50 protein-coding genes and 2 rRNA genes (2 of these 52 running past the window's edge) are annotated in these 55,220 nt (G+C 68.7%); 33 read left to right on the top strand and 19 right to left on the bottom strand.

Annotation, left to right across the window (positions count from 1 at the left end):
- The 6 genes from OG194_RS20020 to OG194_RS19995 form a co-directional block, all read left to right on the top strand.
- Positions 1-3,084: ribosomal RNA gene (locus tag OG194_RS20020) — 23S ribosomal RNA — on the top strand (it extends 38 nt beyond the left edge of the window).
- 95 nt (positions 3,085-3,179) lie between these two features.
- Positions 3,180-3,296 (top strand): 5S ribosomal RNA (gene rrf / locus OG194_RS20015).
- A 66-nt stretch (positions 3,297-3,362) separates the two neighbouring features.
- Positions 3,363-4,007, top strand: a complete 645-nt coding sequence (locus tag OG194_RS20010; RefSeq protein ID WP_327402195.1) for an HAD family hydrolase — start codon at positions 3,363-3,365, stop codon at positions 4,005-4,007.
- Positions 4,008-4,099: 92 nt separating this feature from the next.
- Complete coding sequence (locus OG194_RS20005; protein WP_327402194.1) at positions 4,100-4,795, top strand: VC0807 family protein; 696 nt, start codon at positions 4,100-4,102, stop codon at positions 4,793-4,795.
- 67 nt (positions 4,796-4,862) lie between these two features.
- A complete protein-coding gene (locus tag OG194_RS20000; protein WP_327402193.1) occupies positions 4,863-6,074 on the top strand; it encodes an MFS transporter in 1,212 nt (403 codons plus the stop codon).
- Positions 6,025-7,197 (top strand): acetoin utilization protein AcuC, encoded by a 1,173-nt coding sequence (locus tag OG194_RS19995; RefSeq protein ID WP_327402192.1) that lies wholly within the window; start codon positions 6,025-6,027, stop codon positions 7,195-7,197. Before OG194_RS20000 ends, OG194_RS19995 begins: the two co-directional genes overlap by 50 nt.
- Positions 7,198-7,785: 588 nt before the next feature.
- On the opposite strand, the gene OG194_RS19990 is transcribed toward OG194_RS19995, so the two are convergent.
- Entirely contained in the window at positions 7,786-8,226 is a 441-nt protein-coding gene (locus OG194_RS19990; protein ID WP_327402191.1) for a spore-associated protein A, read from the bottom strand.
- Between the two features lie 213 nt (positions 8,227-8,439).
- Between OG194_RS19990 and OG194_RS19985 the strand changes: the two genes are divergently transcribed.
- The 5 genes from OG194_RS19985 to OG194_RS19965 all read left to right on the top strand — a co-directional run bounded on the left by OG194_RS19985 (position 8,440) and on the right by OG194_RS19965 (position 12,132).
- Complete coding sequence (locus OG194_RS19985) at positions 8,440-9,255, top strand: phosphatase (protein WP_327402190.1); 816 nt, start codon at positions 8,440-8,442, stop codon at positions 9,253-9,255.
- A gap of 139 nt (positions 9,256-9,394) precedes the next feature.
- Complete coding sequence (locus OG194_RS19980) at positions 9,395-9,607, top strand: helix-turn-helix domain-containing protein (RefSeq protein ID WP_004984898.1); 213 nt, start codon at positions 9,395-9,397, stop codon at positions 9,605-9,607.
- A gap of 111 nt (positions 9,608-9,718) precedes the next feature.
- Complete coding sequence (locus OG194_RS19975; RefSeq protein ID WP_003948845.1) at positions 9,719-9,817, top strand: 30S ribosomal protein bS22; 99 nt, start codon at positions 9,719-9,721, stop codon at positions 9,815-9,817.
- A 168-nt stretch (positions 9,818-9,985) separates the two neighbouring features.
- Positions 9,986-11,047, top strand: a complete 1,062-nt coding sequence (locus tag OG194_RS19970; protein ID WP_327402189.1) for an NAD-dependent epimerase/dehydratase family protein — start codon at positions 9,986-9,988, stop codon at positions 11,045-11,047.
- Between the two features lie 14 nt (positions 11,048-11,061).
- Positions 11,062-12,132: a lysophospholipid acyltransferase family protein gene (locus OG194_RS19965; RefSeq protein ID WP_327402188.1), complete on the top strand. Its 1,071-nt coding sequence runs from the start codon at positions 11,062-11,064 to the stop codon at positions 12,130-12,132.
- A gap of 123 nt (positions 12,133-12,255) precedes the next feature.
- On the opposite strand, the gene OG194_RS19960 is transcribed toward OG194_RS19965, so the two are convergent.
- The 3 genes from OG194_RS19960 to OG194_RS19950 all read right to left on the bottom strand — a co-directional run bounded on the left by OG194_RS19960 (position 12,256) and on the right by OG194_RS19950 (position 15,730).
- Positions 12,256-13,461 carry a DUF5667 domain-containing protein gene (locus OG194_RS19960; RefSeq protein ID WP_327402187.1) on the bottom strand — a complete coding sequence of 402 codons (1,206 nt, stop codon included), beginning with the start codon at positions 13,459-13,461 and terminating at the stop codon, positions 12,256-12,258.
- Between the two features lie 235 nt (positions 13,462-13,696).
- A complete protein-coding gene (locus tag OG194_RS19955) occupies positions 13,697-14,470 on the bottom strand; it encodes an ECF subfamily RNA polymerase sigma factor, BldN family (RefSeq protein ID WP_026151088.1) in 774 nt (257 codons plus the stop codon).
- Positions 14,471-14,785: 315 nt separating this feature from the next.
- Positions 14,786-15,730 carry an HAD family hydrolase gene (locus OG194_RS19950; protein ID WP_327402186.1) on the bottom strand — a complete coding sequence of 315 codons (945 nt, stop codon included), beginning with the start codon at positions 15,728-15,730 and terminating at the stop codon, positions 14,786-14,788.
- A gap of 105 nt (positions 15,731-15,835) precedes the next feature.
- Between OG194_RS19950 and OG194_RS19945 the strand changes: the two genes are divergently transcribed.
- The 7 genes from OG194_RS19945 (at position 15,836) to OG194_RS19915 (ending at position 23,464) form a co-directional block, all read left to right on the top strand.
- A complete protein-coding gene (locus OG194_RS19945) occupies positions 15,836-16,084 on the top strand; it encodes a glutaredoxin family protein (protein ID WP_033282409.1) in 249 nt (82 codons plus the stop codon).
- Positions 16,085-16,331: 247 nt separating this feature from the next.
- A complete protein-coding gene (locus OG194_RS19940) occupies positions 16,332-17,093 on the top strand; it encodes a redox-sensing transcriptional repressor Rex (RefSeq protein WP_327402185.1) in 762 nt (253 codons plus the stop codon).
- A complete protein-coding gene (locus tag OG194_RS19935) occupies positions 17,090-18,796 on the top strand; it encodes a glutamyl-tRNA reductase (protein WP_327402184.1) in 1,707 nt (568 codons plus the stop codon). The genes OG194_RS19940 and OG194_RS19935 overlap by 4 nt, the downstream gene beginning before the upstream one ends.
- A 131-nt stretch (positions 18,797-18,927) precedes the next feature.
- The gene (gene hemC / locus OG194_RS19930) at positions 18,928-19,872 is read left to right on the top strand and encodes a hydroxymethylbilane synthase (protein ID WP_327407136.1); all 945 of its coding nucleotides are present in this window, start codon (positions 18,928-18,930) and stop codon (positions 19,870-19,872) included.
- Positions 19,869-21,575, top strand: coding sequence for a bifunctional uroporphyrinogen-III C-methyltransferase/uroporphyrinogen-III synthase (locus OG194_RS19925; protein ID WP_266860516.1), 1,707 nt, complete (start codon positions 19,869-19,871; stop codon positions 21,573-21,575). The genes hemC and OG194_RS19925 overlap by 4 nt, the downstream gene beginning before the upstream one ends.
- Before the next feature lie 261 nt (positions 21,576-21,836).
- A complete protein-coding gene (gene hemB, locus OG194_RS19920) occupies positions 21,837-22,829 on the top strand; it encodes a porphobilinogen synthase (protein ID WP_327402183.1) in 993 nt (330 codons plus the stop codon).
- A 269-nt stretch (positions 22,830-23,098) separates the two neighbouring features.
- Entirely contained in the window at positions 23,099-23,464 is a 366-nt protein-coding gene (locus OG194_RS19915) for a DUF805 domain-containing protein (RefSeq protein ID WP_327402182.1), read from the top strand.
- 21 nt (positions 23,465-23,485) lie between these two features.
- On the opposite strand, the gene OG194_RS19910 is transcribed toward OG194_RS19915, so the two are convergent.
- Positions 23,486-23,653, bottom strand: a complete 168-nt coding sequence (locus tag OG194_RS19910) for a hypothetical protein (RefSeq protein ID WP_327402181.1) — start codon at positions 23,651-23,653, stop codon at positions 23,486-23,488.
- A 299-nt stretch (positions 23,654-23,952) separates the two neighbouring features.
- Between OG194_RS19910 and OG194_RS19905 the strand changes: the two genes are divergently transcribed.
- From OG194_RS19905 to OG194_RS19890, 4 genes are all read left to right on the top strand, one after another.
- On the top strand, positions 23,953-24,855 hold the full coding sequence (locus OG194_RS19905) for an SAM-dependent methyltransferase (RefSeq protein ID WP_033282416.1): 903 nt from the start codon (positions 23,953-23,955) through the stop codon (positions 24,853-24,855).
- 81 nt (positions 24,856-24,936) lie between these two features.
- Entirely contained in the window at positions 24,937-26,226 is a 1,290-nt protein-coding gene (locus OG194_RS19900; RefSeq protein ID WP_327402180.1) for an aminotransferase-like domain-containing protein, read from the top strand.
- A gap of 18 nt (positions 26,227-26,244) precedes the next feature.
- Positions 26,245-28,149, top strand: a complete 1,905-nt coding sequence (locus tag OG194_RS19895) for an FHA domain-containing protein (RefSeq protein ID WP_327402179.1) — start codon at positions 26,245-26,247, stop codon at positions 28,147-28,149.
- Between the two features lie 43 nt (positions 28,150-28,192).
- Positions 28,193-29,053, top strand: coding sequence for an arylamine N-acetyltransferase family protein (locus tag OG194_RS19890; RefSeq protein ID WP_327402178.1), 861 nt, complete (start codon positions 28,193-28,195; stop codon positions 29,051-29,053).
- Between the two features lie 16 nt (positions 29,054-29,069).
- Here the strand turns inward: OG194_RS19890 and OG194_RS19885 are convergent, their stop codons facing one another.
- The gene (locus tag OG194_RS19885; protein ID WP_327402176.1) at positions 29,070-30,665 is read right to left on the bottom strand and encodes a glycoside hydrolase family 32 protein; all 1,596 of its coding nucleotides are present in this window, start codon (positions 30,663-30,665) and stop codon (positions 29,070-29,072) included.
- A gap of 223 nt (positions 30,666-30,888) precedes the next feature.
- Here OG194_RS19885 and OG194_RS19880 point away from each other — a divergent pair, with 223 nt between their 5' ends.
- From OG194_RS19880 to OG194_RS19865, 4 genes are read left to right on the top strand one after another with little or no spacing between them, the layout of a single operon-like run.
- Positions 30,889-32,298, top strand: coding sequence for an extracellular solute-binding protein (locus OG194_RS19880; protein ID WP_327402175.1), 1,410 nt, complete (start codon positions 30,889-30,891; stop codon positions 32,296-32,298).
- Positions 32,295-33,290, top strand: a complete 996-nt coding sequence (locus tag OG194_RS19875) for a carbohydrate ABC transporter permease (protein ID WP_327402174.1) — start codon at positions 32,295-32,297, stop codon at positions 33,288-33,290. The genes OG194_RS19880 and OG194_RS19875 overlap by 4 nt, the downstream gene beginning before the upstream one ends.
- A 22-nt stretch (positions 33,291-33,312) precedes the next feature.
- Entirely contained in the window at positions 33,313-34,167 is an 855-nt protein-coding gene (locus OG194_RS19870) for a carbohydrate ABC transporter permease (protein WP_327402173.1), read from the top strand.
- A complete protein-coding gene (locus tag OG194_RS19865) occupies positions 34,164-35,555 on the top strand; it encodes a glycoside hydrolase family 32 protein (protein ID WP_327402172.1) in 1,392 nt (463 codons plus the stop codon). The genes OG194_RS19870 and OG194_RS19865 overlap by 4 nt, the downstream gene beginning before the upstream one ends.
- On the opposite strand, the gene OG194_RS19860 is transcribed toward OG194_RS19865, so the two are convergent.
- Together OG194_RS19860 and OG194_RS19855 are read right to left on the bottom strand one after the other, a co-directional pair.
- Complete coding sequence (locus OG194_RS19860; RefSeq protein WP_327402171.1) at positions 35,518-36,582, bottom strand: LacI family DNA-binding transcriptional regulator; 1,065 nt, start codon at positions 36,580-36,582, stop codon at positions 35,518-35,520. The two genes, OG194_RS19865 and OG194_RS19860, sit on opposite strands and share 38 nt — an antisense overlap.
- Before the next feature lie 88 nt (positions 36,583-36,670).
- The gene (locus tag OG194_RS19855) at positions 36,671-37,564 is read right to left on the bottom strand and encodes a DUF4253 domain-containing protein (RefSeq protein ID WP_327402170.1); all 894 of its coding nucleotides are present in this window, start codon (positions 37,562-37,564) and stop codon (positions 36,671-36,673) included.
- A gap of 50 nt (positions 37,565-37,614) precedes the next feature.
- On the opposite strand from OG194_RS19855, the gene OG194_RS19850 reads away from it, so the two are divergent.
- Positions 37,615-37,896 (top strand): hypothetical protein, encoded by a 282-nt coding sequence (locus OG194_RS19850; protein WP_327402169.1) that lies wholly within the window; start codon positions 37,615-37,617, stop codon positions 37,894-37,896.
- 6 nt (positions 37,897-37,902) lie between these two features.
- On the top strand, positions 37,903-38,433 hold the full coding sequence (locus OG194_RS19845; protein ID WP_327402168.1) for a barstar family protein: 531 nt from the start codon (positions 37,903-37,905) through the stop codon (positions 38,431-38,433).
- 155 nt (positions 38,434-38,588) lie between these two features.
- Here the strand turns inward: OG194_RS19845 and OG194_RS19840 are convergent, their stop codons facing one another.
- Positions 38,589-38,828, bottom strand: a complete 240-nt coding sequence (locus OG194_RS19840; protein ID WP_327402167.1) for a DUF397 domain-containing protein — start codon at positions 38,826-38,828, stop codon at positions 38,589-38,591.
- A complete protein-coding gene (locus OG194_RS19835; RefSeq protein ID WP_327402166.1) occupies positions 38,825-39,637 on the bottom strand; it encodes a helix-turn-helix domain-containing protein in 813 nt (270 codons plus the stop codon). Before OG194_RS19835 ends, OG194_RS19840 begins: the two co-directional genes overlap by 4 nt.
- A 122-nt stretch (positions 39,638-39,759) precedes the next feature.
- Between OG194_RS19835 and OG194_RS19830 the strand changes: the two genes are divergently transcribed.
- Positions 39,760-40,185 carry an ATP-binding protein gene (locus tag OG194_RS19830; protein ID WP_327402165.1) on the top strand — a complete coding sequence of 142 codons (426 nt, stop codon included), beginning with the start codon at positions 39,760-39,762 and terminating at the stop codon, positions 40,183-40,185.
- Between the two features lie 34 nt (positions 40,186-40,219).
- Here OG194_RS19830 and OG194_RS19825 read toward each other — a convergent pair whose 3' ends face one another.
- From OG194_RS19825 to OG194_RS19805, 5 genes are all read right to left on the bottom strand, one after another.
- Positions 40,220-41,044, bottom strand: a complete 825-nt coding sequence (locus OG194_RS19825; RefSeq protein WP_327402164.1) for an inositol monophosphatase family protein — start codon at positions 41,042-41,044, stop codon at positions 40,220-40,222.
- Positions 41,045-41,054: 10 nt separating this feature from the next.
- Entirely contained in the window at positions 41,055-41,339 is a 285-nt protein-coding gene (locus tag OG194_RS19820; protein ID WP_327402163.1) for a hypothetical protein, read from the bottom strand.
- A gap of 58 nt (positions 41,340-41,397) precedes the next feature.
- A complete protein-coding gene (locus tag OG194_RS19815; RefSeq protein WP_327402162.1) occupies positions 41,398-42,975 on the bottom strand; it encodes a glycosyltransferase family 2 protein in 1,578 nt (525 codons plus the stop codon).
- A gap of 320 nt (positions 42,976-43,295) precedes the next feature.
- Entirely contained in the window at positions 43,296-44,114 is an 819-nt protein-coding gene (locus OG194_RS19810) for a helix-turn-helix domain-containing protein (RefSeq protein ID WP_327402161.1), read from the bottom strand.
- Positions 44,111-44,884 (bottom strand): peptidoglycan-binding protein, encoded by a 774-nt coding sequence (locus OG194_RS19805; protein ID WP_327402160.1) that lies wholly within the window; start codon positions 44,882-44,884, stop codon positions 44,111-44,113. Before OG194_RS19805 ends, OG194_RS19810 begins: the two co-directional genes overlap by 4 nt.
- Positions 44,885-45,180: 296 nt before the next feature.
- Between OG194_RS19805 and OG194_RS19800 the strand changes: the two genes are divergently transcribed.
- The gene (locus OG194_RS19800) at positions 45,181-45,618 is read left to right on the top strand and encodes a peptidoglycan-binding domain-containing protein (protein WP_327402159.1); all 438 of its coding nucleotides are present in this window, start codon (positions 45,181-45,183) and stop codon (positions 45,616-45,618) included.
- 111 nt (positions 45,619-45,729) lie between these two features.
- Here OG194_RS19800 and argS read toward each other — a convergent pair whose 3' ends face one another.
- Positions 45,730-47,499 carry an arginine--tRNA ligase gene (gene argS / locus OG194_RS19795; protein WP_327402158.1) on the bottom strand — a complete coding sequence of 590 codons (1,770 nt, stop codon included), beginning with the start codon at positions 47,497-47,499 and terminating at the stop codon, positions 45,730-45,732.
- A gap of 664 nt (positions 47,500-48,163) precedes the next feature.
- Between argS and lysS the strand changes: the two genes are divergently transcribed.
- Positions 48,164-49,912 (top strand): lysine--tRNA ligase, encoded by a 1,749-nt coding sequence (gene lysS, locus OG194_RS19790; protein WP_327402157.1) that lies wholly within the window; start codon positions 48,164-48,166, stop codon positions 49,910-49,912.
- A 55-nt stretch (positions 49,913-49,967) separates the two neighbouring features.
- Here lysS and OG194_RS19785 read toward each other — a convergent pair whose 3' ends face one another.
- The 3 genes from OG194_RS19785 to OG194_RS19775 all read right to left on the bottom strand — a co-directional run bounded on the left by OG194_RS19785 (position 49,968) and on the right by OG194_RS19775 (position 53,434).
- A complete protein-coding gene (locus OG194_RS19785) occupies positions 49,968-51,308 on the bottom strand; it encodes a DUF2637 domain-containing protein (protein ID WP_327407135.1) in 1,341 nt (446 codons plus the stop codon).
- 199 nt (positions 51,309-51,507) lie between these two features.
- The gene (locus OG194_RS19780; RefSeq protein ID WP_327402156.1) at positions 51,508-52,452 is read right to left on the bottom strand and encodes a DUF3558 family protein; all 945 of its coding nucleotides are present in this window, start codon (positions 52,450-52,452) and stop codon (positions 51,508-51,510) included.
- A gap of 133 nt (positions 52,453-52,585) precedes the next feature.
- Positions 52,586-53,434, bottom strand: a complete 849-nt coding sequence (locus OG194_RS19775; protein WP_327402155.1) for a DUF3558 domain-containing protein — start codon at positions 53,432-53,434, stop codon at positions 52,586-52,588.
- A gap of 270 nt (positions 53,435-53,704) precedes the next feature.
- Between OG194_RS19775 and OG194_RS19770 the strand changes: the two genes are divergently transcribed.
- Both OG194_RS19770 and OG194_RS19765 read left to right on the top strand, forming a co-directional pair.
- Positions 53,705-54,898, top strand: a complete 1,194-nt coding sequence (locus OG194_RS19770; protein WP_327402154.1) for an RtcB family protein — start codon at positions 53,705-53,707, stop codon at positions 54,896-54,898.
- A gap of 231 nt (positions 54,899-55,129) precedes the next feature.
- Positions 55,130-55,220, top strand: the 5' portion of a protein-coding gene (locus OG194_RS19765) for a hypothetical protein (RefSeq protein WP_327402153.1). 1,277 nt of this gene lie beyond the right edge of the window; only the first 91 of its 1,368 coding nucleotides appear in the window; the start codon lies at positions 55,130-55,132; its stop codon lies beyond the right edge, outside the window.

The following is a 55,220-nucleotide window of genomic DNA, read 5'->3' as shown; positions in this document are numbered from 1 at the left end:
CCAGGAACCGATGAAGGACGTGGGAGGCCACGATAGTCCCCGGGGAGTCGTCAACCAGGCTTTGATCCGGGGGTTTCCGAATGGGGAAACCCGGCAGTCGTCATGGGCTGTCACCCTTGCCTGAACACATAGGGCAAGTGGAGGGAACGCGGGGAAGTGAAACATCTCAGTACCCGCAGGAAGAGAAAACAACCGTGATTCCGGGAGTAGTGGCGAGCGAAACCGGATGAGGCCAAACCGTATACGTGTGAGACCCGGCAGGGGTTGCGTGTACGGGGTTGTGGGATCTCTCTTCTGTCGTCTGCCGGCGACAGGACGAGTCAGAAACCGTTGATGTAGGCGAAGGACATGCGAAAGGTCCGGCGTAGAGGGTAAGACCCCCGTAGTCGAAACATCAACGGCTCGTTTGAGAGACACCCAAGTAGCACGGGGCCCGAGAAATCCCGTGTGAATTTGGCGGGACCACCCGCTAAGCCTAAATATTCCCTGGTGACCGATAGCGGATAGTACCGTGAGGGAATGGTGAAAAGTACCGCGGGAGCGGAGTGAAATAGTACCTGAAACCGTGTGCCTACAAGCCGTGGGAGCGTCGCGCATCAAGTTTACTTGGTGCGTCGTGACTGCGTGCCTTTTGAAGAATGAGCCTGCGAGTTTGCGGTGTGTTGCGAGGTTAACCCGTGTGGGGAAGCCGTAGCGAAAGCGAGTCCGAATAGGGCGATATAGTAGCGCGCTCAAGACCCGAAGCGGAGTGATCTAGCCATGGGCAGGTTGAAGCGGAGGTAAGACTTCGTGGAGGACCGAACCCACCAGGGTTGAAAACCTGGGGGATGACCTGTGGTTAGGGGTGAAAGGCCAATCAAACTCCGTGATAGCTGGTTCTCCCCGAAATGCATTTAGGTGCAGCGTCGTGTGTTTCTTGCCGGAGGTAGAGCACTGGATAGGCGATGGGCCCTACCGGGTTACTGACCTTAGCCAAACTCCGAATGCCGGTAAGTGAGAGCACGGCAGTGAGACTGTGGGGGATAAGCTCCATGGTCGAGAGGGAAACAGCCCAGAGCATCGACTAAGGCCCCTAAGCGTACGCTAAGTGGGAAAGGATGTGGAGTCGCACAGACAACCAGGAGGTTGGCTTAGAAGCAGCCACCCTTGAAAGAGTGCGTAATAGCTCACTGGTCTAGTGATTCCGCGCCGACAATGTAGCGGGGCTCAAGCGTACCGCCGAAGTCGTGTCATTCATACAATAGGGCCAACGCCTGTATGGATGGGTAGGGGAGCGTCGTGTGCCGGGTGAAGCCGCAGCGGAAGCTAGTGGTGGACGGTTCACGAGTGAGAATGCAGGCATGAGTAGCGATACACACGTGAGAAACGTGTGCGCCGATTGACTAAGGGTTCCTGGGTCAAGCTGATCTGCCCAGGGTAAGTCGGGACCTAAGGCGAGGCCGACAGGCGTAGTCGATGGATAACCGGTTGATATTCCGGTACCCGCTGTGAAGCGTCAAACATTGAACCAGGCGATGCTAAGTCCGTGAAGCCGTTCCGGACCCTTCGGGGAATGGAAAGTGGTGGAGCCGACGGACCAGACCTGCAGTAGGTGAGTGATGGGGTGACGCAGGAAGGTAGTCCATCCCGGGCGGTGGTTGTCCCGGGGTAAGGGTGTAGCCCGTCATCTAGGCAAATCCGGATGACACAAGGGTGAGACCTGATGCCGAGCCGATTGTGGTGAAGTGGATGATCCTATGCTGTCGAGAAAAGCCTCTAGCGAGTTTCATGGCGGCCCGTACCCTAAACCGACTCAGGTGGTCAGGTAGAGAATACCGAGGCGTTCGGGTGAACTATGGTTAAGGAACTCGGCAAAATGCCCCCGTAACTTCGGGAGAAGGGGGGCCATCACTGGTGAGAGGATTTACTCCTTGAGCTGGGGGTGGCCGCAGAGACCAGCGAGAAGCGACTGTTTACTAAAAACACAGGTCCGTGCGAAGCCGTAAGGCGATGTATACGGACTGACGCCTGCCCGGTGCTGGAACGTTAAGGGGACCGGTTAGTGCACTTTCGGGTGTGCGAAGCTGAGAACTTAAGCGCCAGTAAACGGCGGTGGTAACTATAACCATCCTAAGGTAGCGAAATTCCTTGTCGGGTAAGTTCCGACCTGCACGAATGGCGTAACGACTTCTCGACTGTCTCAACCATAGGCCCGGTGAAATTGCACTACGAGTAAAGATGCTCGTTTCGCGCAGCAGGACGGAAAGACCCCGGGACCTTTACTACAGTTTGATATTGGTGTTCGGTTCGGCTTGTGTAGGATAGCTGGGAGACTGTGAACTCTGGACGCCAGTTCAGGGGGAGTCGTCGTTGAAATACCAGTCTGGTCGTGCTGGATGTCTAACCTGGGTCCGTGATCCGGATCAGGGACAGTGTCTGATGGGTAGTTTAACTGGGGCGGTTGCCTCCTAAAGAGTAACGGAGGCGCCCAAAGGTTCCCTCAGCCTGGTTGGCAATCAGGTGTTGAGTGTAAGTGCACAAGGGAGCTTGACTGTGAGACCGACGGGTCGAGCAGGGACGAAAGTCGGGACTAGTGATCCGGCGGTGGCTTGTGGAAGCGCCGTCGCTCAACGGATAAAAGGTACCCCGGGGATAACAGGCTGATCTTCCCCAAGAGTCCATATCGACGGGATGGTTTGGCACCTCGATGTCGGCTCGTCGCATCCTGGGGCTGGAGTCGGTCCCAAGGGTTGGGCTGTTCGCCCATTAAAGCGGTACGCGAGCTGGGTTTAGAACGTCGTGAGACAGTTCGGTCCCTATCCGCTGCGCGCGCAGGAACATTGAGAAGGGCTGTCCCTAGTACGAGAGGACCGGGACGGACGAACCTCTGGTGTGCCAGTTGTTCTGCCAAGGGCATGGCTGGTTGGCTACGTTCGGGAGGGATAACCGCTGAAAGCATCTAAGCGGGAAGCCTGCTTCGAGATGAGTGTTCCCACCCCCTTGAGGGGTTAAGGCTCCCAGTAGACGACTGGGTTGATAGGCCGGATCTGGAAGGCGGGTAACCGCTGGAGGTGACCGGTACTAATAGGCCGAGGGCTTGTCCTCAGTTGCTCGCGTCCACTGTGTTGGTTCTGAAACCACGAACAACCCCATACCCCTGGGTTCTGCGGGGTGTGGTGCGGTTGTCTGTTTCATAGTGTTTCGGTGGTCATAGCGTGAGGGAAACGCCCGGTTACATTCCGAACCCGGAAGCTAAGCCTTACAGCGCCGATGGTACTGCAGGGGGGACCCTGTGGGAGAGTAGGACGCCGCCGAACAAATATTGCGAAAACCCCCGTACCGTTAATCCGGTACGGGGGTTTTCTGCGTTTAGGCTCAGCGGTATGCGCTATGACCTCGTGATCTTCGACAACGACGGTGTTCTCGTCGACAGTGAGCCGATCTCCAACAGGCTCCTGGCCCGCTATCTCACCGAGCTCGGGCACCCGACCTCCTACGAGGAGTCCCTCCGTGACTACATGGGTGCCGCGATGCACCGCGTCCACGATCTCGTCGAGGAGCGGACCGGGCAGCGGCTGCCGGACGACTTCGACGATGTCTTCCATGCCCGCGTGTTCGCCGCGTTCGAGCGGGAGTTGAAGCCGGTCGCCGGGGCCGTCGACGTGCTGGAGAGGCTGGTCGCGGACGGGGTGCCGTACTGCGTGGCGTCGTCCGGGAGTCATGAGCGGATTCGCGTGGGGCATCGGACCACGGGGCTGGACGAGTGGTTCGAGGACGAGTGGGTGTTCAGCTCCGAGGACGTGGGGCGGGGGAAGCCCGCGCCGGACCTGTTCCTGTACGCGGCCGAGCGGATGGGTGTCGCGCCGGAGCGGTGTGTCGTCGTAGAGGACAGTCCGTTGGGGGTGCGGGCTGGTGTGGCGGCCGGTATGGATGTGTATGGGTTCATCGGGATGACTCCTGTTGAGCGGCTTGTCGGGGCTACTCAACTCTTTCGTGACATGGGGCAGTTGGCTGACCTGCTGGAATGACCTCGGGCAGGGTGGGGGCGCTGACATTTGTCATGCCGAGGTCCGGACGATCGGTTCTACTGGCGGGCCGGGGCCTCCGGCAGGCTGAGGGCATGACGACGAACACGGGCTCCATGAAGAAGAACTTCGGGCCGCTCCTCGCGGACGTGGCGGTACCGATCGGGTCGTACTACCTGCTGAAGAGCGGGTTCGGGATGGGCACTGTGGCGGCGCTGGGGTGGAGCAGCGTCGTGCCGGCGGTGCGGACCGTGTGGGGGGTCGTCGCCGAGCGGACGATCAATGCCTTCGCCGCGCTGATTCTGTTCGTGAACGTTGTCGGGCTGCTGCTCAGTTTCGTGGCCGGTGACCCGCGGTTGATGCTCGCGAAGGACAGCGGGATCAGCAGTGCCGTCGGGATCGGGATCCTTGTGTCCGTGGTGATGGGAAAGCCGATGATGACCGCCGGGATGAAGCCCTTCCTCGTGAAGGGCAGCCCGGAGCGGGATGCCGCGTTCGAGCGGCTGTTGAGCGGGTCTGTGGCGTTCCGGCGGGCCGAGCGGCGGTTCTCGCTCGTGTGGGGTGTGATGCTGCTCGCGGAGTGTGTCGCGCGGATCGTCGGGGTGTACACGCTGCCCGTGGACACCATGGTGTGGCTGGGCACGGTGGTGATGATCGGGACGATCGCCGTGACGTCGGTGGTCAGTGGTGGTGTCGCCGTGGGGCCGATGGCGGAGATGATCGACGCGGAGCTGAAGGCCGGGGACGTGCCCTCACCTGCGGTTGTGCCGTCGCTGGTCGTCGCTCGGTAAAGCTGAGCAGAATTCATCTTTGGCTGGATCTACCCACGAGTACGCCGGGGCCCTTACGCTCGCCGCCATGACAGATGTGCTGCGGCGCGGTAGGGCCTCTTTGGCGTTCAGCTTCTTCGCTCAGGGCGCCACCTTCGCGCTGCTCGTGACGCGCATCCCGGCGATCCAGGACCGGTACGGGGTGTCGGACGGGCTGCTGCCCGTCTTCCTGGCCGCCGTGCCGATCCTCGCCGGGGTCGGGAGTGTGACCACCGAGCACCTGGTGAAGCGAATACGGCCCAGCGTGCTGCTGCGCTGGTCCCAGCCCGTCGTCCTCCTGGCGCTGCTCGGGGTCGGGGCGGGCGACAGCATGGCCGAACTGGCCGTCGCGCTCGGGGCGTTCGGGCTCGGGGTGGGTGCGCTGGACGCCTCGATGAACATGCTCGGGGTGAGTCTGCAGCGGACGTACGGGCGGAGCATCATGCTCAGCTTCCATGCCGCGTACAGCCTGGGCGGGATTGTGGGGGCCTCGCTGGCGTGGGCGGGGGCGCACTGGCATCTCGCGCTGTGGGTGTCGTATCTGCCGGTGGTGGCTGTGTTGTTGCCGGCTGCCTTTGTGGGGAGTCGGTGGTACGTCGACGGGGGTGCGCCCGGTGAAGAGGGTGAGGGTGCGGAGGCTGGGCCGCTTGTTTTCAAGTTGCTGCTGCCGTTGTGTCTGGTGATGACCTTCGCCTATATCGGGGACTCGACCGTCTCCAACTGGAGTGCGAAGTATCTGAAGGACGTGCTGGGCAGTTCGGAGCAGGTCGCGACCGTTCCGTACAACGTCTACATGGTGATGTGCCTGGTCGGGCGAGGGCTCGGGGATCTCGGGGTGCGGCGGTTCGGGGCGGTGGCCGTGGTGCGGCTGGGGGCGGTGGTGGCCGCGGTGGGGTTCGCCGTGGTGGCCGTGGCGCCCGGGGCCGGGGTCGGGATGCTCGGGTTCACGTTGGTGGGGCTCGGGTTGTGTGTGTTGGTGCCGCAGACCTTCGCGGCGGCCGGGCGGTTGTTCCCGGGGGCTTCGGATACGGCCATTGCGCGGCTCAATGTGTTCAATTACGTGGGGTTTCTGATCGGTTCGCCGTTGGTGGGGGCGCTGGGCGATGCCTGGAGTTATCGCGGGGCGATGCTCGTGCCGATGGTGTTGGTGCTGGTGACGTTGGTGTACGCCCGCTCGTTCGCGCCGCAGGAGGGCCGGTACGGTGACGGGCATGAGCGGGCGCGCACAGCTGATGTGGGACGAGGCAGTAACGGGCTATGACTTCGGCCGGGACCATCCGATGGACCCGGTTCGGCTCGACCTGACCCGGAGACTCGTCGATGCCTTCGGGCTGGATGAGGTCGTGGACGTGGTGGCGGCCAAGCCCGCCGGTGATTCGACGTTGCGGCTGGTTCACCGGGAGGACTATGTCGAGGCGGTGAAGGCGGCCTCGGCTGATCCGGAGTCGGCGGACGGGGCGTATGGGCTCGGGACCATGGATGATCCTGCCTTTGCCGGGATGCACGAGGTGTCCGCGCTGATTGCTGGGCAGTCGGTGGGGGCGGCGGAAGCTGTGTGGGGCGGGGATGCGCTGCATGCCGTGAACTTCTCGGGTGGGCTGCATCATGCGATGCCGGGGGGTGCCTCGGGGTTCTGCATTTACAACGATGCCTCGTTGGCGATTGCCCGGCTGTTGGAGTTGGGGGCCGAGCGGGTCGCGTATGTGGATGTCGATGTGCATCACGGGGATGGGGTTCAGGCGGCGTTCTGGGAAGATCCCCGGGTGTTGACGATCTCCCTGCACGAGCATCCCCGGACGTTGTTTCCGCAGACCGGGTGGCCGGAGGAGACCGGGGCGGGGCGGGGGGAGGGGTCCGCGGTCAATGTGGCGTTGCCGGCGGGGACCGGGGACGCGGGGTGGTTGCGGGCGTTTCACGCTGTCGTACCGGAGTTGATCGCGGACTTTCGGCCGCAGGTGTTGGTTTCGCAGCACGGGGCCGATACGCACTTCGAGGATCCGCTTGCTCATCTCGCGGTGTCGTTGGATGCGCAGCGGGCGGTGCAGGTGGCGTGTCATGAGCTCGCGCACGAGTACGCGGACGGGAAGTGGGTCGCGCTCGGTGGGGGTGGTTATGCCGTGGTGGAGGTGGTGCCGCGGTCTTGGACGCATCTTGTTGCGATCGCTGCGGGGCGGGAGATTGCGCCGGAGGCGGTGATTCCTGAGGGGTGGCGGCAGGAAGTGTTCGCTCGGACGCGGGAGTTGGGGCCGCAGCGGATGACGGACGGGCGGTGGCCGGTGGCCTACGCCGACTGGGAGTCGGGGTATGACCCCGGGGATCGTCTTGACCAGGCGGTGGTGGCTACTCGGCGTGCGGTGTTTCCGTTGCGGGGGTTGTTGGCGTAGGTGTCCGGTGGATGTGCGGGTGGGTGGGGGCTGGTGTCGCGGGGATTTTTCGCCCCCGCCGCCCCTACCCGTCCCATCCCTGGGGGCTGCCGCCCCCAGACCCCTGCTTCGGCCTGAACGGCCTCGTCCTCAAACGCCGGACGGGCTGGATTTGCTGGGCTGTGCTGAGAAGTGCGGGTGGGTGGCGTCGAGGAGTGCCGGGCGTGGTGGGGGATTCCGGCCCGTCCCGGGGAGATGCCGGCCCGTGGTGGGTGATGTCCCCCGGCGTCGAGGAGCACCCGCCCATGCCTAGAGCTGCTGGCCTGCAATCAGTGATGTCGACCGGTGCCTGGAATTGTCGGCCTGTGCTGAGTGGTGTCGATCGGCGCCTACAAGTGCAGCCTGTGCTGGGCGATTCCGGTCCGTGCCCGGGAGATGCCGCCCTGCGCTGCTTGATTCCGGCCGGTGCCTAGAAGTGCCGGCCCCTGGCGGTGTCATGCCAGCCCGTTCTGGGTGACGCCTACCGGCGTTGAGAAGCCGCCGCCCGCGTCGAGGACCGACCACCGGGGACGGCCGTTCACTCCGCCCCCGGTGGTCACCATGCACCCGTCAGCCGCAGTGCCCCGAGTCCTCCGCCGACGCGTTGCCGATCGTGCCGCCCCAGGCGATGCAGGAGTCGCGGCCCTCGACGTAGACCGGGCCGGCGTAGCTCGTGTAGGTGCCGGAGTCCACGGCCGGGGCGTCGGAGTCGCCGAGGGCGTCGAGGGTGACCCTCATGTTGATCTTGTTGCCTACGGCGTTGCGGACGGTCACCGCGCAGTTCTTGCCGGTTGACGCGTTCCAGGTCACGAAGACCTTGCCGGAGTTGCCGACCGGCGTGGAGTCGATGACCTTGTAGCCGGTGCCGCAGGCGCCGTTGTAGGTGGCGGCGGCTGCCGCCTTGGTGGTAGATGTGGCTGCCGAGGCCGGGGCCGTGGCGGCTACCGTGCCGCCGAGGGCCAGGATCGTGAGTGCGGCCGCAGTGGTGGTGCGACGGGACAGCTTGATCATGACGGTGTTCCCCCAGTTGGTGATGTGTCGGTCAACTTGCTTGGGACGGTTGGTCGTTCCGTCCACGCAAGGTGAGACCCGGGAACCCGTACGACAGTTGTGGGTGCTTTTGTCACTGTCCTGTCATCGTCCTGTCACCGGTGTTACGCCAACCGCGCGGTGTTTCCCGGGTTTTCGTCGTGCCGGGGTGCCGTGTCCGTCAGCATCGCTCCCGTGTTGAGCACCGATGCCCTCCGCGCGCATCTGCTGGCCGCCCGGCTGGCCGGCCCCGTGGCGACCTCGCGGGAGGAGAGTCTGCGGAGTTATCGGGCCTTCGCCGCGCGGGATCCTCGGGTGCTGATCGGACTCGATCCCGAATGGACTTGGGGGCAGCGGGACTTGATCGGGCTGATGGCGGACAAGTGTGGGGTTTCGGCCGACCCGACGCACACTTCCGGGCATGATGTGATCGATCCGGAGCGGACTTTGGCCGCGTTGGATGCCTTCGCCGATCGGTTGGGGGAGGTAGCGGAGCGGAGCGGTGCCGTGCTTCTCGGGACCGGGCATCCGCATCGGCTGCTCGGGTTCTACGCCGCGTTGGCGGACGCCTTGTCGGCGGCGGGGTGTGCTGTTCTCACCCCTGCGCATGGTCTCTCTGTCGACATAACGACCCGGTTCGGTCTACGCACGTACAACCTTGACTACGTCCAGGGGGTCGGCCTGGTCCGCGAACCGGGCCCCGAACGCACCGGTTGTGAGCCCGGCGCACACACGCACTCACCGCTGCCGGTTCGTACCGTGCTGGGTGCGGCGGCGGAGGTCGGCGGGGTGCTTCCGGAGCTGGTGATCGGGGACCACGGATGGGTCTGCGGAGCAGGTCAGCTGGGGTTCGAGGCCATTGGGCTGGCTGACACCGATGACCCCGCGCTGTTCGTGGGGGAGGCCGAGGGGTCGGTGTCCGTCGTCGTTCCACTTGATGACGCCGTGCGGTCCGCTTACTACCGGCCGCTTACCCGCTACGTACTCAATCGAGCGTGTCTGTCACAGTAGGCCGCCGATGGCCGCCGATGGGTGCACCTCTTCCCCACTCGCATCACACGCCCCTACATTGGGGAGTGAGCACGCAACGACGAAGAGTCACCGGAAGGGGAAGCCGGTGACCGTCGAGTGCGGAAGGTTCAGGTGTGTCATGGCTGCAGCTGGCGAGAGGCCTCTGAACGAGGTTCAGTTCCTTACCGTGGCGGAGGTCGCCTCGGTGATGCGAGTGTCGAAGATGACCGTGTACCGGTTGGTGCACAGCGGTCATCTGCCCGCTATCCGGGTGGGGCGGTCCTTCCGCGTCCCCGAGCAAGCGGTACACGAGTACCTTCGCGAGAGTTATGTGGGGGTGGAGACAGCCTGAGGCGATACCTCGATTACGACCTCAGCTCTCGGACGGGTAGGCTGGCCCCTTGTAGGTCGTATGGGCCCATGATGCCCAGCACCGAGTGATGAGAAGTGAGCGAGGGTAGTCGTGGGCTCTGTTATCAAGAAGCGGCGCAAGCGGATGGCTAAGAAGAAGCACCGCAAGCTGCTGAAGCGCACGCGCGTGCAGCGTCGTAACAAGAAGTAGGCGACGCGGCGCCGCGAGAGCGTCTCCTGTGGCCCCCCACCGAATTCGGTGGGGGGCCACAGTTTTGTTCAGGACTTCCGTCGGTCACGCGGTCATGCGGTCATCACAGCGCAACACCTAACCGCTAGGTTGGCCGCACACGGGTAACTCGGAAGGAAGGCGCTGATCTTGGGGAAGGTCGTGCTCGTGACCGGAGTGGCCCGACAGCTGGGGGGCCGGTTCGTACGACGGATCCAGCGTGACCCTCAGGTGGACCGGGTGATCGCCGTGGACGCGGTCGCGCCCGGGCACCATCTCGGGGGCGCGGAGTTCATCCAGGCCGACATCCGGCAGCCCACCATCGCGCGGGTGCTCGCCGAGTCGGGCGCCGACACCGTCGTCCACATGGACGTGACGGGCACCGCCCTGGGCAGCGGCAGCCGGACCACGGTCAAGGAGACCAACGTCATCGGCACCATGCAGCTGCTCGGCGCCTGCCAGAAGTCGCCGGTCGTCAAGCGCCTGGTGGTGAAGTCCAGCACGAACGTCTACGGCTCCGCCCCGCGCGACCCGGCCGTCTTCACCGAGGGCACCCCGCCGAAGTCCCTGCCGAGCGGCGGCTTCGCGAAGGACACCGTCGAGGTCGAGGGCTATGTCCGCGGCTTCGCCCGCCGCCGGCCGGACGTCGCCGTGTGCGTGCTGCGGTTCGCCAACATCCTTGGTCCTACGGCGGATTCACCGCTCGCTTCGTACTTCTCGCTGCCGGTGCTGCCGACCGTGTTCGGCTACGACCCGCGGCTTCAGTTCGTGCACGAGGACGACGTGATCGACGTACTGCGGATCGCCTCGCACGACCCGGAGCGGGGCACGCTCAACAGCGGCACCTTCAACATCGCCGGGGACGGCGTCCTGCTGCTCTCCCAGTGCTCGCGGCGCCTGGGCCGCCCGACCGTGCCGCTGCTGCTGCCGGCGGTCACCTGGGCGGGTTCCCTGGTGCGTACGCTGGGGATGACGGACTTCTCCCCGGAACAGATCCGGTTGCTCACCCACGGCCGGGTCGTGTCGACGGTCCAGATGCGCGAGACGCTGGGGTACAAGCCGAAGTACACGACCGCCGAGACCTTTGCGGACTTCGCGCGCAGCCAGGGCCCGGGGCTGCTGCCGCCGGAGGTCCTCGCGGGGGCCGTCGACCGGATCGCCGCGCTGTCCAGGTCGGACAGTGGCCACCCCCCGACGCCGAGCGCCAACTGAGGAGCGCATCAACGATGGCGGATGCCAAGGTCATTCCGTTCGACGACGACCGGTCCCGCGCGAACGGCGTGCAGCGGCCGCAGCGCCGCCGGAGCACGGGGAACCGGCGCAAGAACGGCGAGCCCGCGCTGGTCCGTGAGGTCCAGCCCCTGCCGGGCCGGGACTTCGCGCAGGATGATGTTCCTGTGACGCGTGAGGAACAAGAGCCGGAGAAGCCGCAGGACGAGGAGATCCAGAGCCTCCAGAGCGCCCTGGAACGCCGGGTCGCCCACGGCCTGTCCTTCCTGCGCCGCCGGCTGACCGGGGACTACGAGGTCGACGACTTCGGCTACGACGAGGAGCTCACCGACGAGCTCCTGATGCCGGCGCTGCGCCCGCTGTACGAGAAGTACTTCCGGGTCGAGGTCAAGGGCATCGAGAACATCCCGGCGGAGGGCGGCGCGCTGATCGTCGCCAACCACTCCGGGACGCTGCCGCTGGACGGCGTGATGATGCAGATCGCCGTCCACGACAACCACCCGGCGGGCCGGCACCTCCGGCTCCTCGCGGCGGACCTCGTCTTCATGCTGCCGGTGGTCAACGAGCTCGCCCGCAAGGCCGGTCACACGCTGGCCTGCGCCGAGGACGCCGAACGGCTGCTGGGGCGCGGTGAGTTGGTCGGTGTGATGCCGGAGGGCTTCAAGGGGATCGGCAAGCCGTTCAGCGAGCGGTACAAACTCCAGCGCTTCGGCCGGGGCGGCTTCGTCTCGACGGCCCTGCGCAAGGGCACGCCGATCATCCCGTGCTCGATCGTCGGGGCCGAGGAGATCTACCCGATGATCGGCAACTCCAAGACGCTGGCCCGCGTCCTGGGGTTCCCGTACTTCCCGATCACGCCCACGTTTCCGTGGCTGGGGCCGCTGGGTGCGATCCCGCTCCCCACGAAGTGGACGATCCAGTTCGGCGAGCCGATCCCTACGGATGGCTATCCGCCGGAGGCCGCCGAGGATCCGATGCTGATGTTCAACCTCACGGATCAGGTGAGGGAACAGATCCAGCACACGCTGTACAAGTTGCTGGTGCAGCGGCGGTCGGTGTTCTTCTAGTTTTTCGGCTGTACGACGATGGGTGCCCCTCCAGCGAGGGGCACCCATCGTCTTTAGGGGCGCGGGGAACTGCGCGACCAGCCCCCACCGGCCCGCAGCCAAGGAACTGCGGAACCGGCGGAGCTAATTCGCGTCCTCGCTGTCGATGCCCAGGCCCGGCAGCAAGCCCGGGAGCAGCGGTGGCAGCGTGACGTCCGGTTCCGTGATCGACGGCTTGCTCGCGGACGGCGACTCCGTGCCGGTGGCCTTCGGGGGGTCCAGGAGGCCCCCCGTGTTGCCGCCGAGGAGGCCCTCGCCGGTGGTGGCGGACGAACTCGGGGTGCTGGAGTGGCTGGTGTCGGCGGAGCCCTCCGTGGTGCTCGGTGTCGTCGAGCGGTGGGTGTCGGTGGAACCGCCCTTGGACCCCGTACCCGGAGCGCGGTGCTTGCCGGTGCCGGGGGTCGTCGCCGGGGGTTGGGGGAGCAGCGACTGGAGCGGGGCGACCTCTTCGTCTATGGCGTCGAAGACCGACGACACCTGGTCGCTGACGTCGCCGAGCTGGACGGGGAGGCGGTCGCGCAGGGCGCCCCAGGCCTCGCGGTGCGAGCGGGAGAACGCGGAGAGGGCCTGGATGGGGCCCAGCGAGTTCGGGTCCTGCTCGTACGCCTCGTGCAGCAGGCGGTGGCCCTCGGACGCGTCGTGCGTCATGCCGGCGAGCGTGCGGCGGATCTCGCCGAGCTGCTCGTGGTCGAGGTGGCCGCTGCGGTCCCGCTCGATCAGCCGGCGTGCCTCGCTCAGGCGGTTGGACGCCTGGTCGAGGAAGGCCACACCGCGCTGGTCGTCGCCGTCGGACAGGTAGTTGAGCTTGAAGTCCTCGATGCCGCGCTTCAGGCCGTAGAGCGAGTCACCGGGCAGGGCGCCCGAGCTCGCCGCGGCCACTCCGCCGAAGGCACCCGCCGCGACCCCGACGCTCAGTCCGCCGGCCGCGAGGCCCTTGGTGAGTCGGGACCGCGGTCGCAGCTTGCCCAGACCGGTGGCCCGGTGCGCACCCCGGGACCGCTGCTCCGGTACCGAGGGTCCGGGTGCCTCGCCTTGCAGCATGGCCTCGAACGCGGCGACCAGCTGAGCCCGCTGGACCACCTTGACCTCGGGGTCCAGTACGGGTTTGGGCAGCTCGCCGAGACCGGTGGCGAAGGCCAGCATGCGGCCCTGCTCGGTCTGTTCCGCAGCAGCCGGGGCCGGGGCCGGTCCTTCGGACTGCTCGGCCGCCGTGCCCTGGTCGGACAGCTCCTCTTCCAGGGCCTGGGCGAAGGCGTTCGCCCGCCGGTGCGCCGATACGTTCGCGATCACTGGCGGCACCTCCTCTCGCGTCATGACGGTCGACTCCCCAGGGGGTCCTGAGGGTTGCACAGCCTGACCACATCCACACGATCGAGTGATCGGAGAGGGTCAGGTCGTGACCACAGGGAGCCTGTATCCCGCACAACGAGTGGCGCGGCACTTGGGTTACGGACGGCGGATGATCCGACCGCGAACTCAACGGACTTTCACTGAGCGCGAGTTGGGCGTTACCGAGCGTATGCCGTCAGCGGGCGTCGTCCGGGAGGAGCCGGGCGAGAGTGCGCACGGCCCGGTACTGGAGGGTCTTGATCGCACCCTCGTTCTTGCCCATCACCCGGGCGGTCTCCGCGACGGAGAGGCCCTGGAGGAAGCGGAGCGTGACGCACTCCTGCTGCTGCGGGTTGAGCCGCCGTACGGCGTCGAGCAGTGCGGCGTTCGAGAGGGACTCCAGGACGGAGTCCTCGGGGGAGCGCTCGACCTCGTTGGCGTCGAGCATCTCGCCGGTGGTCACTTCCAGCCTGAAGCGGCTCGACTTGAAGTGGTCGGCGACCAGGTTGCGGGCGATCGTCACCAGCCAGGCGCCGAAGTCGCGCCCCTGATAGGTGAACGTGCCGATGCGGCGCAGGGCGCGCAGAAAGGTCTCGCTGGTGAGGTCCTCGGCGGTGGCTTTGCCTCCCACTCGGTAGTAGATGTACCGGTACACAGTGTCGCTGTACTGGTCGTAGAGGCGGCCGAAGGCGTCGGCTTCGCCGGCCTGGGCACGCTCCACGAGGTCCATCATCCGGGCGCTGTCGCTGTCAGCGGCCGGACGGCGTGCGGTGGCGGCGCCGGCCGAGCGCCCTCGTCTGCCAACCGCCGCGCCGCCGTCTGCCAGTGCATAGCACGGACCGACGGGTGCGGTGGTGGCGAAGGCGGCGGGGACGGCGTACGCGGTGGGGACGAAGCCGCGCAACAGGTCTTGGACCGTTGCGCGCAGCGTAGCCAGGCCCGAGGCGTCAACCCCGACGTGTGGGTACACGGGACTCCCAGAGGCAGAGCTTCCATCACGTGCAGTACCGGAACATTCACCCGTCGTAGCGACGGAGGGGTACCGGATTGCGTCTGAGGAGAATAACGCTTCGTGCAGGCGCTGCTACACCCAGTTGCTCAAATCATCGATTACGTCGCTTCCGTAACCGGTTGACGCCCGATCAAGTACCGCAGAGTGACCGGTTGTTGATCAGAACGGTCCGAATTCAGTCAGGGACCGGGGCGTGTTGTGGCCGTGTGCAGCCAACGTGACTGGACAGGGGGTTACGCGGGTACGGCTCGTGGATTGGCTGTGTTTACCGCGTCACCGGCGTCGGCGGTGCAAAGCGATCGCCGCGGCCGTGCCGCCCGCCACCGCGCCCACGCCGGCCGCCGCCGGGATGCCGACCTTGGCCGCCTTGCGGGCCGTCCGGTAGTCGCGCAGCCGCCAGTCCAGCTCGCGCGCGTGCTTGCGCAGCTTGGAGTCCGGGTTGATGGCGTAGGGGTGCCCGACCAGCGAGAGCATCGGGATGTCGTTGTGCGAGTCGCTGTACGCGGCGCAGCGCGAGAGGTCCAGGCCCTCCGCCGCCGCCAACGCCCTTACCGCCTCCGCCTTCGCGGGGCCGTGCAGGGGTTCGCCGACCAACTTGCCGGTGTAGACGCCGTCGACGGACTCGGCGACCGTGCCGAGCGCGCCGGTGAGGCCGAGGCGGCGGGCGATCACGTTGGCGATCTCCACCGGGGCCGCCGTGACGAGCCACACCTTCTGGCCCGCGGCGAGGTGCGCCTCGGCGAGGGCGCGGGTGCCGGGCCAGATGCGCTCGGCCATGTACTCGTCGTAGATCTCCTCGCCGATCGACTGGAGTTCGGCGACGCGGTGGCCCTTGACGATGGACAGCGCCGAGTCGCGCGCCTCCTGCATGTGCTCGGGGTCCTCGGAGCCGGCGAGCCTGAACCAGGCCTGCTGCCAGGCGAACTTGAGGAGGTCGCGGGTCTCGAAGAACTTCCGCTTGTGCAGGCCGCGGCCGAAGTGGAAGATCGACGCGCCCTGCATGACGGTGTTGTCCAGGTCGAAGAAGGCCGCGGCTCTGTCGTCGCCGAGGACCGGGAACTCCGGTTCCTCCGCCGCTTTTTCGTCCGCGAGGGCGTCCTGTATGTCCTGCGCGTCCTGCGACGACTTGCGCGCTGCCTCCGCAGAGGCCTCGCCTGCCAACACGCTCCGCGCCGTGGCGGAGCGCCTACGGGGAGTGAGCCATCCGAGAGCGGCCATGTCGTGAGCATAGCCAGTTTGTTCGGTGGTTCCGGAGCCGAGAGGTTCGGAGGCTGTGAACTCTCCGCGACCGGGCCGTTAAAGAAGTGCACCGGTGGCGAGAGAATGGTGTGCATGAGCCATCTCGTCACTCTCATCCGCAAGCCCGGCTGTCATCTGTGCGAGGACGCGCAGCTCGTCGTGGAGAAGGTCTGCGCCGACCTCGGGGTCCCCTGGGAGGAGAAGGACATCACCGAGGACCAGCGGCTGCACGACGAGTACTGGGAGCAGATTCCGGTCGTCTTGATTGATGGGAAACAGCACACCTTCTGGCGGGTGGACGAGGCCCGCTTGCGCCGGGAACTGACCAAGTAGTTCAACGCGCACCCGAACGTCGCTTAGGATCGACGGCGGTTTGGTCTCGGGGGCGGGAATTACGAGGAGTGTGGCGGTTTTGCCCCCTGGAATACGCCTGGGACGCGTGTGCGTGACCCCGGTCACGTTGGCCGGGCAAATCGGACACCATCTTTGTGCACGCGTTCACAAAGACATAGCCTGCTTTCGACGGGGCGGTCTGGGTACGTGTGACCGCCCACAGCCCCGCTCTACCCGCAGGAGCACCGTGGCAACTGGCCGAACTCACCGACCGGCGAGCCGTAGCCGAGGGATTCCCGAGGCCACCGTCGCCCGTCTCCCGCTGTACCTCCGCGCGCTGACCGGACTCTCGGAGCGCTCGGTACCCACGGTCTCCTCCGAGGAGCTCGCGGCCGCCGCGGGGGTCAACTCCGCGAAGCTGCGCAAGGACTTCTCCTACCTCGGCTCCTACGGCACCCGTGGTGTCGGCTACGACGTCGAGTACCTCGTCTACCAGATCTCCCGCGAGCTGGGCCTGACCCAGGACTGGCCGGTCGTGATCGTCGGTATCGGAAACCTGGGCGCCGCACTCGCCAACTACGGCGGGTTCGCCTCCCGCGGCTTCCGGGTCGCCGCCCTCATCGACGCCGACCCGGCGATGGCCGGCAAGCCCGTCGCGGGCATCCCGGTGCAGCACGCGGACGAGCTGGAGAAGATCATCAGCGACAACGGCGTCTCCATCGGCGTCATCGCGACCCCCGCCGGTGCCGCCCAGCCGGTCTGCGACCGCCTCGTGGCCGCCGGTGTGACGTCCATCCTGAACTTCGCGCCGACCGTGCTGACCGTCCCGGACGGTGTCGACGTCCGCAAGGTCGACCTCTCGATCGAGTTGCAGATCCTCGCCTTCCACGAGCAGCGCAAGGCCGGCGAGGAGGCCGCCAACCAGGCGGCGCACCCGACCGCCGCGCGCCGTGGCGACTCCACCGAGCAGGGCCCTGACGGGGACGTCCCCGCCGTGATGCCGGCATGAGTCTCCTCGTCGTCGGGCTGAGCCATCGCAGCGCGCCGGTCAGCCTTCTGGAGCGGGCCACGCTGAACGCGGACGCCCAGGTCAAGCTCCTCCAGGACACGGTCGCCGCCGAACCGGCCGCCGAGGCCGCGGTGTTGGCCACCTGCAACCGCATCGAGCTCTACGCCGACGTGGACAAGTTCCACGCGGGCGTCGCGGAGTTGTCCACGCTGCTCGCCCAGCACAGCGGGGTCGGCCTGGACGAGCTCACTCCTTATCTCTACGTGCACTACGAGGACCGGGCCGTCCACCACCTCTTCTCGGTGGCCTGCGGCCTCGACTCGATGGTCGTCGGCGAGGGCCAGATCCTCGGCCAGATCAAGGACTCCCTGGCCACGGCGCAGGAACTGCACTCCGCCGGGCGGCTGTTGAACGAGCTGTTCCAGCAGGCCCTCCGGGTCGGCAAGCGTGCCCACTCCGAGACCGGCATCGACCGCGCGGGCCAGTCCCTGGTCACCTTCGGCCTTCAACAGCTCTCCTCCGGGGCGCCGGTCGAGGCCTGGGCGAAGGGGAAACGGGCCCTGGTGATCGGCGCCGGCTCCATGTCGTCGCTGGCCGCCGCGACCCTCGCGCGTGCCGGGGTCGCCGAGATCGTCGTCGCCAACCGCACCTCCGACCGCGCCGAGCGGCTCGCCCAGATCATCACCGAGAGCCCCGAAACGGACGTGTCCGCCCGCGCGGTACCGATGGATTCGGTGCCGTTCGAGCTGACACGTGCCGATGTGGCCGTGTCCTGCACGGGCGCGACGGGCCTTGTCCTGACGGCCGAGACGGTCGAGGACGCGGTCGCGGGCCGGGTGTCGCAGGACGCCGCGGTCGGTCGTACGGCCGTAGCGGATGTCGTGCGGGACGAGCTTCCGCCGACGTCCGTCGGGAGCGAGGACGGGTGTCCGCTGGACCTGTCCGCGGTGCAGGGGGCGAGCGGCTTCTCCGTGATGGGGGAGGCCGCCGTGGCCGGGATGGACGCGGCGACGCTGGAGCAGCACGCGGCCTGGGTCGGCGGCAGCGCCGTCGACCGGCGCGAGGCGGCCCGGCGTACGCCCGAGGCCGAGGCGGAACTCATCACCGCACTCGCCACCATGGCTACGACCGTCGGACGGATCCCCGAGCGGCGCAGGCCCGAGCCCGTCGCCCATATCCCGCGCCCCGCGCCGGTGTTGTCGTTCCTCGACCTCGCGATGCCGCGGGACGTCGACGCGGCCGTGCACCGGGTGGCCGGGGTGCGGCTGGTGGACATCGAGTCGCTCGCCGAGGCTTCGGCGGACGCCCCGATGGCGGCGGACGTGGACGCGGTCCGGCGTATCGTCTCCGACGAGGTCGCGGCCTTCGGGGCAGCCCAGCGGGCCGCGCACATCACGCCGACCGTGGTCGCCCTGCGCGCCATGGCCGCCGAGGTCGTCGCGGGTGAGATCGCCCGGCTCGACGGACGGCTGCCCGGCCTCGACGACAAGCACCGCGCGGAGATCACCCAGACCGTGCGACGCGTCGTCGACAAGCTGCTGCACGCGCCGACCGTACGGGTCAAGCAGCTCGCGGCCGAGCCCGGCGGCGCCGGGTACGCGGACGCGCTGCGCACCCTGTTCGACCTGGACCAGGAGACGGTGGCCTCCGTCTCCAGGGCCGTAGAAGACTCTGAGATCAGCAAGAACCGAGGGCCAGCATGAGTAGCACGCGTGAGCCGCAGGGGCGCGCCGGTGTCGAGAGGCCGAGCGCGCGGAGGCCCGAAGGGCTGAGCACGGTCGGACTCTCGACACCGGCTGAGGCGCCCCGGAGGCGGGAGCAGGAAAAAGGGGCACTGAGGCTCGGGACCAGGCGGAGCAGACTCGCCCTGGCCCAGTCCGGGTTGGTGGCGGACGCCGTGAGCCAGGTGACCGGACGGCCCGTCGAGCTCGTCGAGATCACCACCTACGGCGACACCTCCCGCGAGCACCTCGCCCAGATCGGCGGCACCGGGGTCTTCGTGACCGCGCTGCGGGACGCGCTGCTCGGCGGTGAGGTCGACTTCGCGGTTCATTCGCTGAAGGACCTGCCGACGACGCAGCCCGCGGAGCTGGTGCTCGCCGCCGTACCCGAGCGCGAGGATCCGCGGGACGTGATCGTCGCCCGGGACGCCCTGAAGTTCACCGACCTGCCCCGCGGGGCGCGCATCGGTACGGGCTCCCCGCGGCGCACGGCCCAGCTGAACGCGTACGCGCGCAGCCACGGCCTCGACATCGAGACGGTCCCGATCCGCGGGAACATCGACACCCGGGTCGGCTTCGTGCGGGACGGTGAGCTGGACGCCGTCGTCCTGGCCGCCGCCGGACTGAGCCGGATCGGCCGACTCGACGACGTGACCGACTTCCTGTCGGTCGACACGATTTTGCCCGCCCCCGGCCAGGGGGCCCTGGCGATCGAGTGCGCCGCGGACAACGCGGACCTCATCGCCGCACTCGGCGAACTCGACGACCCGTTCACGCGGATCGCCGTGACTGCCGAAAGGTCCCTGCTCGCCGCCCTGGAGGCCGGCTGCTCCGCCCCTGTGGGCGCGCTGGCCGACCTGCTGGCCGACGGGCAGATTGTCAAGGAAATGCGCCTGCGCGGAATAGTCGGCACGACCGACGGTTCGCGTACGGTGCAGCTGTCCACCACCGGTCCCGTGCCCGAGACGCATGACCAAGCACTGGCGCTCGGTCGCGAACTCGCCGCCGAGATGCTTGCCCAGGGCGCGGCCGGTCTGATGGGGGAGCAAGCCAAGTGAGCCCCACCACTCTTCCCGCCGCCGGTCCTGAACACGGGCACGTCACCTTCCTGGGTGCCGGACCCGGAGATCCGGGACTGCTCACACTGCGCGCCGTAGAGGCGCTGGCGAACGCGGACGTTCTCGTCGCCGAGCACGAGGTGCTCGACGTCGTACGTGCGCACGCCCGACCCGGCGTAGCCGTCGTGCATCCGGATCCGAGTCCTTCTTCGGGCTCGCTCCCGGGCACAGGCACGCCTCAACTAACGGTTGTTGACGGTGCGTCAACAACCGTTGGCCTACCCGCTGTGCGGGATGCGGCACATCTTGTCATGGAGGCCGCGCGGGGCGGCAGGCGGGTCGTACGTGCGGTGTCCGGGGACCCCGGACTAGATACGTACGCCGCCGAGGAAATGCTCGCCTGCGTCGCCGCGGGTGTGCCTTTCGAGGTCGTCCCGGGTGTCGCGGCGGCCGTCGGCGTGCCCGCGTACGCCGGTGTCCCGCTGCGGGACGCGCAGGGGGCGGACGTCCGGTTCGTGGACGCCCGTACCGCGTCGGACCGGTGTTGGACGGAGGTGGGGGCGTCGGACGGCACGGTGGTCGTGTCGACGTCGCTGGACTCCGTGGCTTCGGCCGCCGGTGAGCTGGTGGCCGCCGGTCGTAAGCCGGACACCCCGATGACCGTCACAGTGGCTGGTACGACCACTCGTCAGCGGACCTGGTCCGCGACCCTCGGGACGATCGCGCAGACGCTGAAGCAGGCGAAGGTGCTGCCGTCCCCGGAAGGTGGCCGACCGGTGATAGCCGTGGTCGGTGAGCGGTCCGCCGCCGCGCAGCGCGACCAGTTGTCGTGGTTCGAGTCCAAGCCGCTGTTCGGCTGGAAGGTGCTCGTGCCGCGGACGAAGGAGCAGGCGGCGTCGCTCTCCGACCAACTGCGGTCGTACGGGGCCGTTCCGCACGAGGTGCCGACGATCGCCGTCGAGCCGCCGAGGACGCCTCAGCAGATGGAGCGGGCGGTCAAGGGGCTCGTCACCGGGCGCTATGAGTGGATCGCGTTCACCTCCGTGAACGCGGTCAAGGCCGTGCGGGAGAAGTTCGAGGAGTACGGGCTCGACGCTCGGGCGTTCGCCGGGATCAAGGTCGCGGCGGTGGGCGAGTCGACCGCGAAGGCGCTGATCGCCTTCGGCGTGAAGCCGGACCTGGTGCCGAGCGGGGAGCAGTCCGCGGCCGGGTTGCTGGAGGACTGGCCTCCGTACGACCCCGTTTTCGACCCGATCGACCGGGTGTTCCTGCCCCGTGCGGACATCGCCACGGAGACCTTGGTCGCCGGGCTGATCGAGCTCGGGTGGGAGGTCGATGACGTGACCGCCTACCGGACCGTGCGGGCCTCGCCGCCGCCGGCCGATACGCGGGAGGCGATCAAGGGGGGTGGCTTCGATGCCGTTCTCTTCACGTCGTCCTCCACTGTGCGGAACCTGGTGGGGATCGCCGGGAAGCCGCACAACGTGACCGTGATCGCGTGTATTGGTCCGGCTACGGCGAAGACCGCCGAGGAGCATGGGCTGCGGGTGGATGTGATGGCTCCGGAGCCGTCTGTGCACAAGTTGGCCGAGGCGTTGGCGAACTTCGGGCTTCGGCGGCGCGCTGCCGCGCAGGAGGCGGGGGATCCGGTTACCCGGCCGAGTGAGCGTCGGCCGGGTGCTCGGCGGCGGCGTACGACCTGAGGTTGAGTCTTCGGTTGCGGCGAGTGGGGGTGGGCGTCGCGGGGGTTTTTCGCCCCCGCCGCCCCTACCCGTCCCGTCCCTGGGGGCTGCCGCCCCCAGACCCCCGCTTCGGCCTGAACGGCCTCGTCCTCAAGCGCCGGACGGGCTGAAAAATAGCGGCCTGCGTTGGAAAGTGCGCCGAAGTGGCCCCGACGTATGCCGAAATGTGCGCCGACTCGCCGTCGGCAAAGGTGCCCCTGAGGCGGGCGTAGCGTAGATGGCATGACGACGTACGGATCCTTTCCCGGCTCGCGGCCCCGGCGGTTGCGGACCAGCCCCGTCATGCGGCGGATGGTTGCCGAGACTCGGCTGCACCCCGCTGACTTCATCCTTCCGGCGTTTGTGCGGGAGGGGGTCAGTGAGCCGGTGCCGATCGGGGCCATGCCCGGGGTTGTGCAGCACACTCGGGACAGTCTGAAGAAGGCTGCCGCTGAGGCTGTTGCCGCCGGGATCTCCGGGATCATGCTGTTCGGGGTGCCGGAGGAGAGCAAGAAGGACGCTCTCGGGACGGCCGGGACCGATCCTGACGGGATTCTTCAGGTCGCGTTGAGGGATGTGCGGGCCGAGGTCGGGGACGAGCTGCTCGTCATGTCCGATCTGTGTCTTGATGAGACCACTGATCATGGGCATTGCGGGGTGCTTGATGATCAGGGGCGCGTCGACAATGACGCCACCCTTGAGCGGTATGCCGAGATGGCTCAGGTGCAGGCCGATGCCGGGGCCCATGTCGTCGGGCCCAGCGGGATGATGGACGGGCAGATCGGGGTCGTCCGGGACGCGCTCGACCAGATCGGGCGGGAGGATGTCGCCATCCTCGCCTACACCGTCAAATACGCGTCCGCGTTCTTCGGGCCGTTTCGTGAGGCCGTGGGTTCCTCGCTCAAGGGGGACCGCAAGACGTACCAGCAGGACCCGGCCAACGCGCGGGAGTCCATGCGGGAGTTGGCGCTCGACCTGGAGGAGGGTGCCGACATGGTGATGGTCAAGCCGGCCGGGCCCTACCTCGACATCCTGGCCAAGGTCGCCGAGGTCTCGGACGTGCCCGTCGCCGCCTATCAGATCTCCGGCGAGTACTCGATGATCGAGGCCGCCGCCGAGAAGGGCTGGATCGACCGGGAGAAGGCGATCTTCGAGGCGCTCACCGGGATCAAGCGGGCCGGGGCGCAGAACATCCTCACGTACTGGGCGGTGGAGGTGGCGCAGAAGCTGCGCTGACCTGACCTGACCTGGCCGTCGAACGGCCGCTGAACATCCGTCAATTGGCAACGCTTGGAGATCGTTCCGGCGTCGGGGTGATCTCGGCGAGGAGGCGGAATGCCTTTTGGCGTGAAATCGATGGCCGTTGTGGGTGGGTGTGGGATCAAATGGCCTTGCTCGTCCCGCACTTATGTGGATTTGACGCGTCCGCATCAGTGTCCTTACCTTCTGCGCCTGGCCTGATCCGTTCTGGACGGTCTGGACGTCGATCCCTGGGGGACACCACCATGAGCTGGTTCATCGAGGCACTGAAGAAGTACGCGGTATTCAGCGGGCGCGCGCGTCGCAAGGAGTACTGGATGTTCTCCCTGTTCACGGGCATCATCGCGGTTGTCCTGCTCGTCATCGGCCTCGTGATCAAGTTCCCGTACCTCGCGGTCGTCTTCTACCTCGCGATCCTGCTGCCCGGCCTGGGTGTCAGCATCCGCCGCCTGCACGACATCGGCCGCTCCGGCTGGTGGCTGTTCTTCGGCATCATCCCGATCGCCGGCCCGATCACCCTCCTGGTCTTCACGTGCACGGACGGCAAGCCCGGCGCCAACCAGTACGGCCCGAACCCGAAGGAAGTCGGCGGGATCCCGGCGCACGTCTGATCGCACACTCCACGAGGCCCGTCAGGGCGTGGACCCCGTCGACATCGACGACGTGGGGCCCACGCCGGACGGGCCTTCGTCGCGTACGCCCATGCCGTCCTTGCACCCCGAGAGCAGCAGCGCCGCGGCGAGCACGGCCGTGGCGACGGCCAGGACACGGGTGCGGGTGCGGATGGTGCGGGCCGGCATGGGTTCCTCCCGTGGAAGTGAAGTGAAGCGTCATCGGGTGCAGCTTGGGTGGTCGCGCGGGGCCCGGTCTACGGCTGTCGCCGGATTCGGGACGCCGGTACCGTCCCGGACCTTCTGACCTGCGGTGATGTCGGCTCTCAGGGGCACGTTGTGGGACGCCGGGAAGGGGTCGAGCACCCCATGGTCATGCCGGCGCCGCCCGTCCCTCGGACTGGGCACCATCAAGTCCCGGCGGGAGTTAGGTTGTTGACCACTGCTCTGGTTGTCCGTTGAATGACCCACTCTCCTGGGAGACGCGCATGCCCGGTGACGCCCTCAGTCAAGATCCCGCCGAGCTGCGAAGGAGGATCGACACCAGCAAGGCCCACCCGGCCCGCGTCTACGACGTCTTCCTCGGCGGCAAGGACAACTACCCCGTCGACCGCGAGGCCGCCGCCGCCGCGCTCGCCGCCAACCCGCGCGGGTATCTCGACGTGCGGCACAACCGGGACTTCATGCGCCGGGCCGTGACCCGGTTGTCGCAGGAGCACGGGGTGCGCCAGTTCCTCGACATCGGCACCGGGCTGCCGACCGCGGAGAACGTGCACCAGATCGCCCAGGGCATCGAGCCCGAGTCGCGGATCGTCTACGTCGACAACGACCCGGTGGTCCTCGCGCACGCCCGCGCCCTGCTCACCAGCAGCCCCGAGGGCCGTACCGACTACATCGACGCCGACCTGCGCCGCCCGGCCGACATTCTCGAACAGGCCGCCAAGACCCTCGACTTCAACGAGCCGATCGCCCTGCTGCTGGTGGCGATCCTGCACTTCGTGGAGGACGAGGAGGCGTATCCGCTGGTGCGCGAGCTGGTGGACGTGCTGCCGTCCGGCAGTCATCTGGTGCTCAGCCATCTCACCGACGAGATGCATCCCATTCCGGCCCGTGCGGTCCAACGGACGTACACGGAACGGGGGTTCACCTTCGTGTTCCGTTCCAAGGACGAGGTCGAGCGGCTCTTCACCGAGACCCCGGGCGTCACCCTGGACGAGCCCGGTGTGGTCCCGGCGCACAAGTGGCACCCGGGCCCGGCGCCCGCGCCGCCGGTGGTGGAGCAGGCGTACTTCGAGAGTCTCGACGACATCGAGAAGATCACCTATCGCGACATCAATGATGTGACGGACGACGACATCAACGTCTATGGGGCGACCGGCAAGAAGGCCTGAGCCCAGCCAGGAGGAGAGGGCGGGCGTCCGGATCGTGGAAAGGTGCTTGTAGGCGGCACGTACGTTTCTAAGCTGCGCGCCATGACCCTCACCGAGACACCCGCTGTCCCCCTGCCGCCGCTCGCCGCGCGCGCCCGTGCGATCGGGGGTTCGCCGGTGCGGGACATCCTCGCCGTCACCGCCCGCCCCGAGGTGATCAACTTCGCGGGCGGGCTGCCGGCCCCCGAACTCTTCGACGCGACCGGTATCGCGGCCGCCTACCAGGCGGTGCTCGCCGAGACACCCGCGCGGGCGCTCCAGTACGCGACGACCGAGGGCGAGCCGGTGCTGCGTGCCGCGCTCGCCGCGCGGACCTCGGCGCGCGGGCTGCCCACCGAGCCCGACGACCTCCTCGTCACCACCGGTTCGCAGCAGGCGCTCTCGCTGCTCGCGACCGCGCTGCTGGAGCCGGGGGACGTCGTCCTCGTCGAAAGTCCCTGTTATCTGGCGGCACTTCAGGTCTTCGCGTTCGCCGGTGCGCGGGTCGTCGCCGTGCCGGGGGACGGGGACGGGGTCGATCCCGAGGCGCTGGACGAACTCGTCGTGCGGGAGCGGCCCAAGCTGCTCTACACCGTGCCGACCTTCCAGAACCCCACCGGCCGCACCCTGCCCGCCGACCGCCGGGCCGCCGTCGCCGCGGTCGCCGTACGGCGCGGGCTGTGGATCGTGGAGGACGATCCCTACGGCGAACTCCGCTTCGAGGGCGAGCGGTTGCCGTGGATCGCGGCACAGGAGGGGGCGGCGGACCGGACGGTGCTGCTCGGTTCCTTCTCCAAGGTGATGGCCCCCGGGCTGCGGCTCGGGTGGCTGCGCGCGCCGGCCGCCCTGCTGCGGGCCTGTGTTGTCGCGAAACAGGCCGCAGACCTGCACACCCCGACCGTCAACCAGCTCGCCGCCGCACGGTACTTGGCGGACAACGACCTCGACGCGCACGTGGCGCGGGTGGCCGGGGTGTACCGGGAGCGGCGGGACGCCATGCTCGCGGGTCTTGCCAACGCCCTTCCCGAGGAGTCCAGTTGGGAGCGTCCCGAGGGCGGCATGTTCCTGTGGGCGCGGCTTCCGGAGTCGTACGACACGACGGAGCTCCTGCCGCGGGTGGTGCGGCAGGACGTGGCCTATGTGCCGGGGGCGCCCTTCTACGCCGGGGAGCCCGAGCGGTCGACGATGCGGCTGTGCTTCGTGACGCAGACGCCGGAGGAGATCCGGGAGGGGCTCAGGAGGCTGGGGGAGGGGCTGAGGGAAGGGCTGGGGGATTCCATCTCGGGTCAGTGCGCTTATGGTGGCCGAAGGTCATTGATATCGGTGAATCCCCTTGGAAACGCACCGAGTTGAACCCTGGGAGGAAATGCCATGGCACCGGTGCTCGTCGGACGTGAGGGTCTGCTGGCGGGAGAGCGCATACCGATCGTCGACACCCGCGTCACCTTCGGACGCAACGCGGGGAACACGGTCGTCATCGCCAGCCCGAGCGTCTCGCGTTTCCACGCGGAGATCGTCTTCGACCAGGACGAGGGCTACGTCCTGAGCGACTGCGGGAGCAGCAACGGCACGCAGGTCAACGGGGAGGAGGTGGAGTCCCGGCTGCTCCAGCCCGGTGACGAGATCACCATCGGGGACCAGGAGTTCCGCTTCGAGGTCGCCGACGCCATGCAGACCCTGATGGCGCTCAACCTGCCCCGCTCCGTGACCCACCCGGAGGAGAGCGAGGAGGGTTCGCTGCTGCGGGTCACCGTCGTGGGCGGGGGGCCGGTCGGCCTGTCCATGGCGTTGCTCCTTGAGCACTTCCTCGGCGCCCAGGTGAAGATCACTGTCTACGAGGGCCGGTGGCGCAAGGACGGCCGCCGCGTCGTCTGGAAGAGCGAGGCCGAGGGCAATGTGCGGCGCCAGCAGGTGGTGACCGTGCAGAGCCGGCAGTACCTCGCCTGGCCGCAGTACGTCCAGGAGCGGCTCTTCGACCCCGAGCACTACACCGAGATGTGGCCGTCCGGCCCGGACTCGATCGGCGACCACCACCCGCGCAACATGCGGATCGCCTACATCGAGGACAAGCTGCTGGAGCTGGCGAACGAGAAGCGGGACCGAATACGGCTCATACCGGCCAAGTTCGACCCGGCGGAACAGCGCGACGAACTCGCCTCGCAGCATGTGCTCGCGATCTGCGACGGCGGGCGGTCGCGCACCCGGGAGCACTTCGCGGCCCGGTTCGGCAAGGCCGACGAGTCGATCTACTCCCTCGACGGCGTCCATCTGCGGGACGTGGTCCTCGGGTTGAGGGTGAAGTCGGAGCTGCCCGACCCGATGGCGATCCTGCTGACGGTCGCTCAGAACCGGTTCCTGCTCAACTCGTTGCGCGGCGAGGGCTTCCTCAACATGCGGCTGACCGACGCCGAGTTGGGCGAGGTCATCGGCATCGACCCGGTCCGCCGGGTCTTCGAGGAGTGCATCGCCTCCCGCCCGTGCCTGATGAACCGCGACGAGCACGGCGACTTCCAGTGCTCCACCCACGGCACGCTGTTCCTTCCCGCGCTCATCAAGGGATCGCCCTTGTGGAAGCGCGTGCACGAGGGACTGCGGCTCTTCGACGTCTCGGACCAGGACCTGTCCGCGGTCACCAGTTTCCGCCTGGACATGGTGCAACGCCCGCGCTTCTCGGCCGAGTTGCTGCCGCCGACCGTCAACTCGCCAGGAACCTACGGCTTCCTGCTCGGCGACGCGGCCAACTCGATCCACTTCTGGCCGGGCCGGGGCCTCAACAGCGGCCTGGCGTCCGCGATTTCACTGGCCCGCTCCCTCAACAGCGCCTGGAACGGCCGCCCCTTCCGGGACGCGGACTTCCTACGGCACGAGGCGGCCATGTCGATGCTCCAGTACCGGCACAAGAGCCGCGCCTGGAAGGCCATGGTCACCACCGACGACCAGGGCGTCACCTGGGCCATCAAGGACATCATCGACCACGGCATCGACGGCATCGCGGAGGAGCCCGACCGCGAGGCGGACACCGCGACCCTGCTGGCGCGCATGGCGGCGATCCGCGACCGGCTCGCCCCCCGCCTCCCGGGTATGCCGGACGACGAGGCGATCCTGGAACGCCTTCAGACGCTGGAGTCGCGCACCCTGCGCATGCTCGTCCTCAGCGGCGCGTGGGACACCCTGACGATGGGCGGCGAGGAGGTCGACATCGACATCTTCTACGGCCAGGACTCGACGGCGGCGGCCGCGGCGGTGGAGGCGTTGGAGCCGGCGACGCAGCAGTGAGCCGTGGAGGGGGCGGGGGCCGGTGATTCCGTAGGGTGAGGGCATGGCTGACAGCGATGCCCTCGACCTGGACGAATACCTCACGCACATCGGTTGGGAGGGCGAGCGGCGGCCCGGCCCGGCGACGCTGCGGGGCGTGCACCTCGCGCACCTGTGGGGCATCCCGTTCGAGAACCTGGACGCGTTCCGGCGCACGGCTCCCTCGCTCGAACTGCCGGATCTGATGGCCAAGTTGGTGCGCGGTCGGCGCGGTGGTTACTGCTACGAGCACAACACGCTGCTCGCCACCGCGCTGAGGGCGCTGGGCTTCGGGGTGACGTTGCTGGCGGCCCGGGTGGTCGTGGGCACGGACCGGTTCGAGAGCCGCCCGCGCACCCACATGGCGCTGCTGGTGGAGGTGCCGGGCGACCCGCAGCGGTACCTGGCCGATGTCGGGTTCGGGGCGATCGGGGGCCTGTTGGAGCCGGTACCGGTGGTGGTGGGCGAGGAGTTCGAGGGCGCGGGGCGCAGGCACCGGCTGGTCCAGGTGCCGCACCGAGGACCGCTGGACCTCCTCGTCCTCCAGGCGTACGACGGCGGTGGCGGCGACGGCGGCGACGGCGGCGACGGAAACGGAGCCTGGCAGCCGCAGTACGCCTTCACCCTGGAGCCCTTCGAGCACGTGGACTTCGAGGTCGTCAACTGGCACATCGCCACGAACCCGCGCTCCCCGTTCACCAAGGGCCTCTTCGTCCAGCGGGTCACCCCTGACCGCCATCTCCTGCTCCACGGGCGCGTGTTGACCGAGACGAGGGCCGACGGTGCCGTGAGCGAGCGGGAGTTGACGGACGAGGGGGAGGTACGGCGGTTGCTGGACGAGGAGTTCGGGATCGAGGCGCCGGAGGGGATGAAGCTGCTCAGCTGACCCGGTCAGGCCGGCCTCACACCGAGAACTCGCGGATCACCGTGTCGCGGAACACCGCGCTGCCGCCGATCGTGAACAGCGCGAGCCCGGTGTCCAGCAGATACGGGAACACCTGGCTGGTGTGCACGTAACGGCCGTCGTCGACGAACATCTCCACCGACGTGCGGTCCACCAGGATGCGCAGCCTCACGGTGCCGGCGGACGGGTCGAACGGGGTGTGGCTCTCCTGCCACTTGCCGGACGTGTCGGCGTTCACCGTGTTGCGCCGGTTGAGGAAGGCGTAGTCGTCGTAGACACCGGCGTCGATGTGCCGACCTCCACTGGGTGAGCGCCTCAACTGGAGGCCCGCGCCGGTGAGTTGGGACCAGGTGATCTCGGTCGTGACCTCGTAGGAGATACCGGTGTAGTCGAGCACCTTCGTGCCGTTCACCGTCACGTCGCCCAGGTTCACCGTGCGGGAGACATGCGCGTCGAGGCCGGCGACGGGCCGGGAGGCGAGGTAGTAGGTGGTGTCGGACGCCTTCTCCAGGGTGACCTCGCGGACGACGGAGTCGGTGCCGTTGAAGCCGTCGCAGTCGATGGTGGGGGTGGTGTCGGCGTAGTCCCAGTTGTTCACCCAGCCGATCGCGTACCGGGCGGCCGCGTCCACCGCGCCGCTCGCGTCCCGCTTCTCGAAGGTGACGCCGGCGTACCAGTCCCAGCCGTGGTCGAGCCACTGCGGGTCACTCGTGTCAGCGGTGAACGCGCTGCCGTCGAAGGAACCCGTCCAGTAGGCGTACGTGTTGGGCAGCCCCGCGCTCTTGCCGTTGGCGCTCACGCCGAGCACCCATTTCACGGTGCCGTCGCCGGCGGTGACGCGGAACAGGTCGGGGCACTCCAGGACGCCGATGCCGTCGTGGACGAAACCGTTCGCGTACGTCCAGGACCTGAGGTCGTCGGAGTGGTAGAAGCCGATCTTGTCGTTCTCGGCGAGGGCCATCACCCAGCGGTCCCGGTCCTCGTCGCGGATCACCTTGGGGTCGCGGAAGTCGGCGACGCCGGGGTTGGGCAGGACCGGGTCGGTCCCGTGGTTGGTGAAGGTGAGACCGCCGTCGGTCGAGTAGTACAGGAACTGCTCCTGGTGGTCGGTGCCGCCGCCGGGAGACATGGTGACGATGACGACGACCGCGCCCGCGCCGAATCCGGCCGTGTCGCCGGTGTCGACCACCACCGAACCCGACCAGAGATCGCCGTTGACCGTGGTGTCCTTGGGCACGGCGACCCCGCGGTCGGTGAAGGAGACCAGGTCCTTGGTGGTGGCCAGGCGCCATGCGGTGCCGACGACGCCGGTGAAGTAGTCGGCGTTGTAGAGGTAGTAGTAGTGGTACTCGCCGTCGATCCAGACGGGCCGCTGCGGGTCGTTCTTCCACTGGTCGGGGACCGTGAAGTGGTACCCGGCGCGGTAACTCGCCCCGCTCGCGGCGGAGTTGGTCCCGCTCTCGGCCGTGGCCCCGGGCTTGGGCCTGGGCTTCGGAGCGGCCGTGGCCGTGCCGGTGGACAGCAGCGCGGTGGCGGTGCCCGCCGCCGATCCCGCGAACAGTGATCTCCTGGAAATTCCCGCCGTTCCGGGCATGACGCATCGTTCCTCTCGTGACGGCCCATGAGGGCCCGTGGCGGCTCGTCACACACGCGAGTGCGGCTCACGGTGCGGAGGGCGTGAAAAATCGGCTCAGATGAACGAGGACTGTAGACCTAACTCGTTAAAGGTCAAGCGTTCCCGACCCTTGACAGGCCTGCCGCCCGGTTCCCATCATCTGGGGCATCACCCCTGAACTAACACGAGTTAGGCCCGTCCGATGACTGACTCGCACCTCCCCCGCCGCACGCTGCTGCGGTACGGCGCGTACGGGGCCGGAGCAGCCGCCCTGGCCGGTACCGCCGCGAGCTGGGACCGGCTCACCGGAGCCGACATCCCCGGCCGGGACGACGGCTCCCTCGTCGTCGCCACCCTCGGCTCCGCCTTCGACCCGGCCACCGTCGACGCCCTCACCAAGGGCTTCCACCGGCTCCACCCCGACATCCCGCTGCGGGTGAACGCGGTGCAGGCCGTCGACTGGTCGGACTTCTTCGCGAAGATCCTCACCCAGATCGCCGCGGGCACCGCTCCCGACCTGGTGTATGTGGCCACCGAGGGCGTGCAGTTGTTCGCCCGGCGGCTCGGCGTGTCCCTGGACCGCTGGGTGCGGCGGGACGCGGCGGAACTGCGTGAGTACTTCGCCGACGTCCACCCCTCGCTGGTGGAGTCGATGATGTACGAGGGCAACCTCTACCAGCTGCCCATGGAGTTCAACGCCGCCGACATGTACCTCAACAAGCAGGTGCTGAAGCGGGCGGGCGCGGGGTTCCCGGCGGCCGACTGGAGCCGCGACGACTTCACCGCGCTGCTGCGGGAGATGAAGCGAACCGGCGGTTCGCACTTCACGCCGTACTTCTGGACCAACCGGCTGTGGGGCGGCGTGGTGCCCTGGCTCTTCGCGAACGGCACCAACCTGCTGAAGGAGTCGAAGGCGCCCGGCGGCTCCTGGCTGTGGGACACCTTCTACCCGGCCGCCGACCGACGGGGGCGCGGCGGCGGCTTCCGCTGGACGACCCCGCAGGCCGCCACCGACCGGGTCGAGGAGGCGTACGACTATCTCGCCTCCCTCGTCCAGGACGACCTGTGCACCCGGCCCGAGGGCGGCAACGGCAGCAACCTGGTCGGCGTGTTCTCCACCGGCCGCGTCGGCGTCACACCGGCGGGCGGCTTCTGGGCGGGCGGCCTGCAACAGGCCGGCGTGCGGGCCGACGGCTACGACGTGCAGTACTTCCCGCGCTGGCGTACCCAGCGCCACCAGTTCGGCGCGGCGGGCTACGCGCTGCTGCGCACCTCGAAGAAGCAGGAAGCCGCCTGGGAGTTCATCAAGTACGCGGCCCGCAAGGACACCATGACCCGGCTGTTCCGGACCAACCAGACCACCCCGGCCCGGCGTTCGATGCTGAACGCCGCCCGCTACGCGACGAGCGGCCCGGCGCACTGGCGGGTCTTCTACGACACCCTCGACCGCTTTCCCGACACCGGCCCGATCCCCGCGCCGCCGCAGGTCGCCGAGGTGACCGACGTGCTGCTCAAGTACACCGGCACGGCGCTGGCCTCGCCGCGTGCGGTGGGTCCCGCGCTGCGCCGGATGCAGGGCGCCCTGGAGCAGGCCATGGAGCGTGAGGTATGACGAACACCCAGGTCCCGGACTCCCAGGTTCCGAACTCTCAGGGTCCGAACTCTCAGGGTCCGCCCGTCAGTTCGCGGCCCGCCACGCCATCCGCCGCCGCCGTGCGGCCGTCCGCCCGCGACCGCGGCACCCGGCTGCTGGCCGCGCTGTTCCTGGCGCCCACGGTCGTCGGCATCGTCGTCTTCACGGTCGTGCCGATCATCGGGTCCGTCGTGCTGAGCCTGTTCCACTGGAACGTGATCGACCCGCCCCGTTTCGCCGGGGGCGCCAACTACCGTACGACCTTCACGGATTCGACCGTTCTGGTCTCCTTCCGCAACACGCTCCTCTTCATGGTCCTCGCGGTCACGCTGCAACTGCTGATCGCGCTGACGCTGGCGCTCGCGCTGAACGGGCGGATGCCGGTGTGGCTGCGGTCGGTGTTCCGTTCGGCGTTCTTCTTCCCGCTGGTGCTGTCCGCCGCGTCCATCTCGGTGGTGATGAAGTACCTGTTCAACCAGGACTTCGGGGTGGTGAACTGGCTGATCGGCCTGGTCGGCGTCGCGCCCGTGCCCTGGCTGACCTCGGAGCACGCGGCGATGGCCACGGTGATCCTGGTCTACGTCTGGCAGCAGTTCGGCTTCTCGTTCCTGCTGTTCATCGGCGGCCTGAACAACATCCCCAAGGAGATCCACGAGGCCGCCGCCCTCGACGGCGCGACCGGCCTGCGCAAGCACCTCGGCATCACGCTGCCGCTGCTGTCGCCGACCCTGCTCGTCGCCTCGGTGGTCGGCATCATCAACGCCCTCCAGGTCTTCGAACAGCCCTACGTCCTCACCGACGGCGGACCCGGCGACGCCACCCGCACCGTGGTGATGGTGATCTACGAAAGGGCCTTCGAGCAGCTCGACTTCGGCGAGGCATCCGCGGTGGGCGTGCTGCTCTTCGCGCTGATCATGGCGGTCACCGCCGTCCAGTTCCGGCTCAGCCGGCGTTTCGTCCACTACCAGTGAGCCGGTGAGCCGCATGAGCGCTATGAGCCAAGCAACCCCGACCCTGAGCCGCCTCCGCCATTCCCTCACCCCCTGGGCCCGGATCGCCGGACTGACCGTGTGCGCCCTGGTGACGCTGGGCCCGGTCATCTGGACCGTCGCCACCTCGCTGCGCACTCCGGCCCAGTCCTTCGACCTGCCCCCGCAGATCATCCCGACGCACCCGACGACCGCGGCCTACCGCGGGGTCTTCGATCAGATCGACGTGTGGCTGCTCGCCCTGAACTCCACGCTGGTGACGGCGCTGATCGCCGTCGGCCAGATGATCACGGCGGGGCTGGCCGGATACGCCTTCGCGCGCCTGGAGTTCCGCTTCAAGAAGCCGCTCTTCGGCCTGGTCCTGGCGACCATGATGGTGCCGTTGCAGGTCACCATCGTGCCGGTGTTCCTGGTGCTGAAGACGATGGGCCTCACCGACACGCTCCTCGGCCTGATCATCCCGGCCTTCCCGACCGCCTTCGGCACGTTCCTGATGCGCCAGTACTTCCTCGGCATGCCGAAGGACCTGGGCGAGGCGGCCATGCTGGACGGCGCGGGGACCTGGCGGATCTTCCGCTCGGTGTACGCGCCGCTGGCCACACCCGGCCTGGCGATCGTCGGCGTACTGGCCTTCAACTACCACTGGAACGAGTTCTTCCGCCCGCTGATCCTGGAGACCTCCAGCCAGAACTACACGCTTCCGCTGGGTCTGGTCTCCCTCCAGGGCAACCTCGGCACCGGGTCCATCTCGGTGGTCCTGGCCGGGGTCGTGCTCTCGATGCTTCCCGCCGTCGCCGTGTTCGTCGTCGGCCAGCGCCCTCTGCGCGAGGGCATCACGTCCGCAGGAGTCAACCGTTGAGCAATGACCCCAACGCGCCGCGTTTCAGGGTCCGTCCGCCCGCCGGCTGGATCAACGACCCCAATGGGCCGTTCCGTTGGCGGGACCGCTACCACCTCTTCTACCAGCACAACCCCGACGCACCGGTGCACGCGAACGTCCACTGGGGGCATGCCTCCAGCACCGACCTCGCGCACTGGGAGCACCACCCGATCGCGCTCACCCCGACGCCGGGCGGCCCCGACGAGGCGGGCTGCTGGTCGGGCTGTGTGACCGACGACGCGGGCACACCGACCGCCGTGTACACGGGAGTTGACCATGCCCACACCGGACTCGGCACCATCTGCCTGGCACGAGCGGCGGACCCGGACGACGAGCTGCTGACCGAGTGGAAGCCGCTGCCGACGCCGGTGGTGACAGGACCGCCCCCGGGACTGGACGTGGTGATGTTCCGCGACCCGTTCGTCTTCCACCACGAGGACCGGCGCTGGGCCCTCGTCGGCGCCGGGCACGCCGACGGCACGCCGTCGGTCCTGCTCTACGACTGCGACGACCTGACCGACTGGCGGTTCGCCGGTGTGCTGCTGGACGGCCGGGACCCGGTGGCCGCGGGCGTGTTCGGCGACAAGTCGGTGGGCTGGGAGTGCCCGCACCTGTACCGGACGGCAGGCGGCGAGCACGTGCTTCTGGTGTCCCTGTGGGACGGGGACCCCTGCTCCACCGGTTACCTGACGGGCCGTCTGGAGCCGGACGGCCAGGGCGGGTTGAGTTTCGCACCGCGCGCCGGCGGCCGACTCGACCAGGGGCGGGACTTCTACGCCCCCGCCGTGCTCCAGGAGCCGGACCGCGCACTGCTCTGGGGCTGGTCGTGGGAGGCCCGCCCGCAGGAGGAGTTGGACAGGGCCGGATGGGCGGGCGTCCTCACCGCGCCACGGGTCGTCGACGTCCACCCCGACGGATCACTGCGGGTGAGCCCGGCCCCGGAACTCGACCAACTCCACCCGGCCGAGCCGTTCGTCACCGCGCCGGCCCGGGTTCCGCTTCCGGACGCCTACGACCTGACGGTCACCGCCTGCGAACCGACCACGGTGACCCTGCTCCGGGACGCGGCGGGCCAGGAGCTGACCGTCCGCGCAGACCCCGCCTCCGGGACCGTCGTCCTCGACCGCGCCGCCTGGCCCCGAACCGGCGGGGAAGGCTCCGCCCCGATCACCGTGCACGTACCGAAGACGCCGGAACTCACCCTCCGACTCCTCGTCGACGGCTCCCTCCTCGAACTCTTCGTCGCGGACCGAGCCATGGTCACCGAGCGCGTCTACCGACGCCCCGGCGACACCGCCGAGCTGGTCGTCGACGGGCCGGGGGCCCGGGTCAGGGGGTGGGGGCCGGGCCCACGGAGGCTCGGGTGATTACCGGGCAGGGTAGGCGGCGGACGGTTGCCGGCGGTGCCTGGCCGGCTTCGATGGCGTCCAGGAGCAGTCGGGCCGCCGCCTCGCCCATCGCGCGGTGCGGCAGGGCGACCGAGGTGAGGGGCGGGGTGAGGAACGCGGCCATGTGTTCCTGGTCGTCGTAGCCGACCACCGACAGATCGGCGGGCACGTCGATCCCGAGCCGGGTCGCGGCGTGCAGGACGCCCGCCGCGACGCGGTCGTTGTAGCACAGGACGCCGGTGGGGCGACGGCTCGGACCGACCCCGTCGAGCAGGCGCAGCGCCCCCGCGTATCCCGCGGAGATCTCGCCGCCGCCGCGCACGATCCACTCCGCGGGCACGGTGACGCCCTCGGCGCGCAGGGCCTCCCGGATGCCGCGGGTACGTTCCGCCGAGGCGATGTCGTCCAGACCGCCGATCACGGCGACTCGGCGGTGGCCGGCTGTGAGCAGCAGCCGGGCGGCCGTACGGCCCCCGGCTCGCTCGGCGGGGACCACGGCGGGCAGGGAGTCGTCCTCGGGAAGGCAGTTGGCCAGCACGGAGTGGGTGCGGCGCAGGCCCTCGGGGACGCGGACCCGGCGCAGCGACATCGCCGCGTAGATGATGCCGTCCACGCGCCGGTCGAGCAGTTCCGCGACGGCCGCGTCCTCCTTGACCGGGTCACCGCCGGAGTCGACGGTGAGGACGAGGTGGTCCCTGTCCCAGGCGGTCTCCATGGCGCCGCGCAGCAGCCGGCCGGCGAACGGCGAGGACGCGATCTCGTCGGTGACCAGCCCGATCACGGCCGTACGGCGACGGCGCAGACCGCGGGCCACCGGGTCGGGGCGGTAGCCCAGCTGGGCCGCGGCCTGCCGGATGCGTTCCTGGGTGGCGGGGGAGAGGTTGCCGTCGGCCCGGCCGTTGAACACGAAGGACACCGCGGTGTGCGACACGCCTGCGAGCCGGGCGACGTCCCGTGACGTCGGGCGCCCGGTGCCCGTGGTTCCGCTCTCCTCGGCACCGCCCACGCCGTCCGCCGCCCTCGCCCAGCCCGTCCCTGTAGATCACCGCCCACCCTATCCGCGGCCCCGTGATCGACAAGCGGATGACGTCAGTTCAGTCCCACCAGAAGGACCACACCCGCTGGTCGAGGACCTCGTGCCGGGCGTACGCGCGCAGGGTCTCGTGACGGCCCTGGGTGATGTTGTCCGGGCAGAAGGCGAAGTGCTCGGCGGCGATCGCCTCGGCCTGCTCCTGGGTGGTCGGCGGGGCCGCGACCGACAGCACCAACTGGTCGGCGGTGAGGGCCACGACGCGTATGCCGAAGCGGTCCTCCCAGGAGCGCAGCACGGCACAGAGCCGGGCCACGTCCCCCTCGTAGTTGATCTGCCCGGTCCAGCCGATCGCCGCCGGGATGTCGGCGCTGCGGCGGGCCGGGACGAGGGCGAGGTGCGGTTCCTTGAGCCAAGAGCCGCTGCCCGCAAGGGAGTCGGCGATCTCGGCGGCCCGCGCGTCCGGATCGGCGACCAGGGTGAGCGGTTCGGCGAGGCCGGGCCACTCGGGACCGTACGGCGCGATCATCTCGTCGTACGTGGCCTGCTCACCGAAGTTCTCGACCACGGCCTCGGCGAAGGAGTCCGTGCCGGGACGGTCGGCGTCCGGGGCGAGTTCGTCCGCCGCGTACTCCTCCCAGAACTCCTCCAGGACCTCTTCGGCGTCATGATCCCCCGGATACGACGCCTCGTCGGGCAGCAAGTGCCATTCGTCCAGGGCGCCTTCATCGCCACCCAGGTCCAACAGCACGGGGAGCAGCCCGGCGGCCCGGCGCGCGGGCTGGAGGGCGTCGTAGTCCCCGGGCCTCGCCGGCTCGTCCGCACACCACAACAACGGTTCGTCCGCCGGACCTTCGGCGGTCACGTCGATCAGACTCCCGGCGGGGAGTTCAAGCCCGAGCGAGCTGCCGCTCGGGTCGGCCGCCAGCGTCGGCAGCGGGTTGGGAAGGGTCGCCATGCCGAAAACTGTAGAGGCGGCCACTGACAGTCGGGGTGCGGGGAGTTGGCATGAAAAGCGGTGACGAGGTGACTCGGCGCGTTCCAGTAGAGCTGGCGGGGTTCACTGATCTGTTTCGGGACCTGGAGGAGTACGTGGTCTCTCTGGACCGGGTGTTGTCACGAATCGGTGCGGGAGAGGATCCCCACATACTGCTTGAGTACGTCGTGGAGTTCGGCCTCCCCGCACGGCTCGCTCGCGCTCGTGGCTTCGTCGGTGATGCGCTGGAGTCCGTCATCGGAGCGGATGCCCTGGAAGCAGTTGCTGAGCAGGTCGAGGGGTACAGGGGATGACGTCTCATGGCCGTGTACGACTTCACCGGGCGTGCGGAGCCGTGGGTCGTCATCGCTCCGCAGGGTGACCCGCTGCTGGAACGGCAACTGGTCGCCCTGGAAGGGCAAGGCGGGCTCGTCTTCCACCTGTCCGCCGAGGAACTGGCCACGCCGGAAGGCGTGTTCGCCGCGTTCGCCCGGACGCTGGAGTTTCCCGGCTACTTCGGCCACAACTGGGACGCGATGGTCGACTGCCTGGACGATCTGCACGGGTCCTGGCACGGCGGCAGAGGTGTCGCGGTCGTCATCGGCGACGCCGACCTGTTGCTGGGCGCCGGTCATCTGCGCCTGTTCGTCTCGGTGTTGTGCCAGGCGGCGGCGCGCGCGAACAGCGCGGTGGACTCCGACGGCGAACCGTGGGACCGGCCGTCCATCGCCCAGCACTTCGCGTTCGTCTCCCGTACGGCGTCGACGGGCGACTTCGCTTCAAGGCTGACGGGCGACGATCTCAAGGTCGGGGTCGTCGGCCCGTACGTGACTGTCTCGCTCGACGAGTGATCGGACGCGAGCGGTGTTGCCCTCGGCTGAGCCCTGTCGGACGGGGGACCCTGTTGGCGAAAGTGTGACACTTTGGCGCTGAGTGTCACACTTCTGTGGGTCACCTTGCCGGAGGGGCGAGCGTTCCCGGGCATCGCTCAGCTTGGACTTGCCGACTACCGGGTGGCGGTGAACGCAGCCCAGGCGGTGGGGGCGAGTTGGAGCGTGGGGCCGTCCGCTTCCGGGTTCTTGGAGTCGCGGATGTGGATGGTGTGGGGGCAGGTGGCTACCTCGACGCACTGACCGCCCTCGTCGCTGCTGTACGTCGACTTCCGCCAGGTGTAGGCGACTTCGAGGCACGCGCCGCCTTCGCTGTTGCTGTAGCTCGACTTGAACCACTGAAGTCCGGTGCTCATTGATCTCCTAGCAGACGGTCCAGCAGGCTTCGTGAGTCCTCGATGGTGAGTGCCTGCGTCCGCAGCATTGCATATTTACGCGTCAGGATGGACACCTCATCCGCGTCGGAAACCCACTGGCTGCCGCGTTGGGACTCTGCGTAGGCGAGGTGCTGATGATCAGGCGTCTCCAGGAGGATGAAGGGGCCTGCGTCTCCTGCGTGGGAGGTCCGATTCAGCGGGAGGATCTGAAAGGACAGGCCCGGGAGTTCGGAGTACGTGCGCAGAGCGCGTAGTTGGGCCCGGTGTGTCTCGCGGCCTCCATTGGGCCACAGCAGCGCGGGCTCCCAGACGACGAAGCTCATCGTCGGCGGATTCTTGCGCTGCATGATCTCCTGGCGGCTGATCCGGCCCGCAACCTTTGTCTCCAACTCGTCCTCGTCGTACGCCGGAAGGCGACTGCTCAGCAGCGCGCGGGCGTACGCCTCGGTCTGGAGCAAACCGGGGACGACCGCGTTGTCGTACCAGGACAGGGAGATGGCCTCCCGCTCGTGCAGCATGTACTCCTCGGCGTAGAGCGGGAATTGGTCGATCTCGGGGAGGTTGTCGACGCCCGCCTCGAACGTCCCCTTCGTGTCGAGGATCCTGTCCAGCGACTTCGCCAGCGGGGGCATCAGTCGGCGCCTGCCCTGCTCGACCGACGCGATGGTCTCCTCGTCGACCAACGCCCGCTCGGCGAGCTGGCGTTGCGTCAACCCGGCCGCCATCCGGGCCGCTTTCACCTGTGCGCCCAGCAGCCGCATCGTCGAGCGGTTCTTCTTGGAGTTCATGCTGTGGTGCTCCCCACATCCACCCGTTCCGGACCCCGCGCGCACCCGTACTCCACCCGTACAAAAACCGATCCAGGGCTCACGCCCTGTCAACACTAGTGACGCTACGCAACTCTTGTCCCGTGAACCTGAGTGAGAAGTTCTTCCGGCGCGAACGCCGGTCCGTTCCCGCCGCGAGGCAGTTCGCTCACGCGTACCTGGCCGAGTGGGGACTCGCGGGGACCGAGCGCGGCGCCGATGTACTGGTCTGCGTCAGCGAGTTGGCGACCAACGCGCTGGTGCACGGGGTGCCGCCGGGGCGTCAGTTCCGGCTGTTGTTGCGGTGCGACGGGTATTCGTTGCGGGTCGAGGTGCACGACAGCGGGGGTGGTGTGCCGCGTGTCGACGCCCACCCTCGTGACACCGACGAGGGTGGGCGCGGGCTGCTGCTGGTTGCCGCGCTGGCCGACAAGTGGGGGGTGGGGGAACGGGACTTCGGGAAGGTGGTGTGGGCCGAGTTCGACACGGAGCAGCGCCCGACGGAACCGGTCACGATCAAGTCGTCCTGATCAGTGGCCGGTTCAAGCGTGGTGCGCTCGCCGGTCAAGGCCGCCCGGGCCGCTGACTTCGGCCGCGCACCATCGACATCAGCAGCCCGTGGGTCTCCTCGTCGGCGGCGACCAGGAGCCCACGGCCCGCCGCGCCGATCGGGGCACCGTCGATCCCGGTGACGACACAGCCGGCGGCCCGGCACAGAGCGATCCCGGCCGCGAAGTGCACGCTTGCGGAGAGGTCGCCGCCGTCGGTGACGTACGCGGCGCGCTTTCCGGCGGCCACCCAGGCCAGCGCCAGTGTGGTGGAGACGACGCGCGGCCGGAAACGGCCGACGAACTCGGGGTGGGCCAGCAGATCCACGGCCCGGAACACCGGCGCGCTCGGGAACGGCGGATCCAGGTTGACGTCCACCAGCCGGGTGGCCGGCGTGGGCGTCAGAAGGGTGTCGTCGGCCCCGTCCCGCCGTACCCAGGCGGTCTCGCCGTCGGTGAAGAAGACCTCGCCGCTGAAAGGGTCGGCCACGGCCGCCGCCCCGTCGCGCAGGGCCACGTTGACGGCCACCAGCATGTTGCCTACGGCGTAGTTCAGCGTGCCGCACAGGGGATCCACCAGCCACTGGCGCTCGGCGTCGGCGGCACCCCGCTGCCCGCCCTCCTCGCCGAGCACCGCGTCGTCGGGCCGTGCGGCACGGATGACGTCGAGGATCGCCGCCTCCGCCTCGACATCGGCAGCGGTGGCGAAGTCCCCGCCACCCTTGTCGACGCGGTCGAGCCGCCGGCCGTACAGGGCGCGGACCACCTCGGCACCGGCTGGTGCCGCGGCTGTCGCGACCGCGGCATCGTCGGAACCCGCACCTGACTCGGCACTGGTCACCGGTCGACGCCTAACGCCCCAACCTCCGCCGCACCCGCCGCACTTGACGATTGTCCGCGACCGAGTCGAGGAACCTTCGCCCGCTCCCGGCCTCGTACGCCGGGCCCTCCAGCCGGAGCACCGTGCCGTCGCGGACGACCGCGTACGCGATGGGGTCGGCCGTCTTCGGGAGGGTGACCGGGTGGCGGCCGGAGGGGAGCTTCAGGCGGGCGGGGAGCCGGAGTTGGGCCGTCGTCGAGTCGGGGGTGGGGAGCAGCTCGGCGTTCGCCGCGAGCGTCGCCACGGTGACCTTCACGCGGGCCGGGGCGGAGTCCGCCGTAGCGGCCAGGTACGGCAGGGGGAGTGAACTCCCCTCACCCCGACCGGAGTTGGCCGCGGCGGCCGCCGCCGTGTCGGGGCCCAGCTTGCGCTGGCGCTGGTCGATGTCGAGGGCGCTGGCCCTTGACCGTCCGGTACGGCAGCGCGAGGCGGTCGCTCGTCAGCGCCGGGCCCGCCGCCGGGTCGTCGCCGGCCACCCGCACCATCCGGTCCACGCCCAGGAGTTGGACGTACGCCCACACGTCGTGCACCCCGCGCTCCAGCGGACGTCCGCCCGCCAACCGCTCGGGGTCCAGGGACAGTTGACCGGTGGCGATCACCTGCGCACGGCCGTCCCCGAGGGGCTTCAGCCGTACCTCCAGGTCGCCCTCCGGGTACCACCAGTCCTCGCGGTCCCGGTCCTTCACCACCAGCTCCGCGTACGCCCGCCGGAACGGGTCGGGGACCTCCCAGCCGTCCTCCGTGCCCGGCACGCCGTCGAGCAACTCCGGGTCCAGGTACCGCTTTCCGTCCCGTTCGACCAGGACGAGCGGCTCGCCGTCGCCGCGCAGCAGGTCCAGCGTGACATCGGCGACCAGGCGGCCGTCCGCCCAGCGCAGGTCGCGGACCTCGCTGCGGACCTTCACCTCGCGGACGCGCTCCGCGAGGGTCACCGCGCCGTCGAAGTCGCCGGCCTCCAGCAGGGTGGCGCGCAGGCGGGACACCGCGGGGAGGCCCTCTCGTACGGCCGTCGGGAACTCCTCCAGGGCCACTTCCCTCGCCGCTTCGAAACGCTGCCGCTGCTCGGCCGGGTCCTCGCGGAGGATCTCGGGCTCGCGGGTGCGGGAGAGGATCTCCACGTGGTAGAGCCGGTGGAGGAGGCGGTTCTGGAGTGCGTCGATGTCGTCGGACGCGGGTGTGGCTTCCTTGAACTGGCGGACGACCGTACGGGTGTTGGGCCAGAAACCGTGCTTCGGGTTGAAACGGTGCTGGGTGTTGTTGCCGCCGTCGTCCCGCTTCATCCAGTAATAGACGGGATAGTCGGCGAGGATCGAAATGCGCTCCGCCTTCAGATAGGCGGCGCTGACGAAGGCCAGGTCCTCCAGGATCCACGGCCCCTCGGGAAAGCGGAGCCCGTGCTCCTCGACGAAGGCGCGCCGGAACATCTTGTGCGGCGACATGCTCTGCGTCAGCTCGTCGTTCTCGATCGTGCAGGCGTCCACCGTGTGCCGGAACAGCCGCCGGGGCCGCACCATCGTGCTGGACATCTTGCCGAGGACCACGTCCGCGTCGTTCCGCTTCGCGTGCTCGTACAGCCGCTCCAGGGCCTCCGGCCCGAGCGTGTCGTCGTGGTCGACGAACTGGATGTACTCGCCCCGGGCGTGCTTCATGCCGAGGTTACGGGGCGCGCCGGGCCAGCCCGAGTTCGGCCGGGTGTGCACCTGGACGTTGGGAGCCCCGGCGGCGATCTTCTCCAGGCGGCTCAGCGTGTCGTCGGTCGAGCCGTCGTCGACGTAGATGACCTCGTACTCCTCGGCGGGCAGGCTCTGTCCCAGCAGGGACGGCGCGCACTCGTCGACGTACTTCCCGGTGTTGTAGACGGGAACGATCACGCTGACCTTGACTCTCGGCATTCCACGGACCTTACCCGTCGGTGAAAGCACGGTGAACTGACGGCTTACTGGCTTGCCTTGAGATGTGAGGGGTGCGGCTTTCGCTCGGGAGGCGAAGACGGTCACACTCTGTGTAATTGCTGCGTACAGTCGGTTTCCGAAATGGTCTTGACGGTCTCTATTCGACTCGGATCAGTTGTCGGAATGGCAGGCGCCTGGCGGGTGATCGGTCGGTGTGCCTGCCGTCGTGGCCGGGTTCGAAGGTGCGTGACGCAGCACCCGCAGGTGGCACGGAGCCGGTGGACGGCGAGGTTGCTCAGCCGGTGGCGGTCGGCCCCGGGTCAGTGCACCCGTCCCTCGAAGCACTCCCGCTTGCCGCCCGCCGAAGGCTGGAAGCACGCCCGCACCACAGTCCCCGGGGCCGTCGCGGCCATCAGCGTGTACACATACGACTCCGCGTCCACGGCATTGCCCACCTCCGCGCCGTGCACCGCCCCCACCCGCCCCGGCACGCTCAGCTCGATCCGGTCGCCGATGCGGCCGCCCCAGGTGCGGGCCCAGGTCGTGCCGCACTCCCGGCTGTGGCGTAGTTCCATCCAGGCGCCGGTGGCGGTCCGGTGCTGGGCGACGGTGTCCGGTTGCGCGGCGCAGCGCATGGCCATCGGGCTGCGGCCCTCGCAGGCCGTGCCGTGGCAGCCCGGGCCGACGGGGGTGGCCGTGGTCGCGGCGGTGGGGGAGAGGGGTTCGGACGAGCGGGAGTCGGGGAGCAGGAGCAGGGCTAGGACCACGGCGGTCACGGCCACCGCGCAGACGGACGCGAGGACCGCGAGGGTGACGACGCCGCGTTGCTCCGGGGGCGGGGAGACGGGCGGCGGCGGGGGCGTCACCGCAGGGGACGCCGCCGCCGGTGTCGCCTCCTCGGCCGTCGTCGCCCGCCCGCTCCCCTCCGCCTCCGCGAGTTCCCACAGCGCCACACACCGACCGACCGGTTCGCCCGCGAGCCGGCACAGCTCCTCCACCGCTTCCCTCGGCGGCAGGGTCTTGCCGTTGAGGTAGCGCTCCCAGGACGACTTGCTGTACGGCGTCTTCGCGGCGAGGCCCGCCAGGCTCAGCCCGGTGGCGGATCGCAACTCCCGTAGCGCGGCGGCCAGTTGTCTCATCCCCTGAGGGCCTTCCAGGTGTGCGGGCCGACCATGCCGTCCACGACGAGACCGGACCGCTGCTGGAACGCCTTGACCGCGTGTTCCGTCAGCGGGCCGAAGATCCCGTCGATGCCGCCCGGAGAGATCCCCGCCCTGCGCAACAGACACTGCGCCTCGGCGACATCGGGCCCGGTGTCGCCCTCGGCCAGATTCTCCTGCTGGGTACGGCTGTTGCCCGCGTACCAGCGGCCGTCGGTCCGCTCGATCCGGCAGGGATACGGCGACGCGTCCGTCGGCGCGGCGAGCGGGGCCGCCGATCGTGTCGTGGTCGTACTCGAAGCCGTGGAGCCGCCGTTGTTGCCGGCGTCCATGAGGCGGATCGTCACGAGCACCGCCGACGAGACCGCCAGGACGAGGGTCACCGAGCCCGCCACGAGCGCGATGCGCAGGGCGCGTCGCTCGGGGGACCGGAGGGTCTCCGGTGACGGTAAGTGGCCTGTTGTCGGGGCCCGTTCGGGCGTGGTCGCCCAGCCCTCCGCGGCCACCTCCCGCAGCGCCAGCAGCCGGGCCGGGTCCTCGCCGCAGACCCGCGCCAAGGCCTCCAGCGCCTCCGCGGGCGGCAGGGAGCGGGCGCCCAGGTACCGCTCCCAGGACTTGGCGCTGTACCCCGTCCTCGCCGCCAACTGCCGGATGCTCAGGCCGCTGTGGTCCTTCAGGCGGCGCAGGCGTACCACCAACTGCCGTACCCGCGGATCCAGTTCCGCGGGCAGCACTTTCCAACGCGACATGTGTTCCCCCCACTTCGCGTTCAGGGCCCGGGGTCAGCGGCCCCTGTCGCGTCGCATTCTGCATCACTGACACCGCTTCGCACGGCTATTCGGTTCCAGTGCGTGAAGGGAATCAGCCATGGTCGGCAAGGGAGCGGCAGTCGTCCCGTCCCGCCGTCCCCGCTGTCGGTGTCCCCGCAGGTCAGGGCGGGTGGCGTCCCGTCGAGACGTCACTTCGGCGCCGGTTGTGGCGAGACGGCCCGGGCGGACCGCAGTCTCGTTCCAGCACGACGACCGACTACCTGAAAGAGGAACGCATGCGACCGAATGTCGTGGCCAGGACCCTCGTCAGCCTCACCGCCGTCGCCGGTATCGCGGTCGGGGGCGTCGCGTTCGCCGCCCCCAGCTTCGCCGCGCCGGCCGCCTCCGTACAGGCCTCCGACGTCTCGATCCAGGCGACGCAGAACTTCGGCCTCTCCACCGCCGAGGCCAAGAAGGTGCAGAACTGGCTGCACACGTACTGGGGTTACACCGACACCATCGACGGACAGCTCGGCACGAACAGCTGGAAGGCGTTCCAGCGCAACCTCCAGACCTACTGGGGTTACACCGGCGCCATCGACGGCGACCCCGGCGTCAACACCATCAAGGCGCTCCAGCGGCTCCTCCAGAACTGGGGCTACACCGGCGCGATCGACGGCGACGCGGGCTCCGGCACCCGGGCCGCGTTCAAGAACTTCGCCAACGGGATCTGAGCCAACGGGATCTTAGCCAACAGGCTCTGGAAACACCGGTTTTGACGACTGCGGCCCGTCCTCCCCGGGGAGAGGACGGGCCGCGGTGCGTGCGCATGAGGGCGAGTGGGGTTAGAGGCGCTCGGGCGTCCTGATGCCCAGCAACGCCATCCCCCGCTGCAACGTCCGTGCCGTCAAGTCCACCAGGAACAGGCGGTTTTCGACGACCTCCGGGGCGTTGTCCGGGGAGAGGACGTGGCACTGGTCGTAGAACGTCGTGAGGGCGGAGGCCAGTTGGTAGAGGTACGCCGTCAGTTTGTGGGGGGCGTACTCCTTGGCCGCTTCCGCCACTACCTCGCTGAACTGGTCCAGGTGGAGGCCCAACGACCTTTCCGCCGGGGCCAGTTCCAGTTCCGGGTGGGCCTGGGGGTGGGACTCGCCGGCCTTGCGGAGGATGGACTGGATGCGGGCGTAGGCGTACTGGAGGTACACCGCCGTGTCGCCGTTCAGGGAGACCATCTGGTCCAGGTCGAACTTGTAGTCCCGGACCGCGGAGGTTGAGAGGTCGGCGTACTTGACCGCGCCGATGCCCACGTAGCGGCCGTTGTCGATGATCTCCTGCTCGGTCAGGCCGACCTTCTCGGCCTTGTCGCGGACGACCGCCGTGGCGCGCTGGACCGCCTCGTCGAGGAGGTCCTCCAGCTTCACCGACACGCCCTCACGCGTCTTGAACGGCTTGCCGTCCTTGCCGAGGATCGTGCCGAAGGCCAACTGGTACGCCGTGACGTCGTCGTTGAGCCAGCCGGCCCGGCGTGCGGTCTCGAAGACCATCTTGAAGTGGAGGGACTGGCGGACGTCGACGACGTAGAGGAGCGAGGTCGCCTTGAGGTTGAAGACACGGTCGCGGATCGCGGACAGGTCCGTCGCCGCGTAGCCGTAGCCGCCGTCGGACTTGCGGACGATCAGGGGGACGCGGTTGCCGTCCGGGCCCTTGATGTCGTCGAAGAACACGCAGAGCGCGCCGTCCGAGATCTCCGCGACGCCGGACTCCTCCAGGAGGCGGCACGTCTCGTCCAGCATGTCGTTGTAGCCCGACTCGCCGACGATGTCCGCGTCCCGGATCTCCATGTCCAGCTTCTCGAAGACGGAGAAGAAGTAGATCTTCGACTCGTCCACGAACTTCTGCCAGGCGGCGAGGGTCTGGGGGTCGCCCGCCTGGAGGTCCACGACCCTGCGGCGCGCCCGCGTCTTGAACTCCTCGTCGGAGTCGAAGAGTTTGCGCGCGGCCTTGTAGAGACGGTCGAGGTTCGACATCGCCTCCTCGCCGGTGACGTCCGCGTCGGCGTGGTCCAACTCGCCCGGGTGCTCGTCCAGATACTGGATCAGCATGCCGAACTGGGTTCCCCAGTCGCCGATGTGGTGCCGACGGACCACCGACTCGCCGGTGAACTCCAGGAGTTGGACGACCGCGTCGCCGATCACCGCGGAGCGGAGGTGGCCTACGTGCATCTCCTTCGCCACGTTCGGCTGGGCGTAGTCGATGACCGTCGTGCCGGGGTGGGGGGCGAGGGGGACGCCCAGGCGGGCCGTGTCGTCGGCGTAGCGGGCGGCGAGGGTTTCGGTGATCGCGCGGTCGGTGATCGTCACGTTCAGGAAGCCGGGGCCGGAGACCTCGATGTCCTTGATCACGTCGCCGGTGGTCACGTTCGCCACGACCTGGGTTGCCAGCTCCCGGGGGTTGGCCTTGGCCTTCTTCGCCAGGGCGAGGATGCCGTTCGCCTGGAAGTCGGCCCGGTCGCTACGTCGCAGCAGGGGGTCCGCGGCGGCCTCCGGCAGGGTTGCCGTGAGGGCGTTCGCGAGGCGCTGGTGGACTAGGTCGGTGAGCGACGTGACCGAGGTCATGGGGTGGGAGCCGTTCTCCTCGTGGGTTTGGTAGACACGGTCAGTATCCCACGGGGGGTAAAGCCAGTTTTTCGGGTGCGGGCCCGGTGGGGGCTGGTCGCGCCCCGCGGCGGAGCCGCATATCGATACAGCCCCGCGCCCCTTGGAGGCGGCTGCGCCGCCGTCCAAGCCTCAGCCCCCGCGCCCTTGAAGGCGGCTGCGCCGCCGTCCAGGGCTCCGTCCCGCGTCCCCTCGCGTCAGGCCTCAGCTCCGCGCCTCCGTGCCGCGCGCCCCGCAGTCTCGGCCTCGCGCCCCCTCGTGTCAGGCCTCCGTCCCGATCCCCCTCGTGCCAAGCCACAGCCCCACGCCTCCCACGGTCCCGGCCCATCAGGCCTCAGCTCCACGCCTCCGTCCCGCGCGCCCCACGGCCTCAGCCCGGCGTCCTCTCGCGCCAGGCCTCCGCCCGATCCCCCTCGCGTCAGGCCTCAACCCCGCCCCCCCCACAGCCACGGCCCCACCCCCGCGCCCCCTCACGCCAAGCCCCACCCCCACCCCCCAAGGCCGCCCCCCCGCCCCCCACAGTCACGGGCTTGGAAAAGGCGTTTTCGTGGAAGGGAGGTCGCCTGGGACAATAGAGCGGTCAGTCGTGCGACCGTACCGGCTGCCCCGTGTCAGAAAGAAGGACGTGCCGATCGTGGCTCAGAGCACCGAGACCACCGACTGGGTCTCCCGTTTCGCGGATGAGGTCATCGAGGAGTCGGAGCGTCGGGCCCCGGGCAAACCGGTCGTCGTCGCGTCCGGGCTGTCCCCCTCCGGGCCCATCCACCTCGGGAACCTCCGCGAGGTCATGACCCCGCACCTCGTCGCCGACGAGATCCGTCGCCGGGGTCACGAGGTCCGGCACCTCATCTCCTGGGACGACTACGACCGCTACCGCAAGGTGCCCAACGGGGTGGAGGGGACCGACGCGAGCTGGGCCGAGCACATCGGGAAGCCGCTGACCTCGGTGCCGGCTCCGGTCGGCTCGCCGTATCCGAACTGGGCCGAGCACTTCAAGGCCGCGATGGTCGCCTCGCTCGCCGAGCTGGGCGTCGAGTTCGACGGGATCGGCCAGACCGCGCAGTACACCTCCGGCGTGTACCGCGAGCAGATCCTGCACGCCATGAAGCACCGCGGTGACATCGACGCGATCCTCGACCAGTACCGCACCAAGAAGGCCCCCGCCAAGAAGCCGCAGCAGGCGCAGAAGCCTGTCGACGACGCCGAGTTGGAGGCCGAAGCGGGTTCCGGCGCGGCCGAGGAGGACGACGGCAGCTCCGGTTCCGCCGGGTACTTCCCGTACAAGCCCTTCTGCGGCAGCTGCGGCAAGGACCTCACCACCGTCACGGCGTACGACGACGACACCACCGAGCTGACCTACGTCTGCACGGAGGACGGGTTCACCGAGACCGTCCACCTCAGCGAGTTCAACCGCGGCAAGCTGGTCTGGAAGGTCGACTGGCCGATGCGTTGGGCCTACGAGGGCGTCATCTTCGAGCCGAGTGGTGTCGACCATTCGTCCCCGGGGTCCTCGTTCCAGGTCGGTGGGCAGATCGTCGGGATCTTCGGCGGCGAGCGGCCCATCGGGCCCATGTACGCCTTCGTCGGCATCAGCGGCATGGCCAAGATGTCCAGCAGCAAGGGCGGGGTCCCCACCCCGGCCGACGCGCTCCAGATCATGGAACCGCAGCTCCTGCGCTGGCTCTACGCCCGCCGCCGCCCCAACCAGTCCTTCAAGATCGCCTTCGACCAGGAGATCCAGCGCCTCTACGACGAGTGGGACAAGCTGGACGGGAAGGTCGCGGAGGGGGCAGCCCTTCCCGCCGACCTCGCCGCGCACGCCCGTGCCGTCCGTACCGCCGCCGGTGAACTCCCGCGTACACCCCGGCCGATGCCGTACCGGACCCTCGCGTCCGTCGCCGACATCACCGCCGGAGCCGAGGACCAGACGCTGCGCATCCTCAGCGAACTCGACCCGGCCGACCCGCTGTCCACCCTCGACGAGGTCCGCCCCCGGCTCGACAAGGCAGAGGCCTGGATCAACACGCACGTTCCCGCCGACCAGCGGACCATCGTGCGCGACGAACCCGACACCGACCTCCTCAAGTCCCTCGACGAGCCCTCCCAGCAGTCCCTACGACTCCTGCGCGACGGCCTCGCCGACCACTGGTCCCTGGACGGCCTGAGCCACCTCGTCTACGGCGTCCCCAAGGTCCAGGCGGGCTTCTCCGCCGACGCGACCGCCAAGGAACTCCCGCCGGAGATCAAGACCGCCCAGCGCACGTTCTTCGCCCTCCTCTACCACCTGCTGGTCGGTCGTGACACCGGCCCGCGTCTGCCCACGCTGCTGCTGGCCGTGGGCCAGGAGCGGGTGCGGAGGCTGCTGGGGGAGTAGACACACCGCAACGACGAAGGGCCCTCTTCCGAGGGCCCTTCGTCATTTTCCTGTCTCAGGCGATGTGTTCTTCCTCAAGCTGTGTCGTGTGACGGTTGGTGAAGCGGGTGACCATCCGCTCGGCCTCGCGCTGCGGGAGCGTGATGCCATAGGTGGCCTCCACGTCGCCCCGGAACTGACCCGAGGTCGGGTAGCTGCCGTCTATCGACTTCTTGAAGACCTGGTAGTACTCGTCCTCCGTCAGCTCCGTGCCACCGCCCGCACCCATCTCACGGGTACGGCCGGGGCCCGACGGGATCTGGAAGGTACCGGTGTCCTCCATGGAGGGCTCAGGGGCCGGGGCGGGCTCCTCCTGCTGGAACGCCTGCTGCTGCGGGAACGGCTGCTGTTGCCGGTCGAACCGCCGCTGCTGCTGCTCGAACCGCTGCTGTTCCTCCTCGTACTGCTGGAACTGCTCGGCCTGCGGCTCCTCCTCGTACCACCCGGAGTACACGGGATCCGGTTCGTACGTCGGGTCGTAGCCGCCCTGGTACGCCACCGTCTGCGGGTCCCGCGAGTGCAGCCACGGGTTCTGCGGCTCGGCCTGGTCCCGGGACTGCTCGTGCCGCTCGTTGCCCTCGGCGGCGGGGAGTTGCTCGCGGGCCGGTGCCGGGGCGTTCTGGACGGCCGGTGCCGTCGGCTGTTCCTGCTCGCGGGCCGGCTCCAACTGCGGGGCCGGGGGCAGCAGTACGGGCTCGATGCCCGCCGCCGCGAGGCCCGAGGGGGCCGTCTGCGCGAGCGGGACGCCGTAGCGGGCCAGGCGCAGCGGCATGATCGACTCCACGGGGGCCTTGCGGCGCCAGGCGCGGCCGAAGCGGGAGTGGAGGCGGGCCTGGTAGACGAGGCGGTCCTGCTCCAGCTTGATGACCTGCTCGTAGGAACGGAGTTCCCAGAGCTTCATGCGGCGCCAGAGCAGGAACGTCGGGATGGGGGAGAGCAGCCAGCGGGTGAGCCGGACGCCCTCCATGTGCTTGTCGGCCGTGATGTCGGCGATACGGCCGATCGCGTGCCGGGCCGCCTCCACCGAGACCACGAACAGGATCGGGATCACCGCGTGCATGCCGACACCGAGCGGGTCGGGCCAGGCCGCGGCGCCGTTGAAGGCGATCGTCGCGACCGTCAGCAGCCATGCCGTCTGGCGCAGCAGCGGGAAGGGGATCCTGATCCAGGTCAGGAGCAGGTCGAGGGCGAGCAGGACGCAGATGCCCGCGTCGATGCCGATCGGGAAGACGTACGCGAAGTTCCCGAAGCCCTTCTTCAGGGCGAGCTCGCGCACGGCGGCGTACGAACCGGCGAAGCCGATACCGGCGATGACGACCGCACCGGAGACGACCACGCCGATGAGCACCCGGTGCATACGTGTGAGCTGAATGGGTGCGGACACCCGGACTCCCCTCCCCTTACATGGTGTTGCGCGCAACAGGGTGGCACATGTGTGCGGCGTCCTGGGTGCCGGTCCGTCAGGAGCCCGGTCCGCGAAGGGGCCGGGCTCCGTCAAAGGCCTGTGCTGACCTGCGAGTTGAGGCCCGGAAACGGGCCGGATGTGAAATCTGCGGTCAGCTCTTGTCGGCGGCGGAAGAGGCGGAGGAGGAGGCCGTGGCGGCCGGGGCCTTCGCGTCCGACTTCGCCGCGGACTTGGAGGCGGAGGCGGACGGGGAAGCGGTCTTCGAGGGCGACTTGGAGGAGGACTTCGAGGGCGTGCTGCCCGCGCCGCCCGAGCCGGAGCCCGAACCCGCGCCCGTACCCGTGCCGTTGGCCGACGTGACCGCCGCCACGGCCTCCTTCACGGCCTTCTCCGCCGCCTTCGTCAGCGTGTCCGCGCTCGGCGCCTTGTCGCCCGCGAGGCCCGCGCCGTTGTAGTCGACCGTGACGACCACGTTCTCCACGCGCGCCACCACCGTCTGCTGCTTGAAGGAGCCTTCCTTCTTCTTCAGGTCGTAGCGCACCGCCGTGGCCTCGTCGCCCGCGCCCGCGACCGGCTCCGACTTGGCGTTCTTCGCGCCGGTGACGGACTGCGCCTCCTGCACCTGCTTCGCGTAGTACGCGGCGGCCAGCTTGTCGCCCTCGCCCTGCGTCTGCGAGGAGTCGAAGCGCAGCAACGACACGTTCAGCCAGCGGAACTGCGAACCCTTGACCCCGTTGTTGTCCAGGCTCGTCCAGGAGCAACTCCCGCGCGACGCCGTGTCGCTGGACGTGCCCTCCTTGCCCGACTTGGCGCTCTTCGGCACCAGATCGGTCAACGTCTTCTTCGACAGCACCGCGCACGGCTCGGGCAGCTTCTTGTACGCCGCCGCCTGCACCGTCGGAGCGGCGGTCGCGTCGGCGGACGTCGTCGCACCGGGGCCGGTGGTGTCCTTGGCCGCGCCGTCGTCGGAGCCGGAGTCGGAGGAGCAGCCGGCCGCGATCAGCATCACCGGGACGGCGGCCGCGCAGACAAGGAGGCGGCTCAGACGCTTCGCCCGCTGCTGGTCACTGTGGTCTCGCTGTGCTGGTTGATGCATGGTTCCTTCACTCATGACGCTCGTGGTTCCTGCCGTCGGATCGGGTCCGAGGGGCCACGGTACGCGGTGAGTCAGCTGTGCGGTCTCCGTTCACGGGCTTTGCGGGCCCCCGCGAACGGCCCTCCCGAACGCCCTAACCGTTGAGCGAATCGGCCAGCTGCGCGGCCAGTTTCCGCGCCCTGTCCTGCATCTTCTGGCTGTCCGGCACGACACCGACCGTCGCCGGCTGCTCCTCGTACTCGATGGTCACAATGACGTTGGACGTGCGAAACACCACAGTCACCGTGCGCTGCTGAGCCGTCGAACCGGAACTGCTCAACGCGTCGTCCAGGAACGCCTCGTCGCCGAGACCGGAGAGGGCGCGGGGTTCGAGACCGGTGGGGGAGGCGGACGCGGAGGGCGAGTCGGAGTCCGTGGCGGACGCGGAGGACGAGGACGAGGGGGTGGCGGAGGGCGTCGCGGAGTCCGACGCCGACGCCGAGTCGGACGCGGAGTTCGACTCGGTGTCCGACGCCGTGGCGCTCGTCGTCGGCTCCGGGAGATCGGCCGCCGTCTCCTTCGTCGCGAAGATCGTCTGCGCCTGGCTGTCGTCGCTCACGGCGTTGTCGTAGGACACCACCCGCTCGAAGTCGACCAGGAGATGGTCGGTCGCGTCCGTGGACTCGACCTTCCAACGGCAGCCGACCTTGCGGTCCGTGTCGTACGTCAGCGTCGCGTCGCCCGCGTACGCCGCCTCGCGCTGGTCCGCGTCGGTGATCTGCTGGAGGCCGGGGAGCAGGGAGTCGAGGGTGCCGTGACCGACCGCGCCGCAAGGCTCCGGGAGCGTGCGGTACTTGCCCGGCTGGGCCACCGCGGTCGCCGTGCCGGCCTCGCCCGGGTTCGCGTCGTCCGTCGTACCGCTGTCGGTCGAGCCGCTCGTGCAGCCGGCCAGCAGCGCCACGAGGAGCGCGGCGGTGCCGGGTACGTACGCCTTCCGCTGCACGGTCGGGCTCCTCTCGACGGTGTGTCGGGTAGGTGTCGGGTGTCGGGTGCCGGCGGTGTTCCGTGCCCCTCGACCCCTTGAACGATCCAGGGTCTGCCAGTGTCCCCGCTGGTTAATCGCTTGCCGCACCGGGGGACCCCCTGGAGACAATGTCTATCGCACGCACAGCCGTGGACGCCGGTCCGCTGTCCCTTTCGTAGACCTTGGCGACGGTTTTGCGATGTATGACTTTTGACTTTTTTTGATGGTTTTCGGGGGAATGAGGACGCTATGTCGTACGTGGAGATGCCGGGCGCGAAGGTACCGATCCGCATGTGGGCCGACCCGGCGTCGGTGGAGGAGGGCGCGCTCCAGCAGCTGCGCAACGTCGCGACCCTGCCATGGATCAAGGGCCTCGCGGTCATGCCGGACGTGCACTACGGCAAGGGTGCGACGGTCGGTTCGGTCATCGCGATGCGGGGCGCGGTGTGCCCGGCGGCGGTGGGGGTCGACATCGGCTGCGGAATGTCCGCGGTGAAGACGTCACTCACGGCGAACGATCTTCCCGGCGATCTGTCGCGGCTGCGGTCGAAGATCGAGCAGGCGATTCCGGTGGGGCGGGGGATGCATGACAGCCCCGTCGAGCCGGGGCGGTTGCACGGGTTCGTCACCGGTGGGTGGGACGACTTCTGGGGGCGGTTCGAGGGGGTCGCGGACGCGGTGAAGTTCCGGGAGGACCGGGCCACGAAGCAAATGGGCACACTTGGCGGAGGAAATCACTTCTGCGAAGTATGCGTTGATTCTGACGGTTCGGTGTGGCTCATGCTCCACTCCGGGTCCCGGAACATCGGCAAGGAACTGGCCGAGCACCACATCGGCACGGCCCAGAAGCTCCCGCACAACCAGGGCCTGGTCGACCGCGACCTCGCCGTCTTCATCTCGGACACCCCGCAGATGGCGGCGTACCGCAACGACCTGTTCTGGGCGCAGGAGTACGCGAAGTACAACCGCACGATCATGATGGCGCTCCTGAAGGACGTGGTCCGCAAGGAGTTCAAGAAGGCGAAGCCGACCTTCGAGCAGGAGATCTCGTGCCATCACAACTACGTGAGCGAGGAGCGGTACGAGGGCGTCGACCTGCTGGTCACCCGTAAGGGAGCGATCCGCGCCGGCTCCGGCGAGTACGGGATCATCCCGGGCTCGATGGGCACCGGTTCGTACATCGTGAAGGGCCTCGGCAACGAGAAGTCCTTCAACTCCGCGTCGCACGGCGCCGGTCGGCGCATGAGCCGTACCGCGGCCAAGCGTCGCTTCTCGACGAAGGACCTGGAGGAGCAGACACGGGGTGTGGAGTGCCGCAAGGACTCCGGCGTCGTGGACGAGATCCCGGGCGCGTACAAGCCGATCGAGCAGGTCATCGATCAGCAGCGGGACCTCGTCGAGGTGGTGGCGAAGCTGAAGCAGGTCGTCTGTGTGAAGGGCTGAGCTCCGCGGCTCCGCAACTCCGCGGCTCCGCAACTCCTCTGAGATCGCTGTGAATTCGCGGCCTATCGCTGTGGATTTCCGCCGCCGTCGCACGTCACATGCGTGTTCCATTCACACGCTCCATCAGCGAAAGCATTGCTTGCGCGCTTTCCTCATGCTGGCCTCCAAATTCGCTGTGATGCTGCCCGGGTGTTAGTCGACCCCCACCCGCAGCGTCTTGGAGGACAGCACATGATGGAGCCGTACCGGAATCAGAGTGAGATGAGTCGGCGGGCTGTCGTGGCCGCCGGGGCGGTCGCCGCTCTCGCGGGGACCGCCCTCG

It is taken from the genome of Streptomyces sp. NBC_01288 (assembly GCF_035982055.1).
GTDB lineage: Bacteria > Actinomycetota > Actinomycetes > Streptomycetales > Streptomycetaceae > Streptomyces.
This window is presented reverse-complemented; position numbering and strand designations above follow the sequence as displayed.

Coding starts and splice junctions, on each gene's coding strand:
- OG194_RS19840 (WP_327402167.1), bottom strand. CDS start 38,828: ATGAGCACCGGACTTCAGTGGTTCAAGTCGAGCTACAGCAACAGCGAA.
- hemB (WP_327402183.1), top strand. CDS start 21,837: ATGACGACGTACGGATCCTTTCCCGGCTCGCGGCCCCGGCGGTTGCGG.
- OG194_RS19905 (WP_033282416.1), top strand. CDS start 23,953: ATGCCCGGTGACGCCCTCAGTCAAGATCCCGCCGAGCTGCGAAGGAGG.
- OG194_RS20000 (WP_327402193.1), top strand. CDS start 4,863: ATGACAGATGTGCTGCGGCGCGGTAGGGCCTCTTTGGCGTTCAGCTTC.
- OG194_RS19845 (WP_327402168.1), top strand. CDS start 37,903: ATGGCCGTGTACGACTTCACCGGGCGTGCGGAGCCGTGGGTCGTCATC.
- OG194_RS19910 (WP_327402181.1), bottom strand. CDS start 23,653: ATGCCGGCCCGCACCATCCGCACCCGCACCCGTGTCCTGGCCGTCGCC.
- OG194_RS19995 (WP_327402192.1), top strand. CDS start 6,025: ATGAGCGGGCGCGCACAGCTGATGTGGGACGAGGCAGTAACGGGCTAT.
- OG194_RS19855 (WP_327402170.1), bottom strand. CDS start 37,564: ATGGCGACCCTTCCCAACCCGCTGCCGACGCTGGCGGCCGACCCGAGC.
- OG194_RS19850 (WP_327402169.1), top strand. CDS start 37,615: ATGAAAAGCGGTGACGAGGTGACTCGGCGCGTTCCAGTAGAGCTGGCG.
- argS (WP_327402158.1), bottom strand. CDS start 47,499: ATGACCTCGGTCACGTCGCTCACCGACCTAGTCCACCAGCGCCTCGCG.
- OG194_RS19810 (WP_327402161.1), bottom strand. CDS start 44,114: ATGAGACAACTGGCCGCCGCGCTACGGGAGTTGCGATCCGCCACCGGG.
- OG194_RS19945 (WP_033282409.1), top strand. CDS start 15,836: ATGGTGTGCATGAGCCATCTCGTCACTCTCATCCGCAAGCCCGGCTGT.
- OG194_RS19805 (WP_327402160.1), bottom strand. CDS start 44,884: ATGTCGCGTTGGAAAGTGCTGCCCGCGGAACTGGATCCGCGGGTACGG.
- OG194_RS19815 (WP_327402162.1), bottom strand. CDS start 42,975: ATGCCGAGAGTCAAGGTCAGCGTGATCGTTCCCGTCTACAACACCGGG.
- OG194_RS19870 (WP_327402173.1), top strand. CDS start 33,313: ATGAGCCAAGCAACCCCGACCCTGAGCCGCCTCCGCCATTCCCTCACC.
- OG194_RS19915 (WP_327402182.1), top strand. CDS start 23,099: ATGAGCTGGTTCATCGAGGCACTGAAGAAGTACGCGGTATTCAGCGGG.
- OG194_RS19990 (WP_327402191.1), bottom strand. CDS start 8,226: ATGATCAAGCTGTCCCGTCGCACCACCACTGCGGCCGCACTCACGATC.
- OG194_RS19890 (WP_327402178.1), top strand. CDS start 28,193: ATGGCTGACAGCGATGCCCTCGACCTGGACGAATACCTCACGCACATC.
- OG194_RS19900 (WP_327402180.1), top strand. CDS start 24,937: ATGACCCTCACCGAGACACCCGCTGTCCCCCTGCCGCCGCTCGCCGCG.
- OG194_RS19770 (WP_327402154.1), top strand. CDS start 53,705: ATGTCGTACGTGGAGATGCCGGGCGCGAAGGTACCGATCCGCATGTGG.
- OG194_RS19785 (WP_327407135.1), bottom strand. CDS start 51,308: ATGCACCGGGTGCTCATCGGCGTGGTCGTCTCCGGTGCGGTCGTCATC.
- OG194_RS19780 (WP_327402156.1), bottom strand. CDS start 52,452: ATGCATCAACCAGCACAGCGAGACCACAGTGACCAGCAGCGGGCGAAG.
- OG194_RS20005 (WP_327402194.1), top strand. CDS start 4,100: ATGACGACGAACACGGGCTCCATGAAGAAGAACTTCGGGCCGCTCCTC.
- OG194_RS19880 (WP_327402175.1), top strand. CDS start 30,889: ATGACTGACTCGCACCTCCCCCGCCGCACGCTGCTGCGGTACGGCGCG.
- OG194_RS19965 (WP_327402188.1), top strand. CDS start 11,062: ATGGCGGATGCCAAGGTCATTCCGTTCGACGACGACCGGTCCCGCGCG.
- OG194_RS20010 (WP_327402195.1), top strand. CDS start 3,363: ATGCGCTATGACCTCGTGATCTTCGACAACGACGGTGTTCTCGTCGAC.
- OG194_RS19875 (WP_327402174.1), top strand. CDS start 32,295: ATGACGAACACCCAGGTCCCGGACTCCCAGGTTCCGAACTCTCAGGGT.
- OG194_RS19895 (WP_327402179.1), top strand. CDS start 26,245: ATGGCACCGGTGCTCGTCGGACGTGAGGGTCTGCTGGCGGGAGAGCGC.
- OG194_RS19950 (WP_327402186.1), bottom strand. CDS start 15,730: ATGGCCGCTCTCGGATGGCTCACTCCCCGTAGGCGCTCCGCCACGGCG.
- OG194_RS19800 (WP_327402159.1), top strand. CDS start 45,181: ATGCGACCGAATGTCGTGGCCAGGACCCTCGTCAGCCTCACCGCCGTC.
- OG194_RS19835 (WP_327402166.1), bottom strand. CDS start 39,637: ATGAACTCCAAGAAGAACCGCTCGACGATGCGGCTGCTGGGCGCACAG.
- OG194_RS19980 (WP_004984898.1), top strand. CDS start 9,395: ATGGCTGCAGCTGGCGAGAGGCCTCTGAACGAGGTTCAGTTCCTTACC.
- OG194_RS19935 (WP_327402184.1), top strand. CDS start 17,090: ATGAGTCTCCTCGTCGTCGGGCTGAGCCATCGCAGCGCGCCGGTCAGC.
- OG194_RS19885 (WP_327402176.1), bottom strand. CDS start 30,665: ATGCCCGGAACGGCGGGAATTTCCAGGAGATCACTGTTCGCGGGATCG.